The sequence below is a fragment of the Phyllobacterium sp. SB3 genome (assembly GCF_040009165.1).
Taxonomy (GTDB): Bacteria; Pseudomonadota; Alphaproteobacteria; order Rhizobiales; family Rhizobiaceae; genus Phyllobacterium.
Genome location: NZ_JBDYKI010000002.1, coordinates 917,173 through 974,519, shown reverse-complemented (window position 1 = coordinate 974,519; position 57,347 = coordinate 917,173). Strand labels below are relative to the sequence as shown.

The following is a 57,347-nucleotide window of genomic DNA, read 5'->3' as shown; positions in this document are numbered from 1 at the left end:
TATATTTGAGACATGCCCAGAACCTCCAACGCAAAGACTCGTTTTATTGAAACTGCGGTCACTCTTTTTCGAGCACGCGGCTATCACGGGGTTGGCCTCGCCGAGATCATTCAACAAGCACAAGCGCCTAAAGGCTCTTTCTACTTTCACTTTCCCGACGGCAAGGAAGAGTTGGCCGAGGAAGCCATTCGATACGCTGGCGGATATCTGCCGCATCTCATGCAAAAGTATTTTGCACAATCTGACACTCTCGCCGGTGGCATAGATGCGATCATCAATCACTTGGCTCGAAACTTTGAAGCCTCAGGCTGGAGTCTGGGTTGTCCCGTAGCAAGTGTGATGCTGGACACCACTCCCGCCTCGGCAAGGTTGTCTCGCGTTTTTGAAGAAGTCACCGAAAAATGGATCGTTTGTATCAGCGAGAGCTTCAAGCGTTTCGGAGTACCTGAACCGCGCAAGCTCGCGATAAGATTTCTCGTAGCACTTGAAGGCGCCTGGCTGGTCGCACGCGTGCTGAAGTCTCGTGCTCCATTCGAAGAAGCAATCGCCTCTGTCACAGCAGAACTGAAGTAGAATGGCATCTTTCGGCCGTAACAATCAGTCGGTCAAATATCGGGACGGGGCGCGGAAGCGGCCAGATAAGCGACATTGAGCCCTTCAGCTTCCGCCTTAATCTGCGGCGTCGAGCCGGTGCCGCCGAAATCAGTTGCTCGGTTCTCAAGCAACTGTGCTGTATCGCGGCCATCCGGGTAATTGACAAACTCAGGGTCAAGCAATGCGAATGCGCCCGGCCGGACTTGTGGCAGCCACAAATGAAGATTGCCTGGGTGAACGCCGGTTTTCATTCCACTATCCCGCATAAAACAAGCCCTTCGGACGACGAGGGCAAGATCGCTTTGCCGGACACGGGCGATCGCCTGGAGTCTCTGGAACAGCGTTTCAAATATGTCGCGCGATTTGAGAAACTGGATGGAGCTTTTCACGCTCTATGCCCAGGGCGAAGATATCCGCGCCAGATTCATCGTGCATCTTTCGGATTTCACGACGGATCTTTCAGCCACGCCGAGCCGGGTGGACGAACCCTTTCTCGAGCAAAGCGTCGCAATGCCGGAGCACGTCAGTTATTTCTTCCCGCGTGGTGCCGACATTTTCGGCATCAATGTGCGCGGCTCTGTCTCGATCCGTAAATTCCTCACGAGCCACCGTGTGGTGCGCGCCATCCGGACCTTTAACCTGACGCATATGAACCGGGGGCGGAACGCCTATCAGGCGAGCCATTGTTACAGCCTGGCGGATTACATGCTGGCGGATCAAGGGATATTTCATGGCCATCCTGGTGAACTCGCAGGCGCACCTGGATGACTGTCCCGGCCTAAACGATGGCACCAACTTCGGCCGGTATGCGCCTTCATTCCAGTCGCTTCGAGGCAAATGACGAGGCCTGAAATCCGTCGTTCCCTGATCACAAGATCGTGGGGCATGAAACATGCCGATGCATTCAAAACGGGGAGTCTTGTCCGAAAATTAACCACGGTGAAATAACGGGTAGAGTTATTGACAGATCAATCCAGAATTGATAGATGTTGACTATGGCCAGACCGCGCGAATTTGACAGAGAGGCTGCTTTGCAGAACGCCATCGGCGTCTTCTGGTCAAAGGGCTTCGCCGCGACTTCGACCGATGATCTGCGGAAGGCGATGGGGATTGGGCGGCAAAGCCTCTACAACACCTTCGGCGACAAGCGGCAGCTCTACCTCGAGGCGCTACGCACCTATCAGCGCAAGTCAATGAGTGGACACATCGCGCGGCTGACCGCACCGGAGTCGCCGCTCGACGGCATACGCGACCTTCTGGTGGGATTGACGCCAGAAGATGCCGCGCTCCGTAACCTCGGTTGCATGGGCGTCGGGTCGGTTTGTGAATTCGGAGTGACAGATCCTGAACTCGTCAGCATGCGGCAGAAGATTGCGCCCCTATTGGCCGGGCGTCTGGTCGGGCGGATAGGCGAAGGTCAGGCGAAAGGTGAGATTGATGACAGCCTCGATCCCGAAGCCGCCGCGACGTTGATTCAGATTACGATGACGGGCCTTCAGGTGGCGGCGCGAGGTGGGGCCGACGACGACGAACTGCATACTCTCGCCCTATTCATGGTGGATCGCCTTCGGGCGTAGCAACGATCTTGGCGCGACATGGCCAGGGCATACTGCTCTGCGGATAATTATGGACTGATCAATCAATAATGGAGAATGATCATGAATGAAGGAACAAAAAAGCGCGCGCTGGTATTCGGCGGTTCGCGTGGCATCGGTGCGGCAATCGTTTTGCGACTGGCGAGCGATGGCTATGCCGTTGCGTTCACCTATGTGTCCAGCGATGCCAAGGCCAATGAACTGGTGGGCGCGATCACCGCCCGGGGTGGCGACGTACTGGCAATCAAGGCCGACAGCGCCGATCCCGCTCAGATCAGTGCCGCCGTCGAACAAGCCGTCGATCACCTGGGCAAGATCGACGTCGTTGTTGTCAATGCCGGCATCCTCCGTCTGGCTACGATCGATACCGTTGCGCTCGATGAGCTGGATCTGATGCTCAACGTCAACATACGCGGCGTTTATCTTTCGATCCAGGCCGCCGTACCCCATCTTAACGATGCCGGGCGCATCATCACTATCGGCAGCAATGTCGCGATCCGTAGCGGTTTTGCGGGGTCGAGCGTCTATCAGTTGACCAAGGGAGCGGTCGCAGCGATGGTGAAGGGCATTGCGCTGGATCTTGCGCCACGCCGAATCACTGTCAACAACGTTCAGCCAGGGCCGACTGAAACCGACATGAACGTTGAGCACATCGATATGCTGTCCAACATTTTGCCGCTCAAGCGTGTGGCGAAGCCGGAGGAGATTGCCGGAATGATATCTTACATCGTTCGCAGCGAGGCTGGCTTCATGACCGGCTCCAGCCTGACGATCGACGGCGGCTATACGCTCTGAGAAAATTGAGACGATGAAGGATGGTGTGCGAGTGCCTCAGCGGTTTATCCCGCGCCATTCCCTATGCACGGCAGCTATTCCGTTTCGCTCCGGGCTCCGGCACGCCGACATTGGGATGCGCCGGGAACGGCGGCTCTGGTCGGGACTAAAAGGAAGGGCGTTGGGGAGGCTGCCCGGAAGTGCTCGCGCAGCGTCTCAGTCTCGTATTCGTGACGGTACAGGCCGCGCCTGCGTTGAATCGGCACGAGTTCATCGACGATCACCGCCAGCCCATCGATCAAGAGATCGGGCTGCAAATTGAATCCGTCAATGGCTCCGGCATGGAACCAATCCTCGATGTGATCGGCAAGCTGTTCGGGCGTGCCGACGAACCCAGCATGGCCCGAGCCCGTGTACCGCGTCTGCTTGAGGTATTCACGCACGGTCGGGTTAGTCTTGCGGATCTGCGTTATGATCGACTCCCGAAAGCCTATGCTGCCAAGGAAAGTCTGGCTGTCCTTTATTGGGCCGAGGACGTCGTCGGGAAACGGTTCATCGAGTTCGAGCTTCGAAGCGTCGTAACCGATTGCTTGCGATGGCCAGGCGATTGAATATGATGCCGGACCCGCATCGTGGATTTCATCGCTACGACGACGCGCCTCTTCCTCACTGCTGCCCAAGCTAAGCAACAAGCCCGGGAGAATTTTGATATCATCAGGCGAGCGACCGTTACCACGCGCGAATTTTTCACAAGGCGATAGTGTTCGATGGCTTGGTTCTTGGTCAGTTCGGCGGCAAAGACACCTTCGGCCACGCGCCCTGCCAGTACGCGACCCTGCGGCGATCCACCCGCCTGAAAGATGATCGGATGGCCCTGTTTTGACGGCGGCACACGCAAACGGCCTTCAATATCAAAGAACTCGCCATGGTAATGCACATCTCGCCTTGTGGCTGCAGACTCCCAAAGTGCCCGCACTACGTCGACGAACTCGCTCGCACGTTCGTAGCGATCGTCGCGAGATGGGATATCGGGCATACCGAAATTGTGCGCTGCAGAAACGCCGCGGGTGGTGACAAGATTCCAGGCTGCACGACCACCCGTTTGCGTGTGGCATATCTTGCATCGGGTCATCTTTCCTTCCCGACCGGTGGATGATCCCTTGCCTTTGATTCTCGGCAATCCGCGGGCGCTGGAGATATCTGGCCAGCGTGACGAAAGCTGGATACAGCCTCTCGACCTCGAGGCGTTGCTTTCGGTCCGTCGCTATGGGCGGTACGCGTCAGGTAGCAATCGCTGTCGAAGACGATATATTTCCGGACAATGGCGGAATCTGGTCTTTTGGTCCCAATGGGACAGAGCGCAGCAGCGTGAAGCCGGAGGCTTATGTCAAGATCACGGAACTGACCGCTCTGCTATTCGGTGCGCAACAGGCATCACTTCTAGCTGCTTCCGGAAGCATCAAGACGACTTCCGCGGAGGTAGCAGGGGATTTGGACCGCGTGTTTGCTACCAGTCTCCAGCCGCATTCAAGCATCTCATTCTGAGGCCTGTATACAACTCCGTTTGCTGGTGGCATCAGACCCGCATACTTCTTGTGCCAATTGTAAAATGTTGCGTCGGAAATCCCTGCCCTGCAATTACTTTGAAATCTTGCCACTACCTCCCGAAATTCGGCGTTTGTGCAAATCCAGCGACCGGATCAGGCGATTTCCGATCGCAACCGCATTCATCGAACTGTCACTGGCCTGAAACGCAGCTGTCACAGACCAAGCCTATGAAGACCCGGCGCTGGACGGGGTGCTCGAATTGCATTTGCCCTGTCTGCCGCAACTCATTCGGGCCTTTAACGTTTGATTTTTAAAGAGAGATATCCGTGCGGATCATCCAGATCACTGACACTCACCTCAGCTCGTCCAAACCGCATTTCAACGCGAACTGGTCGCCATTGGCACAATGGGTCACAAACCAGAAACCGGATCTGGTTATTCATACGGGCGACCTGGCTGTTGATGGGGCTGATATTGAAGACGATCTTGCCTTCTCGGCCAAACTGCTGAACGAGATTTCTGCTCCGGTTCTCAGTCTGCCCGGCAATCACGATATTGGCCATATGCCCGGAAGTGCGCAGCCGGTTAATGCAACCCGGATTGACCGCTGGCGTGAGATGGTCGGACCGGACCGCTGGACTTACGACAGCAACAACTGGCGGTTGATCGGCCTGAACAGTCTCATCTTGGGTGCTAACGGTCTGGAAGAAGAAAAGCAATTTGATTGGCTTGAAGATGCGCTTGCCGACGCTGAAGCCCGCCGCATTGCTGTCTTCGCGCACAAGCCACTCTTCGTCGATGCCGCCGATGAAGGCGAAACGGGCTATTGGAGCATTCGTCCCGCTCCGCGCAAAAAACTTCTGGATCTCTTTGCGGAATATGACGTCGCCCTCCATGCCAGCGGACATTTGCATCGTGGCTGGCAAGGCACGCACAACAATACCAGCCTTGTCTGGGCCCCTGCGTCCTCGTTTATCGTCGGAGATATGGAGCGCGACATGCCCGGCGAGCGCATTCTTGGTGCGGCGATCCACACACTCACTGACACCGTGAAAAGCGAGATCATCGAAATCGATACCTTGTCCCGTTTCGTACTCGATGATGTCATAGAAGAGGTCTATCCGCGCGCAAAGAAGGCGACGACGGCGGAGACAACCATATGAGCGCGTTTGCCCTCAGGAATATCTCCAAATCCTACGGCGCAAATAGGATCCTGAACGATGTCAGCATTGAAGCAGAAGAAGGCGAGTTTATCGCCCTTGTCGGTCCATCCGGCTGTGGCAAGAGTACCTTGCTGCGCATTGCCGCCGGTCTGGATCACGGCGATACCGGCAGCATCTGGATGGGCGAGCGGGAGATCACAGCTGATCATCCTGCTGACCGCAATGTGGCAATGGTTTTCCAGTCCTACGCACTTTATCCACACCTGACTGCCGCCCAGAATATCGCGGTGCCGCTCACCATGCGCAATCTTTCCTTGCTACAGCGGGTGCCGTTCGTCGGCCGTTTCGTCTCCGGCCGAGCCGCCGCTCAAGCGGCGATCAAACAGCAAGTGTTTACGACAGCAACAAGCCTTCAGATTGACCATCTCCTCGACCGCAAGCCCGGCCAAATGTCCGGTGGCCAGCGTCAGCGCGTTGCCTTGGCCCGTGCACTTGTCCGGCAACCCGGCGTTTTCCTGATGGACGAACCGCTTTCCAATCTTGACGCCAATCTGCGCATCCACACACGTACCGAGATTGTCGACCTGCATCGGCGCGCCGGTGTCCCCACAATATACGTCACCCATGACCAGTCCGAAGCATTGAGCATGGCTGACCGTGTCGCGGTAATGATGGGCGGCAAGGTGCTGCAGTTCGATTCTCCGTCACGCATCTATGACGACCCGCGCCATATCGAAGTCGCGAAATTCGTTGGCAGTCCACGTATCAATATCATCAACGCCGTCACGTCCGACAACGGCACAATTTTTCTTGGCGGCAAGCCTGTACTTGAAGGGGTCACGGGACCTGTAGGAACATCAGTCCACCTCGGGATCAGGTCAGAGCGTATAAAATTGCGGTCTCCCAGCTCGAAGGGTATTGCGGCCACAGTCTCACGGCTGGAGTTTCTGGGCTCCGAAGTGTTGGTGACAGCCCGCGCGGCTGGCCGCGATGAAGGCCTTATCGTCAAGGCCGCACCTGCCGACGTCGCGCACCTTGGCGCGGGCTCGCCGGTTATACTGCAGATCGACAAGGGTGCTTGTCTCGTCTTTGGTCAGGATGGGCTGCGCGTTCCCTTGCGAATTTCGGCAAGGATTGCCGTCGATGCGTGAGATAGCGACAACACATCCGCTACCCGATAATCGTTTTGTTGCAAAGCAGGCGGCAATCCGCGCTGCCAAACGCGAGGAATGGGTAGCATGGCAGCTGGCCGCCCCGGCAATCCTTCTCATTGTTGTTCTGATCCTGCTGCCGACACTCGCCGTATTGGTTTTCAGCCTGACAAATTATGAACTGGGCTATGATGACTTCCAGTTCGTCGGCCTCGACAACTATATCGAGTTGTTCCGTGACCGGACATTCCTGATCTCACTCAAGAACACCGCTATCTATACGGCAATCGTCACGCCGTTTTCCGTGTTTATCGGCCTCGGCGTCGCCCTGTTGATTGAAGGGGAAAAACGCGGGCGGACCTTCTTTCGTACGGTCTACTTTCTGCCGGTCGCTTCGCTGCTCGTCGCCATGGCAACCGTATTTCAGTATCTGCTCCATCCGACAATCGGGCCGGTCAACGCCATCCTTTCCATGATCGGTATCGCGGGACCAAACTGGCTCGGCAGCAGCAGCACCGTGCTTTTCAGTCTGGCAATCATTGGCATCTGGCAATCGGTCGGTTTTAACATGGTGCTGTTCCTTGCCGGCCTGACGGCAATCCCGCGCGAGCTTTATGCGGCAGCGGAAGTTGACGGCGCCAAGGGCAGCTGGGAGCGTTTTCGCCTCGTCACATGGCCGATGCTGGGGCCAACAACCCTGTTCGTCACCACAATCAGTGTGATCAATGCGGTCAAAGTTTTCGAGACCGTCAAAACCCTGACCGAAGGCGGCCCGAACAAGAGCTCCGAGGTTCTGCTCTTTACGATCTATCAGGAGGGGTTTGTCTTTCTGCGTGTGGGCTATGCCTCCGCCATGACTGTCATTTTCCTGGCCTTCCTGATCGTTCTCATGCTCGTCCAATATCGGGTTTTGGACCGGCGGGTGCATTACACATGAAAAACGTCGCTCTGTTCTCCATGCGCAATCTGCGTCTCGGCATCCTGTCAGCCGGAGCCCTACTCTTCCTTACCCCCTATATCTGGATGATTTCAACCGCAGCTAAATCGCGCGAAGAAATCTTCTCGTCTTCGCTGACATTGCTGCCGCAACACTGGGCTTTGTGGGAAAACCTCGCCAAGGCTTTCTCGCAAGTTCCTATGGGTCAGCTTCTGCTTAACGGGTTGATCGTCTGTGCCCTGATCTTCTTCTTTCAGGTGGCCATTGCGATACCCTGCGCCTACGCCATGGCAAAGCTGAGATTTCGCGCAGCCCAAACAATGATGACCCTTGTCATGCTCGGATTGCTCATTCCCATTCATGCGACCGCATTGCCAATCTACGTTGCATTGAACAAGGTTGGCATGCTCAACAGCTACTTCGCCCTATCAGCACCGTTCTTCATATCGGTCTTCGGCATTTTCCTGTTTCTGCAATTCTTCCGGGCCATGCCCGATGACTTGATCGCGGCTGCCCGCCTCGACGGTATGTCGGAACTGGCTATCGTCAACCGCGTGATCGTTCCCAATGCCTGGCCCGCAGTGACCGCCTTTGCGATTTTCTCAGTCGTGGCGCACTGGAACGACCTGTTCTGGCCGCTCATCGTGATCACCGGCACCGAAAGGGCGACACCCCCGCTTGGTTTGCTGTTCTTCCGTGCGGCAGAGGCAGGTGACGACTACGGCGCGCTGATGGCCGCAACCCTCATTATTACCCTGCCGCTTGTCGCAGCATTTCTGCTGGCACAACGGCGCTTCATAGAAGGCATAACCCTCACCGGCCTCAAAGGCTGACCATTCCCAAGACCAGGAGATAACAATGAGCTTTTTCCGAAAGACGATTGTGGCTGCCGCGATCGCCACTGTGTTCAGCATACCCGCATTCGCAGAAACAACGCTGAATGTGCATTACCCGATGCCGGGTTTTTTCAAGGATGTAATGGATGTTATCTCCAAGAAATTCATGGAGGAGAACCCTGACATCAAGATCAATTTCGTCAGCCCTTCGGCCACTTACGAAGAAGGTATCCAGACAATCTTGCGTCAGGCGGGCACTGCTGAAATGCCTGACATCACCTTTATCGGCCTCAACCGTCTCCGCATGATCGCCGAGCGTGGCGTGAACTTGGACATGGAGCCGCTGATCGCCAAGGAGACCGACATGGAGTCTCAAGGCTTCAGCGACAACATCCTTCGCCTCGCCCAGGTTGGCAACCAGCAGGTTGGTCTGGCCTTCGCAACATCAAACCCGATCATGTACTACAACGCCGATCTTATCCGGCAAGCAGGTGACAATCCCGATCAGCCACCAAAAACATGGGACGAGGTTATCGCGCTTGGAGCGAAGATCAAGGCGCTCGGAAACGGCAACGAGGGCATCGATTTCCGCTGGCAGGGGGATGACTGGATGTTCTCCGCACTGCTTTTCGGCGCTGGCGGCACCATGCTTTCTCCCGATGAAAAGAAAGTTGCCTTTAATGGCCCCGAAGGTGTTGCTGCATTTAACCTCGTCAGTCGTCTGGTCAAGGACGGTGGAATGCCGGTCCTGACAAAACAGGCAGGCGAACAGGCCTTCGTCGCCGGTAAGGTTGGCTTTACGTTTCAGACCACGGGCGCCTTGCGCAACACGATCAAGAATGTCGGCAGCAAGTTTGATTTGCGCACCGGTCCATTGCCGCTTCTCAATCCCGAAAAAGGACGTCTCCCCACAGGCGGCAATGCAGTGGTAATCCTGACGAAGGATACGGCAAAGCAGGCAGCTGCTTGGAAGTTTGCAAAGTTTGCCGCCGGGCCTTATGGCGCATCGGTAGTGGTTCCGGGAACAGGTTACGTACCCAACAATGAGCTTGCCGCGAAGTCACCCGAATATCTGGCTGATTTCTACAAGCAGAACCCGCTGTTTCAGGCTGGTCTTAACCAGATGAACCTGATGATACCCTGGTATGCGTTTCCAGGATCAAACGGCGTGAAAGTAACCCAGACAATCGTGGATAACCTGTCGCGCGTCGTGGAACAGACCGCAACGCCGGAAGAAGCATTGAACAGCGCCGCAGACGAGGTGCAGAAACTGCTGCCACGCCGCTGAAGTCAACCGCTCTTGTGAGATCAGTGGAGTTGCCCCATAAGAACCGGAGCCTCTGTGTCACGAGGACGACCAGACGCTTTAGCTGCGTATCCATTGGACCTCTTGGGATTGGCCAATGTTGCTGTTGGGCGCTGCACGAAACTCCGGCTTGCGCTCGGGACTGGCTTGAGCAAGTGCTTTGCGCACGCCTTCTGCATCGAGATTAGCGGCATAGACCGGCGGGCCGGGCTGTTGACGCCAGGACCCGTCAAGCTGACCGGCATCAACACCGTCAAATCCGAGTTCGTTGAAGAGCCGGATGACCTTTGCCTCTTTGTCGCCGGAAACCGGCAATGCAATGCGGCCGGAGGTACCCGCTGGCTTGCCCTCATCAAGAAGACTGCGCCAGTGCAGGTTGTTGATAGCTTTCAGCACTGGTCCTCCAAGCTGGTTTGCCGCCCAACGGCTTTCGGCCATGGCCCAACTTCGACAACCGGCGGGCCAGCGAGCCGCCGATTTGCGCGGATCCTATGATTCCAACGTTCATGATGCATTGCTCCCTACTCTCGGATAATTCCGCACATCTAGCGTGGCTTGCCTTTCACTATCGCCGGCGGCGTGATCTCTCTGGGCATCGCAAAGCCCTGATCGTCCAGATAAATGGCGCGGTCGAGCGAATGATCGGCAGTATCCCAATGGGTGACCTGGCCATTCTCAAGTCGAAGCATGAACGACTCGACGGACGTTCCACCCTGACCGGTTGCGGCGACCCCATAGAAATCCTCGCCGTCATGCTTCCAGTGCAGATTGACCATCACCAGCGCCCGATCTCCGGCGACGAAGTGATCAATCAAGTCGACGCGCGGGCGGAAGGCCGTGTGAAACCCAGCGCCGCATGCCTTGAGGGCATCGATCTCGACAATGTCCCTTCTCGCCGGGCTGTTGACCTTCACGTTAGGACGAGTGTCCGCGTCCCAACGATCAAGCTCGTTCGCGGCGAACGCCTCGATAACCTGGCCGGTTACCCAACGACCTTCGTCAGAGGCCAGAAACACCACCACAGCGGCAATATCCGAAGTTTCGCCGAAGCGTCCGAGTGCGGTGTCTGCCTCGATTGCCTTTACCATGTCGGCATTCTCGCGGACGGCGGCGTTCATGTCCGTACGAATCCAACCCGGCGCCACGGCGTTCACGGTAATCCCGCGAGATCCCAGCTCGATCGCGAGTGAGTGCGTCAGATTGTTGATGCTCGCCTTTGCCATGGAGTAGATGGGCACGACCGAAATCGGGCGCGTCGAGGCACCCGATGAGATGTTGATGATGCGGCCACCATCGGAAAGACGGCTCAATGCGGACTGAACCAGGAAGAAGGGCGCGCGTGTGAACCGCAAACATCGTGTTCCAGGCATCCGGTGTGGGGTGTGCAAGACCGCCCCATCCTGCATTACCGGCATTGTTGACCAGTATGTGGAGCGCTTTACTCCCCTCCCGTTCGGCAAATTCACCGTCGAGCTGGTCAAACAAGGCCGGAATCGCTTCGGCATCGACAAGGTCTGCCTTCAGCGCGAAGGCGCTGCCACCAGCCTTATCGATGGACGCGACGGCTTCCTCGGCCCCGGTCCTACTTGCATTGTAGGTGATCGCAACGGTCGCGCCATCGGCAGCGAGCCGTTCCGCGATCGCCCGGCCGATGCCTCATGATCCTCCGGCGACCAGAGCGGTTTTCCCATTAAGGGGCTGCGACATAATATTCTCTTTGGTTATGCCAGATATGATTTTGGTGATTGTCCGGCTGGGATGGAGCGTCGGGTTAGACGATCCGTTCACGCTCGATCGGACCGGGCCCGGCTTCGATAATCGCGAGACCAAACCGGACAAGCCCCGCCGCGTCCCCGGCATATTCGTAATCGACAATGTGGTGCAGCAGAACACCGGCCTGTTCGAGTTGACGGGCGCCCTTGAGAGGACCTGTATTGACGGGCTTGAAACCCGCATCAGTGATCAGGCCGCGCGTCGCCTGCCCGGCCCGTGCGTCGTCACTGGCATAGAACACGCTGGGTTTTACGGGCGTGTCCGCCCACGCTGCAGCCTCAAGCAATGGCGATCCCAGCAGATTGAACGCCTTGACAACACGGGCCTTGGGCAGGCGCCGTTGCAGAAATTCCGACGTCGAGTCGTCAGCATGAACTCCAGATCGTGGAAGTGCACGAATTCGGCGGTAACACCGAGCGAGTTCATCGTCTCGATGACGGTTTTGCCATCGAGTGCGTCGCCAGCTTCGCTGACGATCGCGTCGAGCCGGGGCCAGTAGACGGAGAACAGAACGGCCTCGCCGAATTCGGCTGCCTCGCGGATGGTACCAAGCCGGGCGCGGTCTCCCAATTCTGCAAGCAATGGTGCAATCTTGCGACCCTCGCCGTCCTTCGCAATGACGAGATCATGGCCAGCGCCCGCCCAGGCTCGCGCCTTCGCTCCCCGGGGAAGGGCTCGGTTGAAAGTTAGGATATCGCTCTGGATTAGATTAGAGGCTCCGCGCACCTCAGCCTGTTGTTTTTGCGAACAACAATGATGACGGACCCCAGCTGGTTCACGTTCATCACCCAACGCGTACGATGCGGCACCGTAATGGTTAAAGGGACAAGCTGGAAGGTCAGACCATAAAAACGTGCCATGTAAGTAGATGAGGTAGCCAAGCGGCCCCACACTGTTGCCCTTGGGACATCTATAACGCTTGACCGGCTTGTGTGGCGCCCCAATGCAATGCGCCGACAGTGCTGTGCTGGAAGAGACTTGCGGTAAACTGCTCTTGATATATGCACCGAAACACGGCGGGTCTTTGCCCGCCGTGTTTTGTTTTGGGTCTTAGAAGTTACGCTGGAAGCGGATAATGCCTTCGAAAGCATCCTTTCCATTGCCATCGCGCCTGCCCCGATCCTCACGCTCGCCACCGAAGGAGGTGTAGCTGATTTCCGGGGTAATGACGAAGCCGGGAACGAGTTCGTAAGCAACGTTTGTGGTGGCTGCGAACGTGCCGTCGTCTTCGTATGCACCCTGTATATTGAAGGATGCCTTCTCCGATAGCTTGGCAGCCAGACCGCCCCAGACGGCGTAGTCGCCATGCCATGTTCCGAAGTAGTTGTTTTCGTAGTCGTCGCCGTCAGACTTGTAGCCGCCCATGACCCAGGCAGAGACAGTGTCTGTGAAGTTTACGTCCAGACGGATCTTACCGGCAAATTCTTCCGAAACGGCATCATAACCTGCAACACCGGAGATCTTTCCCCAGGCCTGCTCGAATTTGACACCGGCCAGAACATGCGGCATGTAGTCATCAATCTGATAGTCAACAGTGCCATAGCCCTGATTGTTTGACTTGCCCTGTTCGGCGCCGATCGTTGCCGAGAAGCCATTGCCCGCAGCGAAAGTATAGCTGATCTGGTTGGTGACATAGTTGCCTGCCAGGATCACGTCATCGTTGATGACTTCGCCCATATAGCCGGTCCAGCTCATGAACTGCGAATCCGTTGCACCCACGCGGAAACCGCCGAGTTCTATGAAGCCGTTGTTCAACTGTACGGACTCGGCGTTACGACCGTCATCGAAGTTGAAACGCAGCTCTGCATAGGAACGCAGCGTGCCGAGTTCGGTTTCGTTGCGGGCGTCAACACGCAGGCTGAAACGCGAACGCTTGAAGTAGGTGTCACGCTCTTCGCCGGTATAGGCGTCATCACCGGCACGTGCATCGTAACGCATGTAACCGCTGAACTTCAGGCAGGTTTCGGTGCCAGGGATATAGAAGAAACCGGCACCATATGTATCGCAGACGCGAACATATTCGACAGGCTCCGGTTCCGCGATAACGACTGCATCTGCAGCGCGTGCGCCGGATACTGCAACGAGGGCTGCAGCAGAGCCGAGAAGAATGCTTTTCATTTTCATGTTGATCTCCAATTGAGGATCCAAAGTTGAGGGACGGCATTCAAACCCCTGAATGCCGCCCTCATGTCCTGCCTTGGGGTCTTTCAGGTCAAAGGACAAAATCAGTTATACTTTTGAGTGTGCCCGTGTGTTGCTTTAATGATGCAAATACAACTGATTTTGTCCTTTGACTATTCTGTACATTCTCAGCAATTTGTTTATACGCCTGCTTGGCGAGACAGAGGGACTGTTTCGCAAAAGCGGCGTTTGAGTTCATTTGATCTCCAGTCAATACTCAAGACCCTGCCTCCCGGGGCAGGGTCAAATTCGCCGGTTTCTCATCAAGGCGTGTCAAGGGGCTTGTGTCATTGGCGTCTGGAGCACAAGCAAAAATACCCCGATGACGGCGGTGTGGTGATGGTCAACGCGCGTCACGAGACAGGAATTCCATGATCAGGGATCGGAAACATCTTTGGAGCCGTGTCCCGATCTTGCAGCATCCCCCACAGCCTGCCATTCGACCGCGTCGCAAAATGACGGGAGCCGCCGTATGGCGAGACGAATGCGCCGGGCAGCGTGTCGGGACTGACACTCAATGCAATTACTTTGATTTCTCCCGGTGCCTTCGCGTGACATGTTTTGAAATAGCGGCCTGTACTGTTGTACTGGTCGCCTGCGCCATTTTATCATTTACGTCCAGCACCCCGCCGGCGTCTTCGCCTGCGGGGGTAACAGTGCAGCCTGAATCCAGTTCAATGTCCCGCTATCTTGAGTGCAACCCGGACAATTCTTTTTTGAACCCGGAGAAGGAACGGCTGGACGGATGCTGATGGCCTTGCATGCGGGCGCATTACCTCATTAAATTTTGCTCGACAGGATCGGTACAGGCGATGAACAGGAGACCGCTTGCCGTGAACTATAAGCGCCGGGGCTGAGGGCGGGGCCAAATCGCGTGTGACATCTACTCTCACGAAGGGACTGGAACGGCTGATTTGCCTGCAGACCGGTCTGGTCAGGCACACAGATCGACGGGTAGAAGATCGCAGTCCTCATTGGCCAGATGTATGTCAAACTGGACCTTTGCAATGTGGGAGGCGACAATCTTGCCAAACATTTCCGTGAGTGGCGGCAATATCTCTACACGTCTGCCACCGCGTTCATGCAAACGGACCAGTCCCTCCGCTTCGGCTACCTTCATCAGGCGGCGTATATGGGTTCTCGAAACACCATAAAGGTTTGCAATTTCCTCAAATGGAAAATTCACCAGCGTATCCGCATGCGATTGTCTCGAAGACATCAATTTACAAAGCAGCATCTGGCCGCTGTCACTGTTTGCAAAGAGCCGTGAAGCATGATGGTCCACCAGCACATCGGTATTCAGGAGTGATTTCAGGCTCGAGACGAAGTAGCGTTCCAGCAGGTCACCATCGCCTTGCATGAAGGCGCGATACTGCCGCGCAGGAAACATCCTGTCTGCGGCCGATAACGAGACCCGAACAATATCCTGTACACAGGAAACCAGCAGCCCGGTGGGTTGAATCAGCAAGCTGCGATGGTCCAGTTCGTCCTGTATACGTGTGACATGGCCGATCCTCTCAAGAAGATCAACCGTTAACGCGGTGGTACTTTTGCTGCAAAGTCCGAGCGCCGAGGTAACGCGTTGGAGACATGTCATGGCCACACCGCTCCGTCTTCGGTCACGGTTGTGGTACAGAGCCAGGATGGCCGTGCAGATCACTTGCCTGGCCGCGTTGGCCATCACCTTGTTGGCGAGATACTGACCTTCGAAGACCTTGACGATCCCTGCTGCATATTCGCATGTAGCCAAGCCAAAGTCTGGATTGTTCCGCAATATTGCAGCCTGTTGCCGGAGCCACAAGGTGCATCGTTCATCACGCGCGTAAGACGTTATCGCTATGCAGCCACCGTCCATCAAACAGTCTCCTGTGAGGCGTACTCGATTAAAATCGCGTTCAACGAGACCTCGCCGTCCTTGGTAATGACGAGGTCATCGCTAGCAGAGATCCCTGACCTCACCGGGAGCCACCGATGTTGACGATGCATAGAATGCCTATCTTGGATATTCTGCTCACTTCGACCTCGGCGTTCATCCGGCAATGGATATGGGCGGGAAGCAAAGTTTCGTTTGAGGATCGAACAGGGGGCCAAATGCACATCACTGTTGCACATCAAATAACAGCAGGCCGTGAGCAATAGCGTGCCTTTGTTGCCATGGCTCGCGCTGACCTTAATCCCCGGCTGCAGACGCGAACACCGGAAAACCAATCATGGACGTGCACATAGATATCCCTCCTGACCTCTTCAGCCATTTAACTGTCATTTCGTCGTAAGGATTGGCGGTTTCGTCCACGACTATATCCACATAGGCAGTCGATATCGCGTTCACAAGGACACTCTTGTCGGCATACGTCTTTATTAGCCCCTTCGTGAGAATGTTCAGCGCACCTTTGGCAAAGACCTTTTTCAATGCCGATCGCTTCGGGCTGAATGCCGCTTTCCGAGGAGATGCTGGAATCTTACCCTGTTTGCGCTCGGTCACCTCCAAAAGCATCAGGGCAAAGATCAACAAAGCTGCGCACCTTCGGATCCATGAAGCGCGTTGAGATGAAAACGGCGTGGACTGGCACCGTTTTCGTTGCTGCCGCATAAAAATCGGCCATTCACACCCATGTTGATTGGTAGATCGGCTTTTTGTGTTATCGTTGAAAGGATAGCGACCAACTCAAGCCAGCACCAGTTGTGTGCACAGCCAGATGCGGGATATCAAGATGATCACTTTCAAGCTGAACGGTCAGGAACGAACTTTCAACGGAGATCCCGATACTCCGTTGCTCTGGATCCTGCGCGATTTCGAAAAACTCACCGGCACGAAATATGGTTGTGGCATAGCGCAGTGCGGGGCATGCACCGTTCATCTGGACGGCATGACCCGACGCAGTTGCATTACGCCAATTGCAACTGTTGAAGGATCAGAAGTTGTTACGATCGAAGGCATCGAAGGGAAGGAGGCCGTCGCCATCCAAAAAGCCTGGGTCGCAATTGACGTACCACAATGCGGCTATTGCCAGTCAGGGCAGATCATGTCCGCAGTATCCCTGCTCCAAATGACACCAAAGCCGAGCGATGATGATATCGACGGTGCAATGGCGGGTAATATCTGCCGCTGCGCCACCTACCAGCGTATCCGGCAAGCGATTCACGACGCTGCCGACACGATGGAGGGTTGATCCATGACATTACACACGATCACAAGCACACGCCGCTCGTTTCTGACGGGTGCAGGCCTCGTCATCGGCTTCACCCTTGCGCCAAAAATGTTCTCCGCCAGTGCGATGCAGGGCGTCCAGGCAGGGGGCGACAGCGCATTGTCGCAGATGAACGCCTTCGTCAAAATCGGTACCGATGATACCGTGACAGTCTTGTCAAAGCATATTGAGTTCGGGCAGGGCCCGTTCACCGGCCTTGCGACCATCGTAGCGGAAGAACTCGACGCTGACTGGAGTCAGATGCGGGCCGTTCACTCCCCGGCAGATGACAAAGTCTATGCAAATCTCGCTTTTGGCTTGCAAGGCACAGGTGGCTCTACATCGATTGCCAATTCCTACGAGCAACTTCGCAAGGCCGGTGCCACGGCGCGTGCGATGCTGGTCGCCGCCGCCGCAGAGGAGTGGAAGGTCCCTGCAAGCGAAATCACCGTAGAGAAAGGCCGTATCAAACATGCAGCATCGGCCAAGGAAAGTGGTTTTGGCGCATTTGCCAGTAAAGCTGCCGCCCGGACGCCACCGGTGGAACCCAAGCTGAAGGACCCCAAGGATTTCGTTCTCATTGGACAGGAGCTTCCCAAGCTCGATACAGTCAGTAAAACGAATGGCAAGGCAGTCTTTACGCTTGATATAACTGCCGACAACATGCTGTATGCGACAGTGGCTCATCCTGATCATTTCGGAGCCACGGTAAAATCCTTCGATGATACAGAAGCCTTGAAAGTACCGGGCGTCGTTGATGTCAAACAAATCCCGCAAGGTGTTGCTGTATATGCGCAAAATACCTTTGCGGCACTCAAGGGCCGCGCCGCACTTGAAATCGAATGGGACCTTGCCAGGGCCGAGACCCGCTCGAGCGATCAGCTGATTGCGGATTATGAAAAACTCTTTGCCGGCAAGGGCCTGCAGGCGACCAATAACGGCGATGTCGACAAGGTCTTCGGCGGCCAAGGCCTGCAGAGCATTGAAGCCGTGCTTGCTTTCCCCTTCCTTGCCCACGCCCCGATGGAGCCTCTCGACGCAGTATTCATCAGGGGCGCGAATGGCTCTGTGGACATATATACCGGAGCGCAGTTTCCCGGAATGGACAAGAATACAGCGGCCAAGGTCCTCGGACTGGACCCGGAGAAAGTTCGGGTAAATACCCAGATCACCGGCGGCAGCTTCGGGCGGAAAGCTCAGTTCGGCTCACCATATATGCAGGAAGCTGCTGCAGTCTTCGGAGCTACCGATGGCAGTCGCCCGCTCAAACATATGTGGACACGCGAAGACGATATTCGCGGCGGTTATTACCGTCCCATGTATGTCCACAAGATGCGCGGTGCCATTGATGCTGACGGCAAGATCGTCGGATGGGACCAGGCCATCGTCGGTCAATCCATAATGGCCAAAGCGGACCTCGACGAGACTTCAGTCGAGGGGGCCTCGAACCTGCCCTATGATATACCCAATCTGCGTGTCATTTCGCACAACACCACGCTGGTCGTGCCACCGCTGTGGTGGCGTTCGGTCGGCCATACCCATACCGGGTTTGCCGTAGAAACATTCGTGGACGAGCTGCTTGAGAGGGTCGGCAAGGATCCCGTTGAAGGGCGACTGGCCCTTTTGTCCAAGGAGCCTCGGCATATTGCAACGTTGAAGAAGGTTGCCGAGATGGCGGATTGGGGCTCTCCTCCTCCCGAAGGACGCCAGCGTGGTGTTGCTGTCGTCAAGAGTTTCGGCAGCTATGTGGCCCAGATCGTTGAAGTGTCCGTCAGCAACGAGGATTCACCCCGGGTTCACAAAGTGTGGTGCGCCGTTGACTGTGGTATCGCGATCAATCCCAATGTTATCAAAGCCCAGATGGAGGGCGGCATTGGATATGGTCTGGGCGCTGTGCTGTTCGATGCCGTTACTCTCGGTCAGGGAGGAAAGATCATCCAGTCGAATTTCCACGACTATCGCTCGTTGCGCATTAACGAAATGCCGGTTGTTGAAGTTGCCGTCATCCCATCCGCCGAGCCGCCGACCGGTGTCGGTGAGCCGGGTGTCCCGCCTGTAGGTCCGGCAGTTGCCAACGCATGGCGACGGCTGAACAACAGCCCGGTTCGGCGTTTGCCGATTGTCAATGTTCTTTCGGCTTAAGGGGACGCAGGATGAGACGGAATCTTACATTCACCTCGATATCTGTGTGCCTTGTTCTCAATGCGGTAATCGCTGTTTCCAATATTTCATGGGCGCAGGAGAAAGTTGCACCCACACCTGCGGATTTGAGGCCAACATCGACCTTTCAGTCGATCACCGATGAAAAGCAGCGTTCAGTCGCCCTTTTTGAAGAGGCAGGGAAAGTTATCCAGCATCCGCGATGCGTCAATTGTCATCCGGCAACCGACCGGCCACTGCAGAATATCTCCATGCACCCACATCAGCCCCCGGTTACCCGCGGCGACGGCGGTATGGGCGTTCCGGGCATGATGTGCACCACCTGCCATGGCTCGGAAAATGTTCCGGTCATTGGGCAGTCAGAAACCATTAAAAGTATCCCCGGCAATCCAAATTGGCATCTGGCACCGATAGAAATGGCTTGGGAAGGAAAAAACCTGGGTGCCATCTGCGCGCAGATAAAAGACCGGCAGCGAAATGGTGGCAAATCGATCGATGAAATCGTTGAGCACATGGCGCATGACAGTCTGGTCGGCTGGGCGTGGCGACCTGGTGAAGGCCGTGAACCGGCTCCGGGAACTCAGGAAGCGTTTGGCGAATTGATCGAGGCATGGGCCAGGACCGGGGCAGCGTGTCCGTTGTAGACAAATGGCCGGGAAACAATTGCGAGAAGCCCAAGACTCATCGGGCATCCAGAACATCCCGCTTATGGTCCGGTTTGGTTGGCCTCTCGATCAAGCAAACCGCCCGCTGCAATGATTGCTTCCGGCGTGTCTACGTCGTAAATGGCTGCATTTCCGATCTCCACCTCAATTACATCAAGCTCGAAGACATCCAATATTTGCCGGGCCCCGAAATCGCCTTTCAACGTTGTCACCCTTTCGTAGAACGTTGAGGGCAGGATGACCGGGTGACCTGGAACCCTTCCCGATACGGCACGAACAATGGAGTTGCCGTTGTTCTCCCGAAATATCGTGATCAGTCTATTCAAATGTTCAGTTTGCACTTTCGGCATATCGGCAAGCAGAACTATTGCACCGCCGGCGGAACTTACGCGTTCTTCGGAAATTCCAGCTACAATAGAGCTCGCGATACCGACCGAAAAGTCCGGGTTATGGACAACATGGGCGCCCATACCATCAATGCAGCTCTCTATATCTTCACGCTTATAGCCCGTGACAATTGTAACGGACGACGACATACTTGCCATTGCGATTGCAACTGTTCGTCTAATCAGTGGGACGCCATCGAACTTTGCCAGTAACTTATGGCTGTGATTACGCATTCTGGTTGCCTGACCGGCTGCCAGTATAACTGCCGCGACAGTGATCTTGGGTAATTCCATAGGTCAGTGTACCTGAAAAAATCCTCCGTTTCAGTGGGAAAGGGAAGACTGGCAACCACAATGAATGTTTTCCACCAACAAAATGGCGCTCCAACGCACTTTGGTGTGGCCGTTATGCGTCGAAGGAGATGTATCGGCATAGCGTGCACAAATCCATTTAAAGCCTCCGGTAGGCCTCCTTGAATTGGCCAGGGCTAGTGCTGCGACGATTGCAAATAACCTTATTTTGAAAAGGCCGATAACAGCAGATCCTCGTGGGCACTGATTGCTGCCTTAAGGTCTACAATTCCTCCTCCACTCCGGGAAAACCGCGTCAAGGATCGCGTTGAGCGGAGCCGAGCCGAGAGCATGGAATTGACGCAAATATGGGTCGTTTCGCAGAAGAGCCTGTGGCAGCCAGGTAGAAGCGTCGCGAGTTGTGCAAAGTTGAAGTGTCACTTTGAGCTCTGTACGGCACCCGCCCCGGTCCGAGCGGCCGATCCCGGTTGCAGGCTCAGATCGGGGCGGGTAGGAGTATCGAAGGCACCAGTTATTTGATATGAAACCAGACATGAAGTTTAGAATTTTCCCCGAATACTCAGCCAGGGAGCGCGAGACAGAGACAAAAGCTACGATTGCAACATGTGCATTCTTCGCTGTTGTCTCAGTGATCGGCCTCGGGCTTTTCTTCTATGGTGGAGAAGTGCCGCCCACTGGAAGTTCATTTTGGTCAACAATTCGTTGGGGCGCTTTGCTGGTCGGTGCGATCTCCGCATTTTGCACCATCCAGAGCCTGTTCGATGTAATGATAGCTGCCACGGTGGGACCTGAACGCGCCATCGCGATGATAATTGTGGTCACATTCGGCGGGGCAGTCTTTGCGTGGTTGGCATATTAGCCGGTAAAGACTTAGTCTGTGAAAGCCAGACATAAAACGAAGGCGCCGGCTAACAGTTGGGTACGCAAGAAGAATGGATTGCGACGCGTCTTGCCGAAAACATAGACCGCCATATATGCGACGCTGGCGATGAGAGCGTAGATCAACCCCAGGGTCGCAATCCCTCAATGGTGCCCGATGGGCTCCTGTACTGCGGTGCGTAGCCGCCCTATTTCCTCCGCCACATAGGAAAGTGGCGCATCGTCGACGGAAAGCTGCTTCGCCCCATGCAGGCGCAGTACCACTATCAATCTTTCGCGTTGGACTGATGCCTGTCGCAGACCCCCGGGAAACCTGCTCGCCTTCATTCACCTGCACTGCCCATGAAACACCAATTCGAGGTTATATGACCACTGCGTGTTGAGTGACCGTCACATCTGTTTCAGTATCCCCTACCCGGACATCGAAAGCCGTATCGAGCGCGGTGAAATGCGTGCTACTCGCTTCGACGGAAGATGGCCTGCTGGCATCGGCGGTGACCTCAAAGAAGGCCCGCCCGCGCAGAAGCTTGACAATGCGCCGGTTTCCTTCGAAACGGAAGGCAACGGTCGATGAGGCGTTGATCTGGATTTTCGACCCATCTTCCAATGTCAAAGGCATTCCGCCAGTACCGGACATGAGGTTGGCTTGCAGCCGCATTGGGCCATCGAACTGGGAAAAGTCAAAAGTGCCATGCCGCATCAGTCTGTCAACTCTTCGCTCAATCAACCGTACTGGTGGCAGCGCACGGGCATTCAACCGTATGTTTTTGGAGTATCGTAGCCGGGAACCGATCGATATTCTGTGTGAGATACGCCATCCTCGTTCAAGTTCTGGCTGAAACAGTGTGAATTGCAGGGAGATAACCCTGCAAGGTTATGCAGGTCGCCCGCCCCCGGTAAAAGGGCGGGCGAGAATGCCTGCCCTAGAAGTCCATGCCCGGACCAGCAGGCATGGCTGGAGCGGATTCCTTCCTGGGCTTCTCGGCAATCATGGCTTCCGTTGTCACCAGCAGGCCAGCCACAGATGCTGCATCCTGAAGCGCCGCGCGTACCACCTTTGCCGGATCAATGACGCCCTGGGCGTAAAGATCGCCATATTCGCCGGTCTGGGCGTTCCAGCCGTAGGAGAACTCCTTCTTCTCCCGCAGCTTGCCGACGATCAACGATCCTTCAGCGCCAGCGTTCTCGGCGATCTGACGGACGGGTGCCTCTATTGCGCGGCGGACAATATCGACGCCAACGCGCTGGTCCTGGTTGGCCGCATTGAGATTGTCCAGCGCTTTGACGGCACGCAGCAGCGCCACCCCGCCACCTGGCAGGATACCTTCCTCTACGGCCGCGCGCGTGGCATGCAGGGCATCATCGACGCGATCCTTCTTCTCCTTTACTTCAACTTCCGTGGAGCCGCCAACGCGGATCACAGCCACACCGCCAGCGAGCTTGGCAAGGCGTTCCTGCAGTTTCTCACGGTCGTAATCGGAGCTGGTTTCTTCGATCTGGGCCTTGATTTGGGCGACGCGACCATTGATTTCGGTCTTGGAGCCCACTCCATCGATGATCGTTGTGTTCTCCTTTTCGATCGCGACTTTCTTCGCGCGACCGAGCATGTTGAGCGTAACATTCTCCAGCTTGATGCCGAGATCTTCGGAGATGACACTGCCACCGGTGAGAATGGCAATGTCCTCAAGCATCGCCTTGCGGCTATCACCGAAACCCGGAGCTTTTACGGCAGCGATCTTGAGGCCGCCGCGTAGCTTGTTGACGACGAGCGTTGCGAGAGCTTCACCCTCGACGTCTTCAGCAATGATCAGGAGGGGCTTGCCGGATTGCACGACAGCTTCGAGCAGCGGAAGCATGGCCTGGAGGTTCGAAAGCTTCTTCTCATGAATCAGGATATAGGGATCTTCGAGTTCGACTCGCATCTTGTCCTGATTGGTGACGAAGTACGGCGAGAGATAACCGCGGTCAAACTGCATGCCTTCGACAACCTCGAGTTCGGTCTCGGCAGTTTTGGCTTCCTCTACAGTGATTACACCCTCGTTTCCGACCTTTTCCATTGCTTCGGCAAGATAACGACCGATTTCCTCATCGCCATTGGCCGAGATGGTGCCGACCTGAGCTATCTCCGAATTGTTGGAGATCTTGCGGGCATTGATCTTTAGTTCGCTGACGACGGCGTCAACAGCAAGGTCGATCCCACGCTTCAGGTCCATCGGATTCATGCCCGAAGCAACCGCCTTGGCGCCTTCCTTTACGATAGCCTGGGCAAGCACGGTCGCCGTGGTCGTGCCGTCGCCGGCAAGATCGTTGGTTTTGGAAGCGACCTCACGCAGCATCTGGGCACCCATGTTTTCAAACTTGTCTTCCAGTTCGATTTCCTTGGCAACCGATACACCGTCCTTGGTAATGCGTGGCGCACCGAAGGATTTGTCGATAACGACGTTGCGGCCTTTCGGGCCGAGGGTTACCTTCACGGCATTAGCGAGCACATCGACGCCGCGCAGCATTCGATCACGGGCATCGGTGTTGAATTTGACGTCTTTCACGGCCATTTTTTCACTCCTTCATTAGGCAGCTATAATTAACTGTTAGACTGAACTTCAGAGGCACGTCAGGCGGCTTGTTTGTGCTGAGCCTGCGCGTCGATGACCCCCAGGACATCGCTTTCCTTCATGATCAGCAGGTCTTCACCGTTGATCCTGATTTCAGTACCGGACCATTTGCCGAACAGGATATGGTCGCCGGCTTTGACATCGAGCGCCTGGATCTGTCCCGTATCATCGCGCGCGCCGGGGCCTGCTGCGATAACCTCTCCTTCCTGCGGCTTTTCCTTGGCGGTATCGGGAATGATGATGCCGCCCTTGGTTTTCTCTTGAGATTCAACCCGGCGGACGAGTATGCGATCATGCAGTGGTCTAAACGACATGTTTTCCTCCAATGGACAAACAATGATGACGTGTTCCCCTGACCGGACCGGATGACCAGTCCGGGCGGGAGCAAAATCTCTCTCGAGCATTTTGCGCAAATTGATTTGGTTTTAGGATTTTGCCATTTCAAGGGGAACCGAGAAAAAATTAGCACTCGCCGTGCATTGCTGCCAACATATTGGAAAGAAACAAGAAACTGACCTTATGCGTTAAAAAAATATTGATTGCGGAAATTTTTTGCGGCAATTTTCGACCGTGATGAAACGGAGATGAAGCAATGCGATTTTCATCGGATCTGGAGCGACAGTTCAACGGCTATGGTCTCACCACTGCGCATATCCTCTACCGCATTCCCGACTTCGGATCTCTTCTGCAGACCTATGTCTGGCAGGACTATGATCTGGCACCCGATTTTCCGCAAATGCAGAAGTTCCTGGATTTCTGGCAGACTAACCTTGACGGACCACTGCATTCAGTCCGATACACGCATCAGCATCTAATCGGCCCGAACGAATGGCGCTGCATCGACGGCGAGTTCAAGCTGCACTGACAAGAACTCTTCAGCTTTCGACTTGTTCAGTGCGGATGAGGCACTCTCCCGAGGGCACCGTAACCTTAACTTTGCAGTCGACGCAGTTTGATCTTTGCGCGTTTTTTCAGGCGCTTTTCGAGCACGCAATTTCGCGCCACATGTGAGTGGCAGCCTGGCGTGGGTTTCGATAATCGTTAGAGTTGAATTGATTGCGAGGGAAGTGGTGAAGGTTGTAGATCGGATCGTGAGTGAAGTACGAGTAGCATGGCCCCTATCTTGATAACCGGTTCTCGTCGTCAATCAGACTGAGGCGAGAGCTAGCTGTATCATTCCATTTCCAGAGCACGAGATTGAGATCGACTTCGGATGCGCCAGGAGCAAAGCTTCGTACGAGAAGCCCCTGATAGTCAGCCGCAATCAAATCTCTGGCAAATGTTTGTGTTCTGGCTTCACCCGTGGCTTTCATCTGCTCGCGCCATGTTGGGTCTGCCAGCATATCAGCCTCCATATCCCAAGTCCTGAGTGCTGCAACATTTCTGCAATCAAAGATGCGCTCAATCTCGGCATCATAAGAGACCAGTGTGGTCGGTTGAAGACTACCCACCTGATTGGCCTCTCTCAAAGCCGTCATCACTGAAAGCGATAAATAGAGCGCTAGCATACCCTTGGGATTAAACCGCCCTCCGTAGAGTTGAGCGCCACGCCCAGACAATGGTTCACGGGCATAGATGGGATTGAGTGCGCGATACAGCTTTCCTCGATAATGCATCAGCATAATCAGGCATGAACGCCTGCATCGACCGCATCTATATATTCAAGCACATCGTCAGATCTGCCGTTTCGCACAAGTTGCATTGCTGTCTGCCCAGAAAATCCGGAGAGCGGCTCTGACCGGTACCAGGCATAAGCTATAAGACCTGATCCGAAACGCGCCTCGACCTTGTTGATTATCTCAACCATCTCTCGCAGACGTCGTTGCGTCTTGTCGGACCGAACACGCTCTTTACGCTGCACCGCATCTTTTCCAAGTCCGATGGTTCGGGCAATTTCATCGCTCGTCGTCCTAAACGCATCTGCAATCTTGCGCGGTGCGAAAAGGCCATCATCAGCATATTGAGCCAAACTCATGGTGTTACCTTCCAATCTACTACAGCACTTATGACGTTATATAGCGTCAAAAATAGCGATATTCAATCAGATGCATAGGGCTTATCCGTTTTTATGCTCAGAAATCCCATCATCCAGTTGCACGGTCTTCTCGGCCGTACATGCGAAGACCTGCCATAAGCATTGGACCGACGGAGAACTCCCCTGCCCTCGCCTTTTCAGTCAGAGCCCGCAGATACCCGCCAGAAATCTCGGTTACACGAAGGTTCGTCCTGCCTCCTGCCTCAACGCCTCGGTAGCTGTAAGCACTGCATTCTTGGTAGTGGCGTAGACGCCCATCGTCGGGACTATTTTGATGCCCGCCGTCGAGACAACGTTGATCACATGGCCGCTTCCCCGGCGCGCGAACACAGGAAGGGCGGCGGCGATACCATAAAGCGTGCCGCGCAGATTGACGTCGATCATGGCGTCCCAATCGTCGACGCGTAGCGCGTCGAAGCGTGATATTGGACCGATCCCGGCATTGTTGACGATGGCATCGGGCCTGCCGGCGCGCTCAATCGCCAATGCGACCAGCGCTTCGAGATCGCCCCGGCTACGAACGTCGGCCACCTTCAGCGCTACCTTGCCGCCAGCGGCGGCAATCTCGTCCACGCACGCCGCAAGCGCCTCTTCGTTGCGAGCGCCTGCCACAACGAAAGCGCCACGTTCTGCCAACAAATTCGCCGTCGCTCGGCCGATCCCGCTGCTTGCGCCTGTGATGGCGACCACCTTGCCTTCGATGCCCAATGCCATTCTCCTTCAAGCAGGCAGATATGCCTCAGGCTTATTTCCCTTAGGCTCCAGGCTGGCGGAGGAAACTGCGATTGTCCGTTCGGACGAATTCCTCCATCAAACGACCCTCGTCATTGGAGACGAATATGTTAATCAGGACACTAGGTGACCCTGCTTCCGTTCGGCGGAAGAGACCCGGCGGGTGACATAGTGAATTCCCGGACAAAGCAACCCTCGATCCAGGTCTGGCAGGCAACCTGGTTGCCTGCCACGATAATGCTGCCGCGTCGGATCGAGCGGTCGTTGAAAGCCTCGCAGATCGATTTGAAGTATACTTGCAAGCCCTCATAGTCGGTTTCGGCGCCATCCGGACTATGGAACCGAAACTTCTGGGTGTCGAAGTACGTGGCGATCTCGTCTGGTGACGCGCTGTCGATTTCACTCCTGCCTTAACCAAACGATCGACGAGTTCTTTTCGGCTAAGTTTCATTGTTACACTTCTCTTGGTTTACGGCGAAGAACCGGGTCAAAATTCGCTGGTATCTGCGCTGGTCTCACCCGTTTGTTTGTAAGGTTCGAGCACACCCATTTCGCCACGTTCATATCTTTGCCGTATCTCGGCCATTTGCTCGGAAGTGGTGGCAACGAACGGACCTCCGTAGAGGATTGGCTCGTTTATCGGTGTGCCTCCTCCAAACATGAATTGCAGGCCAGTTTTGCCAGCGGTAATAACCACGTTCTTGCCTTCTGCAGAAAAGTTGACGAGTGTCTGCGGCGCTATATTCGTCCCGCCTGTGCTTGCGCTGCCTTCGAGCCCATATACAAACGCCATTTCCCTGGCAGCGATCCGGAATATCTTGTTCGGCTTGAGATAGACGTGCAGCAGGTCAGCGTCAGTCACCATCTGGTAGGGCGTGCTTTTCCCGGCATAGGTTCCATGGACGATCCTGACCCGTGCATGGTCGTCTTCGACTTCCGGTACATCATCGGGATCGACATGAATTGATTGTGGTGTAACCAGGCGGTCTTTTTCGGCGTGATTGAACCAGATCTGGAAACCTCTGGTTTCGACACCCTCCGTCTTCGGGAATTCGTCGTGGTGCATGCCGGCGCCTGCCTGCATGATGTGCAGCCCGCCAGGCTCAATGAAGCTCAATCCGCTGAGATCATCCCGATTGATGAAGCTGTCCTGGCTGTCGGGCCGCATATAGGTCATCACCGAAATACCGGCGTGGGGATGCGGGCCAAATACCGGCAACGACATCCTGAACTCCGAAAACATCAGGTATGGTTCGATGGGATAATCTTTGGCAAATATACCAACACCGCTAAGTCCCGGGGCGACTGGCTTGGCTTCCAGATCCACTTTTCCAATGACTGTCTTGTTCATAGCACTTGTCTTTCCGCGCTCATCTCGAACCCCTGACATGGCCATGAGAGCACCAGGCTTCAGCTTACGACTGCACACATCACGCCAACTGTTTCCTGGCCGTTTGAGCGATCAGTTCGCCCTGGACGCGGGCGCCGGCCAGTTCATTTTCGGTAGGCTGCCGCGTTCCGTCACCACCGGAGATTGTCGTTGCACCGTACGGGCTACCACCAGTGACCTCATCCACTCGCATCTGCCCCTGAAAACTGTAGGGCAGTCCGACGATGACCATACCAAAGTGCAGCAGGTTCGTGATGACGGAGAACAGCGTCATTTCCTGACCGCCGTGCTGGGTGCCACTGGACGTGAAGGCTCCGCCGATCTTGCCGTTCAGTGCGCCTCGTCTCCACAGACCGCCGGTTTGGTCCAGGAAGCTCGCCATCTGCGACGACATACGGCCATACCGCGTCGGTGTGCCGACGATGATGGCATCATAGTCGGCGAGTTCCTCGACTGTGGCGATGGGAGCAGTCTGGTCCAGCTTGAAATGGGCAGCGTTGGCGACTTCGTCGGGAACAGTTTCGGGAACCCGCTTGATGTCGACTGCCGCACCTGCCGACCGGGCGCCCTCGGCCACGGCCTGCGCCATTGCTTGGATGTGGCCATAGGATGAATAGTAGAGAACGAGAAGCTTTGGCATCGGAATTGTCCCTTGCGTGGTTGTGTGGTGTCTGATCTCGACCGCATTCGAACGTCGCGTTGATTGCTGTTGCCCATGAAGGTAAGACTTGGCGCTGATACAAAAACCCGTAAAATACTGGGAATAACGTTCAGGATTTTAGAAATGCCGGGACCCGCAGTGCCAAGCCTGGATCAACTCCACGTGTTCCTCACCGTCGTCGAAACGGGCAGTTTCGCGGCCGCTGGCCGCAAATTGGGGCGAGCGACCTCGGCCATCAGCTACGCGATTGCCAATCTGGAGCAGCAGCTCGCCGTACAGTTGTTCGACCGCGACCAGACCCGCAAACCGACACTCACCACAATGGGCGCGGCGGTGCTGATAGATGCGCGGACCATCTGGGCCGACGTGAGCGGCTTGCGTGCCCGGATCAACGGCATGCTCGGTGGTTTGGAGTCGGAAGTCTCGATCGTTGTGGACGTCATGCTGCCCACGGACCGCCTGGTCGATGTCCTCCGGGCCTTCGAGCGGCAATTCCCGACGGTCACTCTCCGTTTGCATATCGAGGCCCTGGGCGCCGTGACGCAGCTCGTACTGTCGGGTGCAGCGACGGTCGGCATCAGGGGGCCGGGTCATCCCGCTGTTGTTGGTCTTGAGCGGGTCGGCATTGGCGGGGTTGAGCTGGTGCCGGTTGCCGCTCCGGACCATCCGCTGGCCCGCGATGCGACTATCCTGCCCGGCATGGCCCGCAACCATGTACAGCTTGTGCTTGCGGATCGTTCAACAATGACCGAGGGACGGGATTATGGAGTGATCGCCGGGCGATCGTGGCGTCTTGCCGATCTTGGCTCGAAGCACGCCCTGCTGCTGGCCGGCATCGGTTGGGGGGGTATGCCCGAACCGATGGTGCGTGCCGATATCGCCAAGAGGCGGCTGAAGAAGCTTGCACTGCCGGAATGGAATACCAGCTTCTATGCCATGGAAGCAATCTATCGGACCGAGTCGCCGCCCGGACCCGCCACCGGGTGGCTGATCGACCGATTCGTGCGGTCAGCCTGATCACCGTCAAAACGATTTATCAATAGCGAGCACCGCCGTGGAACCGAGCATCAATCTGCAAGAGCCATACGCGCGTTGGTCGCTTTCAGCCACGGCATAACTCGCTGAGCGGCTTACATGAGGCTCGAAGCGAACGCTGCAGCCAGGCTTCCGACTGCACGCTCCCTTGATTCGGGCGGCCAGGATACCCGGATCTGCCGGTTCCATGTAAGATTCAAAGGCCGCCGTTCAGGCGGCCTTTGTCTCGGCATTTAACGATTGAAAGCAGCAGGCCACGTCAGGCCGTTTTCACGGAATAATCCATCTGCTGCAGGTCTTCGAGCAAGCGCGGACCAGTCGGTACCCAGCCCAGTTTCTCCCGCGTCTGTGCGCTGGATGCCACTATGTCTGCGGCGGCGAACATGGCGAACCAACCGAAATGCGGTGCCGCCTCGTCCGGCGACAGAGAGACAACCGGAAGATCGAGGCCGGCGGCAACCACCTCGGCTATATCCCGCGCCGCCACGCCTTCTTCCGCAACAGCATGGTAACGCGCACCTGCCTCGGCACGCTCGAGAGCAAGGACATAGAGCTTCGCCACATCGAGTACGTGGCCGGCCGCCCAACAGTTGGCGCCTTGTCCGACATAGGCGACCACACCCTTGTCCCGTGCCATCGCGATATAGGGGGAGATCAGGCCCTGCTTGACGGTATCGTGTACCTGAGGGAGCCGCACGACGGACAGGTTCACGCCTGCTTCAAGCAAGGCCTGTCCTGCCAGTTCCGACGCAATGCGCGGATTGAAATGATGCGCATCGAAAATGTCTTCCATGGCAGGTTGACCATTACCCGGATCTCCCATCCCAACGCCCGAAGTGATGAGCAATGGCCTTTCCGATCCCTTCAGAACGGCTCCGAGCGCAGCAAGGACACGGCGATCCTTTTCGCAATTTGCCACGAAATTCGTAAAATCATGATCAAAAGCAGTATGAATGACAGCATCTGCGTCCCGTGCTCCGTCTGCCAGCCCGGCTGGATCCTCCAGCGTTCCGAGATGCGCGCCTGCGCCCGCCGCTGCCAAGGCGTTCGCTCCGGCCCTGGAGCGGGTGAGGCCGATCACTTCATGACCTGCGGCCAGCAATTCGGGAAGAATGCGGGACCCGATGAAACCGGTGGCACCTGTTAGGAAAACACGCATGGAATGTCTCCGATATTGACTTTTCCCCTTGATCTCATGAAAAATTGTCCTGTTAAAGTAGTGACTTTATCATAGTATAATTACCAACAGGATCATGAGCATGAGCGATTCCGAAAACATCCTGGGCACATTCCTGCGCGACCGGCGTATGCGGCTTGACCCTGCGACATTCGGCTTCCAGGTCGGACGACGCCGCACGTCAGGCTTGCGTCGCGAAGAGGTCGCCCAGCGCTCGAACATCAGCCCGACCTGGTACACCTGGCTGGAGCAGGGGCGTGGCGGAGCGCCATCAGCACATGTGCTCGATCGGATTGCCACCGGGCTGATGCTGACCGAGCCCGAACGCGACCATCTTCACATTCTCGCTTTCGGCCATCCGCCTGAGCCGCGATACCACCAGCCCGAAGGCATCACGCCGCGGCTGCAACGCGTCCTCGACGCCATGCCCTTCAGTCCTGCCATTATCAGGACGGCGACATGGGATGTGGTGGCGTGGAATGCGGCTGCAACCGCAATCCTGACGGACTATGCAAAACTTCCCAAAGCTAAGCGCAACATCCTTCGCATGATGTTCTCCGACGAACGGGTGCGTGCTGCGCAGGATGATTGGCAGAGTGTCGCCCGCTATGTCGTTGGTGCTTTCCGGGCCGATGCCACCCGTGCCCGTGCCGGTGTGGAAATTCAGCAGTTGGTCGACGAGCTTTCGGCCAGCAGCCCCGAATTCAAGGCACTTTGGGACGACAATGAAATCGCGGGGTTCCAAGATGGTATCAAGCGTCTCCACCATCCTGTTCTGGGGCCTATAGAACTTGAATTCTCGACCTTTGCGGTCGAGGGAAGATCTGACCTCATCATGATGGTTTACAGCCCGGCGAACGCTGAGGTGATGGAGCAGTTTCGCTCCCTGATTTCGAGGGTACGACGGCTCCCATAATAAATTGGGGCTTGCGGTAACCCTGCCGGAGTCAACTGAGCGTATTCCCAACACGTTCAGCATAATTTGCATAGTTTCCAGGAGCTTTTAACAGGTGGGTGTCGTGCTGGCCTGTCGCTTTTGATACCTTGGCCACTGGGACGGAAGCACCGTTGGTCATTTATGATGCTCCAAGATATTTCCAGCGTGCTACCGTACCTGTGCTGGAGCCAAACGTCCGCTGTGCCGGGCAAAGAAAAAAGACCTACTCAGCGCCCTCCCGTTACACGAAGAAAAAGTTGTAGGTATGTCCTGACCGGATTTACAGAATGCCCGATGCGGTGAGAGAGGGTTATCCCGATTGGCGGTGCTGATCCTTTCAGCTTTCACAGAGACCTTCTCCCAGGCAGTTGCCCAACAGATGGAAAGGATAGCAGTTCTAAAAGCTCGAAGCGCGATAGCTGCGTTAGATCGCAAGCAATGCTTTAATTTTGGCCTTTACCTCCAACAATATCTGAGCAGGAACGCGCCCCTTATGAACTGCGCTACGTGCGTGCCAATCAAGGCTTTTAATCTGGTCTGCCAGGATTACACTCGGCGGGTCTTTTGATACCTGCACTTCAAAGACATAGCCTTTGATTTTTGACGACATGGGACAACAAATCATCATTCCTCGAATGCCATTATAGCGGGCTGAGGACAGGACAAGAGCAGGCCGATGGCCTGCCTGTTCGTGTCCGGCCTGCGGATTGAATTGCAACCAAACAACATCGCCGGCGTCAGGAACGTATGCTGTAGGCATTACCAGATTTCCTTACCGACCGCGGGACCAAAGTCTGCTTCTTCGGGAAACGTCTCCGCGCTCATCTGGTTAAGCATCTCGTCAAGCTGGTAGACTGGCGTCTGTACCGGCGCAATAATGACCCTGCCTTGATCATCGGTGCTCACTTCCACCTCCTGCTCAAGGTGCAGTGATGCAGCTGCCATGATTTTGGCAGGTATTCGGACCGAGGCGCTGTTGCCCCATTTTTTTATTTGCACTGTCACTGTATAGCTCCGTATCAAATTTTGGGGGACACTACCAGAAATCGCGTTATGTGTCTACAAATGTATCAACATCTTCATGTAGCGAAATTACCGGACATTTCGGTTCATCAAACCATCAATGAAATGAGTCTGTCGAGCCATTCCGATTCATTCTTTGAATTGGACCAATACCTGCCATGGTCCGATTATATCACCATGGCAGGCGAACCAATTGAGATACATTTGCAACGTAAGATCCGGCTTTCAACATGGCCAGATACCATTCACTTTCCTGCAGCCAACACCGTTTGCTCCCCTGGATCACGGTGAATGACCCGCCGGCTCGCGTTCCGCGCGCGATCGTGGTACGGTTCGAGGCGATCGCCGCGTTCGAGGTGGACATCGTGGCCGGCAAGGCGACCGACTAACACAGTTCCTCGGCTGTGGATCGGAGCGCCAGGATATCGGCCTCAACCGCGACGCCTACACGCGAGTGCTGAAGCAGGTGATGTCGCGACGTCTACCTGGACGTTTTCCGAGCACGTCGCCTTGGGTCAGATGTCATCGGCTTCTGCGCCCAGGCGGGCACATCGACAGCTTCCAGGGGTATTTCAGATGAAGAGTGATTGCGTTTCCGCATTGAGGGATGCCAGACTTGGTAGATTAATGTGTTTTCGTAAAGACGAGGTTGAATTCAATGACCGAGAAATCCCCCACCGACAATTTCCCCGCCGGCTATTGAGCTACCGACAATCTGGACCTGGGATAAAGGTAATGGTGGCGCATTCGCCACTATCAACCGACCGATTGCAGGCCCGACCCACGACAAGGAACTGCCGATCGGCAGGCATCCGCTGCAGCTCTATTCACTGGCCACGCCCAATGGCGTGAAGGTGACGATCATGCTGGAAGAACTCCTGGCCGCCGGCTATGCGGGTGCCGAATATGATGCCTGGCCGATCCGCATCGGCGATGGCGACCAGTTCGGTTCCGGCTTCGTCGAGGTCAATCCGAATTCCAAGATCCCGGCGCTCATGGACCATGCTCCGAAGGGCGGCGGTGCGCCAGTCCGCGTCTTCGAGTCGGCTTCCATCCTGCTCTATCTCGCAGAAAAATTCGACGCCTTCCTGCCGGGCGAGCCTGGCGCGCGTGCACAGACGTTCAACTGGCTGTTTTGGCAAATGGGCTCCGCCCCATTCCTTGGGGGCGGCTTCGGACATTTCTATGCCTATGCACCGATGCACATCAAATACGCCATCGACCGCTATGCCATGGAAGTGAAGCGCCAGCTTGACGTGCTCGACCGCCATCTTGCGGACAACCGGTTCATGGCCGGTTCCCAATACACTCTCGCCGACATGGCCATCTGGCCCTGGTACGGCAACCTGGCGCTCAATCAGGCCTATGGTGACGCCGGCACCTTCCTGGATGTCCAGAGCTACAGACATGTGCAGCGCTGGACGACCGAAATTGCTGCCCGTCCGGCGGTCAGGCGCGGGCGTATGGTCAATCGGCTGAACGGCGATCCGTCCGAGCAACTGCATGAGCGCCACGACGCCTCCGACTTCGAGACGAAGACGCAGAACAAGATCGGTGAGTGACGGGCCGAGGAGGATTGGATACGAAACTATCCGGCATGACCGACCACCGGGGCTTTCCATCCGGACGTCGGGCACAGGCATCCAGTTCTCCATCCGCCGTCGCCAATCAGCGCGGGTCAACGCGGCGGGGCCGCCTTTTGCCCAACAGCAGCGCGCGGACAGGTCAAAGTGCAAGATCTCGGCTGAGCCCAAACCCGTCCAGAACTCTTTTACTGACACAGGGCGGCGCGGCCCACGGCAGCCTTGGTCTTGAGCAGAATCGAACTCATGATCGACAAACCAGTTCAGGTGAATTTGCGCTGCATCCCAGCGTTTGCACGAACCGGGAGCATGTCAGCAAATCTTCCTGCGATAGATGCGGGCCGTTACAGATATCAGAAAGTGATCGATGCGTTGACGAAATACGTACGTGGCTGACCGACAAATTTGCCCCCATTGTTATCCGTCGCCCGTGTAAAATATTCCTTGTCGAACAGGTTCTTCACGCCGACCGCGAACTTTGGAGCAAATTTGGCGTCTTTGGGTTGATACGCCGCGCGCAGATTGACGATACCGTATCCCGGGATGTCGCCAAGCCGGCCGGTGGCATCTTCATCGGTGACGTAGTCCGCCCCCTCTGCGGCGGTGCCGGGAGAACGCTGTTTGGACTGGGCAAGCACATCGGCATTGAAAATCCAGTCCTGATAACGATAGCTGGCACCCACAGTTCCGATGTGTCGCGAATAGAATGGCAAATCTCTCCCTTTGAACGCACCCGCCTGATAGGTCGCCTCCGTATAGGTGTAGGTTGCATAAACGGACAGCCCGTCGAGAGCCGGCAGCAGACTGCCAAGATCATATTGGGCTGCCGCTTCAATGCCCTGATGCTTCGTTGCGCCAAGGTCTGTCCATACACCTTCGCCAACGATAGTACGGCCAAGATAGAGCTCCTTGTCGAAATCGATGTAGAAGGCCGTCAGTTCTGCCTTAAAATTATCGCCCTGGTAATGCGTGCCGATTTCGTAGGTGGTTGCCTTCTCCGGATGCAGGCCATCGGTCGTTGAGGCAAGCTGGCTGTATTGCTGCGGACCAAAAGAGACGCCGGCGTTACCAAAAACACTCCAGGCATCGTTAACCTGATAGGCCACCGACAGCGTTGGCAACCATTCCCTGGCATCGATTTCAGGGGAGCTTACGTCCGTGACCAGGCCAGCTGACAAATTGGTTACTGTATTATGCGTACTGATCATCTCGTAACGAACGCCGGGCGTAATCGTCCAGTTGCCGATCTCGATCTTGTCATCGACGTAGAAGGCATGCGCCTTGGTTCCGCCATCGCTTGTCTGGTAGGTGTCCATCGACAGGCTATAAGGGTTCCCCCCGGTTGCGCGATCATAAAATGCTGTCCGACCCGCTACTTCGGTGCTTTCCTCCCACAGGTAGCGGTAACCAACGGTCACTTCGTGATTGATCTCGCCGGTTTCGAAGATACGGGAATATCGGGGCTCGATACCGAAATATTCGTAGTCGCGAGGCGCAGACGTGAGGCGGTAAAGACCCGCATTTGCTCCGGTTCCCTGTTGTTCTACGTGACTGCCTCGGAATGATTTTACATAATAGCCAAGAACCTCGAAATTGTTCTCGCCGTCATTGTGCTGATAGCGCACGGAGATATCGGTACGTCTGCCGGTAAACTCATCATGCTTGCGTGTCGATTGATAGGGATTATCGGCATATTCTTCCGTTGTCAGCCCGCCCGGCATTCTGCCTTCACCTTCATAATGATGAAACTGGGCGCTGATCGTATCCGTATCGGAAATCTCGTATTTTCCTTTGAGAATGATGTCGTCGATGTCCGTGCGATCGTTGCTGTCTCGATAACCGTCGCCATGAATGCCCGAATAGAGGATTGCAGCGCCCAGCCCGTCTGCGTTTGTACCGCCGATCAGGACGTTTGGGGTCGCCTTGACATTGCCATTGCCACCGGTAATTTCCGCGCCTGACGCAAAGCGTGCAGTAAACGCATCCGGGATCGGATGCGTCACGAAATTGATAATCCCGCCGACGTTTTGTGGACCATAGCGCACCGAACCGGCGCCACGCACGACGTCGATTGTCTCGACATTGCCAAGCGTCAGCGGAAACAGCGATAATTGCGGCTGGCCATAGGGGGCATAAGACAGTGGAATACCATCCATCAACACTGTTGACCGCGGTGAAAGACGCGACGTGAGACCTCGAACACCGAGATTAAGCGAAACATCGCTGCCGCCAGTCCCGTTGCTGTCCTGAACCTGAACGCCTGGTATTTGATTGAGCGCGTCACGCACGTCGACGGCACCTCTTTCTTCGGCTTGCTCCTTGCTTACGATTGTGCGTGCGCCTGGATGTTTGAGAACTTTCTCTTCGTCGGGCTGATCCAGCCAATTGCCCGTTATCGTAATTGGGTCGAGTTGAATCGAATCCGATGCATCCTGGGCGAAGCCCTGGATGGGAACAAGCGCCACGGTGGAGAGAAGGGCAGCTTTTATCGTCCGCGTCCTGAAGGTCATAGATATCCCCCTGAAAAAACAAAATTCATCCCATCACGCCAGGCACTCCTGGCGCGCAAAAACCGGGCTCAACTGTGTGGATCGGCCTGCCCGACGTCTTCACCGAAAGGTGGAGGGCGGTGCTCGCAGACGCACGAGGACGTTATGTGAGAACATGAAATCATATTGTTTCGCACGGTTTGGGATGGCAACACGCCGTCTGATAATTCTACTACAGTATTGTAGTTAAAATTTCAAACAAACATTACTCTTAAAGTCATGTTTTTTGATCTATCTGTACCCGACCCTATTTCGAAACGATGCCAAACGGTCTTTTGTCTCAACTGCCGTCTCTGGCTTTTGCACAGCCACGCCATAACAAAGGATATCTGCTATCACCATGGCGCTTAAATTCCAGCTGGCAAGCTTTGATGGCACACCCACACATCGGAGAGCGACAGGCACTTTGTCAGAGTACAAGGTCTGAAGTTGCACACCACTGACGAGAATGACCGGAATGCCGGCAGCTTCCCCCTGAGTGACAACAAGCTTCAATTCCGGCGTGTCGCGAAGCGCGTGAAAGAGGATGATCACGTCGCCACTGCGAAGATCGATGAGTTCGTTGGCAAGGGTGAAGCCTGATGAACCCGTGGTGCGCGTTCTGATCCCGACGCGACTAAGTCCGACAGCACAATGTTTCGCAATCGCTTCCGCAGTACCAAATCCCATGGTCCAAACAGTGTCGGCCTGTTCAAGCAAGGAAATGGCGCGGCCAAGCTCCATGCCTTCTGCCAATTCTTGTGATGATTTCAGGGCTTCTTGCGCCTCTGCGAACATCTGCCGGGCAATCTTGGTCATATCACTACCTGTGGCCCGGAAACGCTGTTCCAATCGCTTGCTCGCTGGCGTTGAAGAGGCCAACTCCCGGCCACAGACGCGCTTGAGCTCCGGCAGTCCGCTGAAACCGAGCCGTTTTGCTGTCCTGACGACCGTTGCGTCACTGGTTCCGGTCTCCCGTGCAATTTCTTCTGCACTTCGAAAAATCAGGACGTCGAGTGGCATTGAAATCAGATGCTCGGCGACGGCAAACTCCGAGCGACTGAGATTTGGTCTGCTGCGATCGAAGTGCTCCCTCAGCGTTGAGGAGGTGCGCTCGTGTAATGCCATTCAGTAATAAGCTTTCATGCGTTGACTCTATGCCTACACGGAACACAAGGACATAGGCACGGTCAACCTCAGATCGCTCAGGTGGTCGTCATAATTCTTCCAGGCCACTGAGAGCAATGTCGGGCGCATTTTTATGTCCCGGGTGCAATTTTAACGAGGTGGCAGCCAAACTGCGTTTATCCGATCGCATTATTGAGATAAGCAGACCTGCGCTTCTCTTACCACCCCAGGGCCGATCGCAAAGCCGAACAATTTAAAACGCCGCAGAACGAGCGCGTTGGCACCTGTAAATCCGAAGAGGTTGACGTTGCGCCGGAGATACAGATGCGCTGTCACAGTCTGAATTAACAATCGACAAGACCAGCTACGACCGGGATCAATGCTGTGCCTATCGCTTGTGTGTTAACGGCATCCAGGTGAACGCCATCAATAGGTGAAACAATCGCGCAACTATCCGAATCGAAGAATGTCGCGCTGCATTCTTTTGCAACCTGACGGTACAGTTTGGAAAGCCGCAGGGACTCGGCAATACTTCTGCCACCGGCCGGGCTGATATTTGCCGGCATGGCATTGGCAAAACGGGGCGGCGCGACAAGCAGTATCTGTGGCACGGTCTGGCCGGGTCCGAATGGACAGGTTTGGATAATATGCACAAGTTTACGCATTCCGGCTGCTGCGCCATCAGCATTTCCGCATATTTCCGGTTTCAGATCATTCGTGCCAAGCATGATGATGACGAGGTCCAGCGGAGCATGAGTTGCAAGCAGTATCGGCAGAATGTGGGAGCCATTGCGGTCAATGGTGGCATCAGCATCATCGAAACAGGTCGTCCTGCCCATCAGACCTTCACAAATCACACGAACGTTCGGAAGGCCGGCCTCAAGCACACTTGGCCAGCGATCCTGATAGGCATGCCGCGCACCGCGACTTGCCGGAATGGCGCCCCATGTCAGGCTGTCACCAAAGGCCAGAACCGTTTTCATCACTCTCCTCGGCGAGCCGTTGAAATGCGCTGCAGGACCGATGGAATGACGCCGCCGCTCCGGAGCAGATCTACTTCAAGATTTGTCTCTATCGCGGCCACCGCCCGAATCTCATCTGCGGCGCCCGATGCACGGCGTATCGTTACCGGAACGGGGCAGCGCGGACTTAAAACTCCTGCATCGATTTCTATCAGGTCATCGACCGACAGATTAAGCTCTTCAGGATGATTTTTCTCCGAGACAATCCTGAGCGGAAGAATGCCCATTCCGATCAGATTGGAGCGGTGGATGCGCTCGAAGCTGCGGGCAAGCACACAGGTGACACCAAGCAAGGCTGCACCCTTTGCTGCCCAATCCCGCGACGAGCCCATACCATAGCGTTCACCGGCAACAATAATAACCGGCATCTGTTCCGACTTGTACCGGCCGGCAGCCTGCCAGATCGGCAGACGATCCCCCGTTCCGGCATGGATCGTCAATCCCGCCTTCAAATCCGTATCAAGAAGATTGCGGATCGCATTATTGGTAAACAGCCCGCGCAGCATGACTTCCCAATTGCCACGGCGTGACGAAAATACGTTGAGATCGCCTGCCGTTGCACCCCGCTGTACAAGATAGGCTGCGGCATCGCTTTGGGGTGAAATTTGCCCTGCGGGGGAAATATGATCGGTCGTAATATCATCGCCCAGCACGATCAGCGGCTTGGCTATGTGACAGCAGCGCTCCTCATTGCGCGGGAATTTCGCGAATGGCGGGCGGCGGATATAGGTGGATTTTTCATCCCATTCGAAGAGTGATCCGGCCGGGGCGGAAAGCTCCTGCCAGATACTGCTGGCTTCTGCACGCTCATAGACCAGTTGATAATCATCGGCATTCTGAGCCTGTGTAAACACAGAATCGATCTCGCCATTGCCGGGCCATATATCTGCGAGCCTGACGTCTTTCCCGGAAGGCGTACGGGCAATCGGGTCCAGCATGATGTTGCGGTTTACATCGCCCGCGAGCGCAAATGCCACGACCATAGGCGGTGACGCCAGAAACGCCGAGCCGAGCTGCGCTTGGACACGGCCCGGGAAGTTTCTGTTGCCGGACAAGACGGCAACCGGCGAGATGTTCCTTGACGCCAGCGCCGCTGCCATCTCATCACTCAAGGGCCCGGAATTGCCGATACAGGTAGTGCAGCCAAAGCCGACAATACCAAAGCCGAGAGCTTCCAGATCTTTCAGCAGACCCGCGCGCGACAGATAATTTTCAGCAACCGGCGAACCGGGCGCCAGCGATGTTTTCACCCAGCCGGGAACCGACAGGCCCAGAGCGTGCGCCTTGCGCGCGACGAGGCCAGCGGCAATCAACAAGCGGGGATCGGTCGTATTGGTGCAACTGGTGATTGCCGCAAGTGCAACCGCGCCATGGTTTGGCACAGCACCGTTCGGCTGCCCGGTGCCGGCCGGGAGGTTCAACGCCCTGGCGGTATCGCCCGCATCGATCCGGTCCTGCGGGCGCCGGGGACCTGCGAGGCTGACTGCGATATGGTCAAGATCGATTTCGATGACATCGGTGTAGGTCGGACAGGCGTCAGGATTGAACCAGAGTTTCTGGCGTTTTGCATAATCCCCGACCAGCCTGATATGGGATTCCTGCCTGCCCGTTTCGGCCAGATAACGCAGCGTTTCCTGATCAATTGGAAAGAAGCCTGTATTGGCCCCGAACTCCGGCGTCATGTTGGCGATGACAGCACGATTGCCTGCCGTCAGCGTCGAAACCCCGGGGCCGAAAAACTCGACAAAACGGTCCGCCAGATCGACACGCCGCAAACGCTCGGTAATGTGCAAGGCAATATCCGTCGCAATCACACCGGCGCGCGCAGCACCTGTGAGTTTGACGCCGATCACGTCGGGAACGCGCATCATCACCGGAAAGCCGAACATGGTACTTTCGGCCTCCAGCCCGCCAACGCCCCAGGCCAGTACACCAATGCCGTTGATCATCGGTGTGTGGCTGTCGGTTCCGATCAGGCTGTCCGGCTGCGCAAACGGCATGGCTTGATCAGCCTTGATCTCGACCACTGTTGCCAGCCTTTCAAGGTTCAGCGTGTGCATGATACCTGTTCCGGGTGGATGCACCCGGAACCCCGGCATGACATTCGCTGCCCATTTCATGAAGCGGTAACGCTCTTCATTGCGCTCGAACTCACGTTCCATATTCCGGCGCAGGGCATCGGGAGTTCCGTAAACATCCACTGCAACGGAGTGATCCGTGGACACGTCAACGGGGATAACGGGTGTCAGCAGCGCCGGATCGAATCCAGCCTCCGCCAGAGCAGAGCGCATTGCCGCAATGTCGACAAGCGCCGGACCACAGGTGGTGTCGTGCATCAAAATGCGGCCGGGAAGAAAAGCGATTTCCTCTGTTGAGGTTCCAGCCTTCAGCCAATCCAAAATGGCGCGGCTTGCCCTTGCCGCATCATCTCCGCCGGTGCGCAGAACATTTTCAAGCAGTATGCGATGGATTACCGGAAGCCGCTCGAGCTCGGCCCCGGCAACCGCCGCAAGGCCGGTGATGCGGTAATCGACGCCACCGGAAGTGAGCACCGGCCTCACGCTGTCTCGCTTTCTGTCCGCATGAATTTACCGCAGGAACCCATGATCCCGCCCTTTCAATGCAGAGCGATGTTCAGGTCGAGCACCACATCCGGACCGATCGGATTGGCAAAATCATTCTCGCTGCGGTAAGCACCGTGCTCGGCTTTGGCCGAGTGGATCAGCGCCTCGTCTGCCAGGAGATCGACAGCAGTTGCAGCCATTATCTTTGCCGCATGGATCATGCCCTTATGGGCGGCGGGCGATTTACCCTGTGCAACGAGCTGCCACGAGTGTCCCGGCGTACCGACCGCATAACAGGCGACGCGACACTGGACTGTCGGGACGACCCAGCTGACAGTGCCCACATCTGTCGACCCGACAAAATCCTGCGATCCCGCACCCAGAGGATAGATATCCTCGCTTAACGACTCATCGGTCTTCGGCTTCAAGCCAAAGCGCCGGTATGATGCCACGATATCTTCGCGGCTCAGCGTTTCCTGTATCCTTGCGGCAAATGCCTTGTCCTCTTCGTCGAACCGGACCGGGCCGAGACGGCGCATCGCCGCATCCATTGCCGACTCGAGAGTTTCGTTTCCAACGAGATTGGCATCGCCGGCAAGCTGACGCTCGGTAACCTGCGTTTCCGTCATCATGGCCGCGCCATGAGCAACCTTGCGGACACGGTCCACCAGTGACCACATTTCAGAAAGTGTTGCCGCGCGTATAAGATGACGAACGACCGCACGGGCCTGCACGACGTTCGGTGCAACTCCTCCACCATCGATCAACGCATAATGCATCCTTGCGGTGGGCGGCATATGCTCGCGCAGATAATTGACGCCGACATTCATCAGCTCCACAGCGTCCAGAGCGCTACGGCCAAGATGCGGCGCTGCGGCGGCATGGGACGCACGTCCGGAAAAGACGAACTCCAATTCGACACAGGCCAGCGAAAATGGCTTGTTCACACCTGTGAATGGCGCCGGATGCCAGCAAATCGCTATGTCCACATCATCAAACACACCATTGCGTACCATAAAACCTTTGGCCGAACCGCCTTCTTCGGCGGGACAGGCGTAGTAGCGTACCGTGCCCTTGACATTGTTTTCCGAAAGCCATTCCTTGACAGCGGTGGCGGCCAGCAAGGACGCCGACCCCAGCATATTGTGACCGCAGCCATGACCGGACCCATTGGGCTCCAGCGGCACCTGAACCGCAGTTCCGGCCTTCTGACTGAGGCCAGGCAAGGCGTCGAACTCTCCGAGGATGGCGATAACGGGGCTACCTTCGCCTGCTTGCCCGCAAAGCGCTGTTGGAATATCGGCAACGCCCGCCTCGACACGAAATCCCTCGGTCTCGAGCACACGTCTGTGCGCCTGTGCAGCGCGCTTCTCCTGAAAGCTCAACTCCGGCGCATCCCAGACTTCGTCGCTCAAGGCAGTGAAGGTTGAGGTTCTGCCGTCGATGATATCCCATATGGCATCGGTATTTTTCATGTCATGTCCTTATGGTCAGTAGCCAAGGGCCATCCCGTCCTTGCGAGGGTCGGAAGCGCCAAGAAGGGTGTTTTGTTTCCAGTCGATCTGGATTGCCTGCGCGCCGCCAACAGGACGGGCAGCAGGAATGACTGCGTAGCCTCTCCGGGTCAGCTCCGGGCCTGCGAAGTCAAGAATGCCCTGCTCGCACTCGACTGTTGTTGTGCCGGGAAGCGGAAACAATCGCGGCAGGTCCATGGCGCTTTGTATGTCCATTCCATGGCTGAATACCTTGGACAGGAAGTGCGCGTGTCCCATTGCCTGATAGTGACCGCCCATGACACCGAAGGACATCATCGTTCGGCCATTTTCTGCAACCATGCCGGGGATGATCGTATGCATCGGCCTCTTCCCCGGCGCGATGGCATTTGCATGCCCGGCCTTGAGCGAGAAGCTTGATCCGCGATTATGAAACAACACGCCGGAGCGGCGGCTGACAATGCCGCTGCCATAGGCCCCGAAGATGGAATTGATCAGGCTGACTGCATTGCGGTCCTTGTCTACGACACTGATATAAACCGTGTCCTTGTGCTCCACGGCATCGAGAACCGGCAGCGGATCGATCACTTTCCCCATATCGATCCGGGCGGCAAGGCAATCTGCCAAAGTATCGGACAGGAGATAGCTGACAGGTACCGAACCATCCGCATTGTCTGCCAGAAACTGGTCGCGGGCTGCGTAGGCCAGCCGTGCCGCTTCAAGCTCGATATAGAGATTGTCGATATCCAGCGGCCCGCCTTTCGTCTTGAAACGGGACAGGATGTTCATGATCATCAGGGCGATGATGCCTTGGCCGTTCGGCGGGCACTCATAGACCCTGTGCCCATGAAATTCCGTGCTTACCGGCGTGACGTATTCGCCCTTGGCGGCAGCAAAATCCCCAAGCGTGTGAAGCCCGCCAAGGCTTTGCAGGCTCTCGGCCATATCCTGCGCAATTGCCCCGGTATAAAACGCATCGGGGCCATTCCTGCCAATCGCCTCCAGCGTATCGGCAAGCTCGGTCTGGCGGTGGATCGCACCGACAGGAAGCGGTTTTCCATCATCGAGAAAAATGCGCCGCGCCTGTACGTTTACCGATACATGGGCGGCATTGTTCATCAGGTCATAGGCAACACGCGGCGCAATTGCATAGCCTTCGCGTGCCATCCTGATTGCCGGACGAAGAATATCGCCCAGATCAAGGTTTCCATGACCGCTTACCAGCCGCGCCCATGCTTCCACTGCTCCGGGTATGGTGACCGCGTGCGGGGAACGAGCCGGAATTTTGCCGATGCCCATTGCCGCGAAAGTATCGAAACTGCTGGCGGCCGGTGTGCGGCCCGAACCATTATAGGCGACGATATCCGTCGATCCCTGCTGCGACAGCATGCAGAAACAATCACCGCCTATGCCGGTCGATCCGGCTTCGACCACGCCCTGAACTGCTGCCGCTGCAACGGCGGCATCGATGGCATTGCCTCCGCGCTGCAATGTTTCCACGGCGACCAGCGTGGCCGCAGGGTGAGACGTTGCTGCCATTCCCTGTGTGGCCACGGCGAGCGAACGTCCGGGTTTCTCGAAGTTTCTTGTCATCGCTATCTCTCTTGCTGGGGAAACGGCGGCAGGCCGTCCATCGAAGACTATCAGGCACCGGCAGCTAAAGATTGGTCAAATCTCCAGGCAAGCCGCGCGCCTCCTTGGGAAGTCGCTTCCAATGTCGGCACGGCAGAGAGGAGCTTTCTGGTATAGGGATGCTGCGGGGCATCGAAGATCGCATCGCGCAGGCCTTCCTCGACGACGAGCCCTTCATTCATCACGATCACCCGATCCGCCACCTGCTCGACAACGCCGAGATCATGGCTGATGAACAGGCAGGAGAAACCATGCCGCCGCTGAAGTTCGGCAAGAAGCTCCAGCACCTGCGCCCGCACTGTCACATCGAGCGCCGATACGGGTTCATCGGCAATGACGAATTTGGGCCTGCGGACAACAGCGCGCGCAATGGCCACACGCTGACGCTGACCGCCGGAAAGCTCGTGGGCATAACGCGTTGCAAACTCCGGACCCAGCCCGACCTCCTCAAGCACTTCCGTTACACGCTCGCGCCTTTGCGCGCGGCTCATATCCGTGACCAGCCTGAGCGGCTCGCCGAGAAGCTGCGCTATGGTCATGCGGGGATCAAGCGAGGAATAAGGGTCTTGAAACACCATCTGACAGTTGAGCCTGTAATCCCGATAGGCTTTCCCGCTTTTGTCTATCGACCTGTCTTCATAGCGGATTTCACCACTGGTTGCCTTGATCAACCCGGCAATAGCGTGACCGAGCGTCGTTTTCCCCGAACCTGATCCCCCTACCACGGCGACAACCTGATTTGGCGCAATGTCCAAACTAACGCCTTTGAGCGCTTTCTTCGATGATTCCTTGCGAAAGAAGCCTTGCCGACCGGCATAATCGACAACCAGATGGCGCACCGAAACGATTGGCGTCGCACCTTCGGTAAAGCTACGAACGGGGCCGCGATGGGGAGTGGCCGCGAGCAGTTTTTGCGTATAGGGATGCTCCGGGCGCGCCAGCAGCTCCCTGGTCGTCTTGCGTTCGACGACTTCACCCTTGCGCATGACTATGACACGGTCGGAATAGCGCGCGATCATGCCGAGATCGTGACTGATCATCAGCACCGCTGTATCGTTCTCGCGCGTCAGGCCAACCATAAGTTCAAGCACATCGCGCTGCACGACAGCATCAAGTGCGGTTGTCGGTTCATCGGCAATCAGCAATGCGGGCTTCAGCAGCATTACCGAGGCCAGCATGATCCTCTGCCGCATCCCACCGGAAAACTGATGCGGGTAGGATGTAAGCGCGCCTTCGGGATCGCTTATGCCAACGCGCTTCAACATGTCGAGGATCAGGCGCTTACGTTCCGCCGGGGCAAGATCGCGGTGCAAGGCCAGACCTTCCTCGAGCTGTTCGCCAATCAGCATTGACGGATTGAGCGATGTCATGGGTTCCTGAAACACCAGCCCGACACTTGCGCCCCGCAAGGCCCGCAGCCTTTGTTCCGAGGCAACAGTTATGTCTTCGCCCTCAAAACTTATCGTGCCTGAAACGCGTTCCACGGCGGTTGGCGTCAACCCGATAACGGCACGCGCCGCCAGGGTCTTGCCTGATCCGGACTCGCCAACGAGACCGACGATCTCGCCGGGGCGCACGCCGAAGCTGACCTTGTCGACAACGATCTGCGTCGTGTGCCGGATTCTCAGCGTCAGGTCGGTGACGGTGAGCAATGGTTGTTGTTCCGGCATCACAAACCTCTCATGCGTGGATCGAGACGGTCGCGGATCGCATCGCCAAGAAGGTTGATGCCAAGCAGCGTGATCGAAATGCACAATCCGGGGAAAATACCCAGCCACACCGCCTGCGCAATGTAGGGACGGCCGCTGGCGAGCATATTGCCCCATGTCGGTGCGGGCGGTGGCACGCCAAGCCCGAGGAATGACAGCGAGCTTTCCGCCAGCAAAACCCAGCCGAACATCGAGGTAGCCAATACGGTTAGCGGAGCGACACAATTCGGCATGATATGACGGAACATGGTGTAGGCTTCCGAATTGCCCATCACCCGCGATGCAGAAATGAACTCACGCTCGCGCAGAGACAGCACCGTGCCACGAACAATGCGTGCCACCGATGGGGTGTAGGCGAGGCCAAGCGCGACAATGATCCCGTATTTGTTGGCGCCGACGATAGCGAGCAGGCCCAGTGCCAGAAGAATGCCGGGGAAGGCCAGCAGGGCATCGTTGAACGACATCACAATCCGGTCGAACCAGCCGCGGATATATCCTGACAGAATTCCAATGACGGTTCCCGCGCTCACCGCAAAACTGACAGTCAGCAAGCTGATCCAGACACTTGTGCCTGCTGCCGTGACAAGCCGACTCAAAACATCGCGGCCGAATTCATCTGTTCCAAGCCAGTGCTCGGCCCCTGGTGCTGCAAGCTTGGCGCGAAAGCTCAGGGCAAGCGGATCATAAGGCGTCCAGACAAGACTGAGCGCTGCGGTCAGCAGCAGCAGGCCGATTATCAGACCGCCGATAATAGCGTTGGGAGCAAAGCGTTTCATTCGGCTGTCACCCTCGGATCAAAAATGGGATAGCAAAGGTCAACGAGCAGATTGACCATGACATAGGTGAACGCCACAAAGAGCAGGCAGCCCTGTATGACCGGATAATCGCGTGAAAACAGCGAATCCACCAGAAGGCGTCCCAGCCCCGGAATGGTGAAAACCGTTTCCACCACAGCTACGCCGCCGAGCAGATTGCCGAGAACCACACCGATCAATGTCCATGTCGGACCGAATGCGTTCTTGAAGGCGTGCCGCCGCAGGACCTGCCCTTCGGACAGGCCCTTTGCCCGGGCATGGGTGATATAATCGAGACGAAGTACTTCCAGAGTGGAAGCACGGGCCATGCGCAGGATCACACCCATCTCATGCAAAAAAAGCGTGAGCACAGGCATGAAGAGATAAATGATTCCCTCATTGAAACTGTCACGGAGCGAGACATAGCCGACAATGGGAAGCCATTGCAGTTTCAGGCCGAAAAACAGCAGGAACAACAGGCCGAGCCAGAATGTCGGGATCGACAGGAGCAATGTTGCGGTTCCGACGAGCACGACATCGACAGTGCTGTTCTGACGCCAGGCGGCAACGACACCGGCGGGAACAGCAATGAGGCAGGCGATGAACACTGCAACCAGAACCAGCTGCGCGCTGACCCAGAATCGTGAAAGGATCAGCGGCAGCACCGGTTCCTGAGTGGTGATGGATTGACCAAGATCGCCGTGAAGCAGATTGCCGAACCAGATGGCACATTGCACGACTATGCTCTGATCCAGGCCCAGCCGATGTTTGAGGTCGGCCAGGCTGGCCGGATCGGCCAGATCGCCCAGCATCAACGATGCCGGGTCACCCGGGATCAGCCGGATCAGGAAAAAAACTGACAGCGCGACGATCAACAGCGTCGGTATCGACATCAGTATTCGGGTCAGCGCAAAACGCAGCATATGATTATCTCCAAAAGCCGATAGCGAATTTGGTCGATCAACTAGTTCTGGACGCTGATTTCCCAAAGGCGCAGCTTCGACTGCCAGGGCGTGACACCCTGCAATTTCCTGGAAAAGGCCACACAGTCGTTTTCATTATGCGTAAATATAACCGGCACTTCCTCAAGCATACGCTTGTGCAACTGGTCGATGATCGGCTGGCGTTCCACCGGATCGCCGATAACTGCCAGCTTGTCGATCAAAACCTGATCCTGCGGAACATCCCATACCTTGCGCGGCTGCTTTTCCTTAGACCCGGCAATCTGCTCGAATGCCAAGGCCGGATCGAAGCGGGCTGAATAGGACATGGACTCAATCTGGTACTTGCCCGAATTATAGCGGTCGAGCTGGGCAGGCCATTCCATCACCTCGATCTGGGCGTTGATACCGGCAGCCTGCAGCATCGCCTGTGCAATCACGGCCACAGGATAGCTTGGAACGGTCGTACGCTTGTTGGCAATGATCGTAATGGGTTCGCCATTATAGCCCGCCTCTTTCAAAAGCCCGGAAGCCTTCTGCGAATCATAGGTGAAACCCTCTTTTTCCGCAGCACTGAAATAGCGCGAACCTGGATAGATGGGCGAGTTGTTCACGGTGCCAAGACCGCTCGTAACGGTTGCCACCAGTTCCTTGTAGTCAATCGCGGCAGCAATTGCCTGCCGCAGCTTGGCATTCTTGAGAAGCGGATCGCGGGTCTGGATAATAAGGCCGTGACGCACGGCATTCTGCAAGACCTTCACATCGAGGTTGGGCGAAGCCTGCAATTCCGCAACGTCGCTTTCCTGAATTTGTGCAATGTCGATATTGCCGCCGAGCAAACCGGTCTTTGCTGTCGCAGAGTCCGGAACGATGATGAAATTCAACTGCTTTACCAGCGGCCGTTTCGAGCCGAGATATCCATCGCGTCTGTCACCGGGAGGCGATTTGTAGTCCTCGAAGGCGGAGAGCCTGATCGATTGCCCGCGCTTCCATTCATCCAGCTTGAACGGACCTGTGCCAATCGGCTTGTTCCATGAACCGTCGGCATTGACGGAATCCTTGTGAAGAATACCGGCCATGGCACAATCCGTGCGGGCGAGCGTGTCGAGAAACAGCACGCTCGGCCGGTTCAGCTTCATGACAAAGGTTTGCGGGTCCGGAGCCGCTACGGATTCGATCTTCAGGCCATTGGTTCCATCGACATCCGACAGACAGCGCCATTCGGTTTTAGGATCGAGATAGCGGTTCCAGCTCCAAAGAACATCGGCGGATGTGAGATCTGCGCCATTGTGAAACTTGATGCCCTGTCGCAGTGTGAACGTGTAGGTCAGGCCATCGCCCGATATTTCGTATTTCTCTGCGAGAAGCGGACCGACTGTCGTGTCCTCTGCATATCCGACAAGCCCTTCAATGACATGCATGACAACCGCATCGGTGGTGTCTTCACGGTTTACTCCGGGATTCGTGCTGCGGATATCCGCAGGAATCGAAGCAGTAATGGTCTGGGCAAAGACGGGGCCCGCTACAGGCAATGAAAGAGCGGCCAAGGCCACAAGTGAATAGACTATGCGCATTCTTCTGTTCCCTTTGATTATTATAATTGGGTATGCCGCGTATCATTCCTTCTGGGGGATTGATGAGCGATATCGTGCGAGTGCCATCGCGAAAAAGTCCTCTGCAACCGGCACTGCCTGCGGGCCGTCATGCGCCATGTTGGGGACCAGATCGAAGCGCACCCCGATGCCGGCTGCCTCAAACGAATCCCGCAGACTCGCGAGACGTTCCGGCCGGGTTTTGCCCGCACGATTTGCATCCGGCATCCAATAGCGGCCACCCGGCTTGTGGGTGATTTCCCATGTCTCGAGATCAGCAGCGCCGACGACCATCTGCACAGCGACTTTCGACAAGGCTTCGATATCGACCTGCTTGCCGAAAAGCTTTGCAAAATCGCGCGTGCCCACCCACCAATCGCGCGTCGGGTCGAGCAAGGTTACCGATCCCGGCGCGCCGATACTCGCAGCCCAGAGGCGATCGGGGTGGAGCAGCAGGAACCGGTGGGTAAAATGACCACCTCCCGAATATCCGAACATGGCGAAACGGTCGATCTTCAGACGGTAATAGTCTTTCACCTCGTCAACGATCGCGATGAGCAGCTCGTCATACCGCAGGTCGTTCTCGATGATATATTTGAACCCGCTGGCATTGCGGTCTCCTTCGACGCCGACGGGAAAGAGCGGCGCAAGTATTATGCAATTGTTCCAGCGCCCGAACGCGGCAAAGGCATCACGGTAGGTTATGAATGAACGCCCTGTCCCATGCATTGCAACAACAAGCTGCGTCTGTTCGTCCGTCTTTCCGAGACCGGGCGGAACGTAAAGGCAATAGCTGAAGCGGGGATCGTGACGGCTTGCAAATATCGTCGTGCTGCCGGTGTCATAAAGGCTCGGATCAGTTGCCGGGATGCTTGAAGCATCGGCCTTCCTTTCATCTGTCAGAGCCACCGAAATCTCCCCTTTGTGATTTACGCCACAATTGGCGCCAATAATGTGGCATAAAATTTTCGACTGTGCAATGATGAAATCTGCCCTCTGAAAATTCAGGAATCTGGTAAATAGCGGTATGAAGAGAATCACCCGACTTAAGCGCGCGCTTGCCAACGAGATTGCAGATGCGATCCATCTGGGTGAGTTTCGTGCCGGCGAATGGCTCCGCCAAATCGACCTTGAGCAAAAATTCAAGGCCACCCGTTTCGATGTCCGGGCGGCGCTTGAAGAACTGGTTATCCGCAAAACTATCCAGCACATTCCGAATCGCGGTTATCAAGTCTCCATACTGGACGACGAGACGATGATCTCCGTTCAGGAAACACGTGTGATCCTTGAAAGTGCAGCAGCGGGCAAAGTTGCGACGAACACTGATGCGGACGCACTCAGGCGGCTTGAGGCGCTCGCTCAACAATTCACACAAGCGGTAAAAAGCGGGACGGCGGTCGATCACAGCAGCACCAATCGTGAGTTTCATCGGCTTTTCTACAGTCTTTGCGGCAACCCGGTTCTCGAAGAAACGATCTGGTCGCTGCGGGATCGCTCGCGCGCCTCGCCCCTGACCACATGGCAGTCCTATAACGAGCTTAATCAGGCCAATGAGGATCACTACGAAATGCTTGATGCAATCAGGCACAAGGATGCGCAGCGCCTGAGCGATATCGTCACCGCCCACATCATCCGCAATAAAAATTAGCCGGAGCATCTTTCGACGCTCCGGCACAACGCTCATCCTATTTCTTTAACTGCACACCCCAGGCACGAGGCTGACCAAGAGCCCAGCCCTTGTAGCCGGCAACATTCGGACGCACGCCGCTTGTCCGCACGCCGGAATAGGTGACGACCATTGGGACGTCCTCCCTAAACAGCTTCTCGATCTGGTCAAGCAGCGCCTGACGTTCCCTGGGATCGGAAACCACCATACTCTTGTCCAGAAGCTCAAGCGCCTGCCTGTTTTCCCAAACCTTGCGGGGTTCATCCGCCTTCACGCCCGAGAACATGTCGAATGACAGTGATGGATCAAGCCTCGCCGAAAAGCTGTGCGACATGATCTGATAATCACCGGACAGATAGCGGTCATTTTGAGCACCCCAATCCACCACCTCAAGCTCTATATTGAAACCCGCTTCGGCAGCCATGGCCTGCGCGGCGATTGCGCTGTTGAACATTGGCGGGTAGCGCTTGTTGGTCAGCATTTTTATCGGCTGTCCGTTATAGCCCGCTTCCGCCAGCAGCTTCTTCGCTGTTTCCACGTCACGCTGAACCACCTCCTGCTGTACGGGTCCATAGAAACTGCTTGCCTTGGGAATAGGCGAATTGCTTGGTGTCGCCTGCCCGTCCGTTACTGCATTTACAAGCTCTGGCATATCGAGCGAGAGCAGGAATGCCTTGCGGATGCGCACATCCTTCAGCACCGGGTCATTTGTCTGGAAAAGAAACTCCCCGATATTCATGATCGGTGTCGTATCGAGAATGATATCCTTATGGGAGTTGTATTCCGGCAGATCGGAATTCTCGACATCATAATTGATATCAAGATCGCCTGCGATCAGGGCCGCCTTGGCCGTGGATTCGTCAGGAATAATAACGAAGCGGGCTTTGTCGACCTCAACCGACTTGTTGCCGGTCATACCATCCGGCTTGCCAGGCAAAGCCGTGTAGTTTTCGTTTTTGACAAGCTCGATATATTGATTGCGCTTCCACTCACCCAGCTTGAATGGAGCTGTAGTAACAGGCTCGTTCCATTGCCCGTCCGCGCCGATTGAACTGCGGTGGAATATGCCTGTTCCGCCGCAATCGGGGCGAGCCAGCGTGGTCAGGAACAATGCGGATGGCTTTTCCAGGGTAAAGACAACGGTCTTGTCGTCCTTTGCCGAAACATCGGTGACCTTGACGACGCCGCGTCCATCCACCTCGGGCAGACAACGCCAGCCGACCGCAGGATCGGTGTAGCGCTTCCAGGAAAACAGCACGTCTTCGGTGGTCATGGGTTCACCGTTGCTGAATTTCAGCCCGTCCCGCAGCACGAATGTATAGGTCTTGCCATCGGGCGATACATCGACCGATTTTGCAAGAAGCGGCCCGATGCTTGCATCTTCCTTGTATGCCACCAGCCCTTCGAACAAATGGCTTTGCACAATGTCGGTATTTGCATCCCGGTTGACACCGGGGTCGAGCGAGCGGATGTCGGTATTCAGCCGGATTCGCAATATGTCTTCTGCCATCGCCGAAGCGGTACTCAAGCTCAGGGCCAGAGCAATCATTGAGATCAATTTCATGCGGAGTCTCCCATTTTGCGTTGATGTGCGGCTCGCTGGCCGCATCAGGCTGCCGATGAAGCAGCCGGTCCCCTTGTTGTTTTTGCCGAATTGGGTTTGACGATAGCCATGTCGAGAGAGTAGCTCGTGAAGTGCCGGTTCAATGCCGGCAGCATGGCCACTTCCATGATGCCGCGTTCCGGTTCCATCACGATCATGGCAACCGTGGCGGACTGGTTATTGCTGTTTGCAGACAGGGATTCGCGCGGTGGCCTGCACACGGCGAAAGGTGTTTCAAAATCATCGAACAGCGCGGCTTTCACGTGGTTCGTCGTCAGGCTGCCGATATGGGGCCGCAAAAGATCGCGGACGCGAATATCGCGATAGAGCGAGTCCGGCATATTGGCGATGCCGCGATCTTCCAGCTTGGTCAGCGCGACGGAACTCTGAAAATGATTGGCGTGAACGATGACGCCGTTTTCCGGAAAAATCTGGAATGTCTCGTCCGGAACGCATTCGAAGTTGATCGCAACGCCATTTGCATGGCCGACGATAATATTGTTGGAAGCCGATTTCGGCGTCGCATAAACGCAACGCATGGCCAGCGCGAGCTGGGTCTGCTCGAGCACCTTGCGCCGGATCAGCGCGAGAGGAACGCCGAGCTTCCGGTAGTCCCGTTCACATTCAAGATAGTTGCCGGTGATGGAAATCCCGACCGAATTGAAGCCGAACCGTGCCAGAACACCGGCTTCCGTGAAAGTAAGGATATCAGGCCCGTCATCGGAGCGGACACGCAGCACAACCGCGGTTTCGGTGCACTCGACTTTCCAGTCCCAGTTCTGAGCATGGATCAACCTGCCTGACGCGGTTGCTTCGGGAAGCGCAACAAGTCCCGTGCAGCCATCCGGGTCCTCCGGCATGGGCTCGCCCTTTTCGCGGCGCTGCGCAAGCTTCAGGAGTTCGGTTCGCGCATTCAGCAGAACCACGGCCGCATATTCGACGCCCGCCCCTTCGGCAATACCGTGCATCTCCTCGATGTAGGACGCATCGAACAAAGCAATAGTCGGCTCAAACCGTTTCGTGATGTCGCGAATGTCGTCCCAGCCAAGCTTGCGGGCCTCGAGCTGAGATGAATAATGTTCAATGCCGCGCTTGATGCGATCGGCAGCTTGCTGGCCATATTGCCGTCCGCGTTCACGCGGCGTTCCGGACACGTCGATTAAGGGGAAATTTGTCGCTATGCTCATGTCGGATCTTCCTTGGCAAAAGGCATAATGAATGCTTGATCGATTTAGACCTTACATAAATGTTTTTTATGTTACAATATACAAAATGGTGAAGCTATGACCAACGCGACAACGCCACTGCAAGAGGGACTGATTGGCCGTATCTATGATCTCATCCATATTGATGGGCTCAGCCCCGGTGCGCGCCTGAACGAGAAGCAGCTGGCCGAACAGCTTAATGTCTCACGCTCGCCCATCCGTGCCGCTCTCGACATCATGGCGGGTCGTGGACTGGTGGTGCGCCGCCCGCAGCGTGGGGTAGAGCTGATCGCACTTCCGCCAAAGAGCGCCCCCGAAGCCCAACAGGACTCGTCTGCAAATGATCTGCTGGTGAAGATTGCCCGGGATCGCGTTCAGGGTGATCTTGGCGATGAGTTTTCCGAAACCGAGCTCATGCAGCGCTATGAAGTGGCGCGCAATGTTGTGCGTCAGGCGCTTGGCATGCTCGCAGACCTCGATATGGCCCAGCGTAAACCAGGTTACGGCTGGAAGTTCCTGACCGTATGGAACAAGGAAATCCGACGGGACAGCTATCGCTTCCGCATGGTCATTGAGCCTGCGGCAATATTGGAGCCGGCATTCACGCTGAACCGGGAATGGGCCCGCATGACAAGACGACAGCACGAGGCCAGCCTGACTACGCCATGGAACGAGGCATCCAGCGTCAGCTTCTTCGAGATGAATGCGTCGTTCCACGAAGGCATAGCTGCCGCTTCCGGCAATCGCTTTTTCCTTGAATCAATCAAGCGTCAAAACCGCCTGCGGCGCCTTGCCAACTACAATTGGCGCCACGGCTTCGAGCGTGTCCGCGAGAATTTCGCCGAGCACATGGCGGTTCTTGACCAGCTTGAGGTCGGAGATTTCGAAATGGCTGCTCTCCTTATGCGACGTCACTTGCAGCTTGCAAGCAACATACCTTCACAATAGTGTATTTTATTGACTGAAGGACATTATGCTGCATTATGCAGTGGCGGTTGGGTCAACCAATCAGTTGCGGCCATATAGGATTCACCTCATCCAACATGAAAATACTTGCTCTTCCCGGTGACGGCATTGGTCCGGAGATAACCGATGCAACACTAGCCGTTCTTGACGCCGTAGATCAGCGGCTTGCGCTTGGATTGCAGATCGAGCGCCGTGCTATCGGACTTGCTGCACTTGGGGAGCATGGCACGACGCTTCCCGGCGAAGTTATGTCGCGCATACCCGAAGTGGACGGCGTTATTCTGGGGCCGGTCTCGCATTATGATTATCCATCGCGTGAAAAGGGCGGGATCAATCCATCCGGCGAGCTTCGGGTGAAGTTCGGACTCTATGCCAATATCAGACCATGCCTCTCCCGTGAGGACTTGAGCATCCTGCGCAAGCCGATGGATCTGGTCATTGTACGGGAAAACACCGAAGGATTTTATTCGGATCGCAACATGTTTGCCGGAACAGGCGAGTTCATGCCCGACCCCGACATGGCTTTCTCCATCCGCAAGATAACGGCCAAGGCGTCGCGGCGGGTGGCCCGCACCGCTTTCGGGATTGCCCGGAGCCGCAGAAAGAAAGTGACGGGAGTACACAAGGCAAATGTCGTCAAACTTTCCGACGGGCTGTTCCTGCGCGAGGTACGCGCTGTCGCCGCTGACTATCCTGATGTCATTTTGGATGAACTGATCGTAGACGCAGCTGCAGCCCAACTTATCCGTAATCCGGACAGGTTCGACGTAATTGTCACGACCAATATGTTTGGCGATATTCTTTCCGATGAAGCCTCGGAGCTTTGTGGCAGTCTTGGCCTGGGTGGTTCAATCAATGCCGGCGATGATATTTGCGTTGCACAGGCCCAACATGGCTCAGCGCCAGATATTCAGGGCAAAGGCATTGCCAATCCCACATCGCTTGTTCTGTCAGCTGCAATGTTGCTCGATTGGCATGGCAGGCGCTGCAATGACAGCCTGCTGCTGACCGCGGCGGCGCTTGTCGAACACGCGGTCGACAAGGTTTTGTCCAACCCTTTCACCCGGACAGCTGATCTTGGCGGTACTTTGGGAACGTCTGAGTTTTCCGGACAGTTAATCAACGTTATTCAATCAGCGGCCATCGAATGACAATACCGGAAACAGACAGCTCAAAGCGGCATCCGCGTATCTTGGTTCCGGCAGAAATCCCTGCTTACGAGCGTGGTGGTGGCGCACGCACGACCCCACTTGTGACAAGGAATATTGGCGCAACCGGCTTCATCAATGGCATAACAATCTTCTCGCCTGGCGCTTCAATTCCTGTTCACACCCACAATTGCGACGAAAGTGTCGTCATCCTGCAAGGCCTTGCAATAGCTGAAATAGATGGCGTCTCGTATAATCTTGATGAGGGAACAGCGACATTCATTCAGCCGGAATTGCACATCGTTTTCTCAATGGCTCACAGACGGAAGAGTTGAAGATTCTTTGGATTTATGCCTCGATCGACGCAATCCGTACTATAGTCGAAACGGGCAATACGCACTCCATAGCCGACGAACAATACGACAATCCGTCGATGTAGAGCCAGCTCTGCCGTTACACCTCCACCATCACGTTACGCAATTTGAGCGTAGCATCGATACCCACTTACCAGCTGGCTGGAGTATGACGAGTCCAAGTCCAGTTCCGCCGTTTCGGGATTGCAGCCGGATTCTGGACGACCCAAGGACGGAACATAATGTCCATCGACGAGCTGGAGCGCGAAATGATCTGCAAGCCAAGCCACGCGGTTGCCGCGCCAAGGTTCACATTGCCGCGATACGACTTGATGAACTTTCGGATGTTAACGGAGGCTTGTGTGAAACC

General features: G+C 56.0%; 53 protein-coding genes and 5 pseudogenes (1 of these 58 running past the window's edge). 23 read left to right on the top strand and 35 right to left on the bottom strand.

All coding sequences use genetic code 11. The features are described 5' to 3' along the window. Positions 1-12: 12 nt before the first annotated feature. Positions 13-573 carry a TetR/AcrR family transcriptional regulator gene (locus ABKW30_RS11170; protein ID WP_348598957.1) on the top strand — a complete coding sequence of 187 codons (561 nt, stop codon included), beginning with the start codon at positions 13-15 and terminating at the stop codon, positions 571-573. A gap of 41 nt (positions 574-614) precedes the next feature. On the opposite strand, the pseudogene ABKW30_RS11165 reads toward ABKW30_RS11170, so the two are convergent. Then, positions 615-845 (bottom strand): annotated as a pseudogene (locus ABKW30_RS11165) (ABC transporter); the annotation flags it as partial. A gap of 36 nt (positions 846-881) precedes the next feature. On the opposite strand from ABKW30_RS11165, the pseudogene ABKW30_RS11160 reads away from it, so the two are divergent. The 10 genes and pseudogenes from ABKW30_RS11160 to ABKW30_RS11115 form a co-directional block, all read left to right on the top strand. Beyond that, a pseudogene (locus tag ABKW30_RS11160) lies at positions 882-1,362 on the top strand (hypothetical protein); the annotation flags it as partial. 227 nt (positions 1,363-1,589) lie between these two features. Next, complete coding sequence (locus tag ABKW30_RS11155; protein ID WP_348598955.1) at positions 1,590-2,171, top strand: TetR/AcrR family transcriptional regulator; 582 nt, start codon at positions 1,590-1,592, stop codon at positions 2,169-2,171. Positions 2,172-2,252: 81 nt separating this feature from the next. Beyond that, positions 2,253-2,984: an SDR family oxidoreductase gene (locus tag ABKW30_RS11150; RefSeq protein ID WP_348598954.1), complete on the top strand. Its 732-nt coding sequence runs from the start codon at positions 2,253-2,255 to the stop codon at positions 2,982-2,984. Between the two features lie 179 nt (positions 2,985-3,163). Beyond that, entirely contained in the window at positions 3,164-3,574 is a 411-nt protein-coding gene (locus ABKW30_RS11145) for a hypothetical protein (RefSeq protein WP_348598953.1), read from the top strand. 598 nt (positions 3,575-4,172) lie between these two features. Next, complete coding sequence (locus ABKW30_RS11140; protein ID WP_348598952.1) at positions 4,173-4,508, top strand: sterol carrier protein domain-containing protein; 336 nt, start codon at positions 4,173-4,175, stop codon at positions 4,506-4,508. 329 nt (positions 4,509-4,837) lie between these two features. Beyond that, positions 4,838-5,674 carry a metallophosphoesterase gene (locus tag ABKW30_RS11135; protein ID WP_348598950.1) on the top strand — a complete coding sequence of 279 codons (837 nt, stop codon included), beginning with the start codon at positions 4,838-4,840 and terminating at the stop codon, positions 5,672-5,674. Further along, a complete protein-coding gene (locus tag ABKW30_RS11130) occupies positions 5,671-6,825 on the top strand; it encodes an ABC transporter ATP-binding protein (RefSeq protein ID WP_348598949.1) in 1,155 nt (384 codons plus the stop codon). The genes ABKW30_RS11135 and ABKW30_RS11130 overlap by 4 nt, the downstream gene beginning before the upstream one ends. After that, complete coding sequence (locus tag ABKW30_RS11125; protein WP_348598948.1) at positions 6,818-7,762, top strand: sugar ABC transporter permease; 945 nt, start codon at positions 6,818-6,820, stop codon at positions 7,760-7,762. The genes ABKW30_RS11130 and ABKW30_RS11125 overlap by 8 nt, the downstream gene beginning before the upstream one ends. A gap of 11 nt (positions 7,763-7,773) precedes the next feature. Further along, positions 7,774-8,595, top strand: a complete 822-nt coding sequence (locus ABKW30_RS11120) for a carbohydrate ABC transporter permease (protein WP_348599012.1) — start codon at positions 7,774-7,776, stop codon at positions 8,593-8,595. A 25-nt stretch (positions 8,596-8,620) separates the two neighbouring features. Then, positions 8,621-9,886 (top strand): ABC transporter substrate-binding protein, encoded by a 1,266-nt coding sequence (locus ABKW30_RS11115; protein ID WP_348598947.1) that lies wholly within the window; start codon positions 8,621-8,623, stop codon positions 9,884-9,886. Positions 9,887-9,964: 78 nt separating this feature from the next. On the opposite strand, the gene ABKW30_RS11110 is transcribed toward ABKW30_RS11115, so the two are convergent. The 7 genes and pseudogenes from ABKW30_RS11110 to ABKW30_RS11080 form a co-directional block, all read right to left on the bottom strand. Further along, positions 9,965-10,342 carry a hypothetical protein gene (locus tag ABKW30_RS11110; RefSeq protein WP_348598946.1) on the bottom strand — a complete coding sequence of 126 codons (378 nt, stop codon included), beginning with the start codon at positions 10,340-10,342 and terminating at the stop codon, positions 9,965-9,967. A gap of 107 nt (positions 10,343-10,449) precedes the next feature. Then, positions 10,450-11,506: pseudogene (locus ABKW30_RS11105) on the bottom strand (SDR family oxidoreductase). A gap of 169 nt (positions 11,507-11,675) precedes the next feature. Next, positions 11,676-11,963 (bottom strand): hypothetical protein, encoded by a 288-nt coding sequence (locus ABKW30_RS11100; RefSeq protein WP_348598945.1) that lies wholly within the window; start codon positions 11,961-11,963, stop codon positions 11,676-11,678. Further along, complete coding sequence (locus tag ABKW30_RS11095; RefSeq protein ID WP_348598944.1) at positions 11,927-12,403, bottom strand: NAD(P)-binding domain-containing protein; 477 nt, start codon at positions 12,401-12,403, stop codon at positions 11,927-11,929. Before ABKW30_RS11095 ends, ABKW30_RS11100 begins: the two co-directional genes overlap by 37 nt. 324 nt (positions 12,404-12,727) lie before the next feature. After that, on the bottom strand, positions 12,728-13,801 hold the full coding sequence (locus ABKW30_RS11090; protein WP_348598943.1) for a porin: 1,074 nt from the start codon (positions 13,799-13,801) through the stop codon (positions 12,728-12,730). A gap of 991 nt (positions 13,802-14,792) precedes the next feature. Then, positions 14,793-15,713 carry a hypothetical protein gene (locus tag ABKW30_RS11085; protein ID WP_348598942.1) on the bottom strand — a complete coding sequence of 307 codons (921 nt, stop codon included), beginning with the start codon at positions 15,711-15,713 and terminating at the stop codon, positions 14,793-14,795. Between the two features lie 315 nt (positions 15,714-16,028). After that, positions 16,029-16,370 carry a hypothetical protein gene (locus tag ABKW30_RS11080; RefSeq protein ID WP_348598941.1) on the bottom strand — a complete coding sequence of 114 codons (342 nt, stop codon included), beginning with the start codon at positions 16,368-16,370 and terminating at the stop codon, positions 16,029-16,031. Between the two features lie 199 nt (positions 16,371-16,569). Here ABKW30_RS11080 and ABKW30_RS11075 point away from each other — a divergent pair, with 199 nt between their 5' ends. Genes ABKW30_RS11075 through ABKW30_RS11065 form a run of 3 tightly spaced genes read left to right on the top strand, consistent with a single transcriptional unit; the run spans position 16,570 to position 19,850 of the window. Further along, the gene (locus ABKW30_RS11075) at positions 16,570-17,028 is read left to right on the top strand and encodes a (2Fe-2S)-binding protein (protein ID WP_348598940.1); all 459 of its coding nucleotides are present in this window, start codon (positions 16,570-16,572) and stop codon (positions 17,026-17,028) included. Between the two features lie 3 nt (positions 17,029-17,031). Beyond that, entirely contained in the window at positions 17,032-19,188 is a 2,157-nt protein-coding gene (locus ABKW30_RS11070) for a xanthine dehydrogenase family protein molybdopterin-binding subunit (RefSeq protein WP_348598939.1), read from the top strand. 11 nt (positions 19,189-19,199) lie between these two features. Beyond that, positions 19,200-19,850: an Isoquinoline 1-oxidoreductase subunit gene (locus ABKW30_RS11065; RefSeq protein ID WP_348598938.1), complete on the top strand. Its 651-nt coding sequence runs from the start codon at positions 19,200-19,202 to the stop codon at positions 19,848-19,850. A gap of 62 nt (positions 19,851-19,912) precedes the next feature. On the opposite strand, the gene ABKW30_RS11060 is transcribed toward ABKW30_RS11065, so the two are convergent. Continuing rightward, positions 19,913-20,551 carry a nucleotidyltransferase family protein gene (locus ABKW30_RS11060; protein WP_348598937.1) on the bottom strand — a complete coding sequence of 213 codons (639 nt, stop codon included), beginning with the start codon at positions 20,549-20,551 and terminating at the stop codon, positions 19,913-19,915. Between the two features lie 550 nt (positions 20,552-21,101). Between ABKW30_RS11060 and ABKW30_RS11055 the strand changes: the two genes are divergently transcribed. Continuing rightward, positions 21,102-21,428, top strand: a complete 327-nt coding sequence (locus ABKW30_RS11055; protein WP_348598936.1) for a hypothetical protein — start codon at positions 21,102-21,104, stop codon at positions 21,426-21,428. 164 nt (positions 21,429-21,592) lie between these two features. Here ABKW30_RS11055 and ABKW30_RS11050 read toward each other — a convergent pair whose 3' ends face one another. The 4 genes from ABKW30_RS11050 to ABKW30_RS11035 all read right to left on the bottom strand — a co-directional run bounded on the left by ABKW30_RS11050 (position 21,593) and on the right by ABKW30_RS11035 (position 24,374). Continuing rightward, positions 21,593-21,775, bottom strand: a complete 183-nt coding sequence (locus ABKW30_RS11050; protein ID WP_348598935.1) for a hypothetical protein — start codon at positions 21,773-21,775, stop codon at positions 21,593-21,595. Between the two features lie 34 nt (positions 21,776-21,809). Next, positions 21,810-22,148, bottom strand: a complete 339-nt coding sequence (locus ABKW30_RS11045) for a FecR domain-containing protein (protein WP_348598934.1) — start codon at positions 22,146-22,148, stop codon at positions 21,810-21,812. Between the two features lie 223 nt (positions 22,149-22,371). Beyond that, a complete protein-coding gene (gene groL / locus ABKW30_RS11040) occupies positions 22,372-24,000 on the bottom strand; it encodes a chaperonin GroEL (protein ID WP_348598932.1) in 1,629 nt (542 codons plus the stop codon). A 59-nt stretch (positions 24,001-24,059) separates the two neighbouring features. Then, positions 24,060-24,374 carry a co-chaperone GroES gene (locus tag ABKW30_RS11035; protein WP_348598931.1) on the bottom strand — a complete coding sequence of 105 codons (315 nt, stop codon included), beginning with the start codon at positions 24,372-24,374 and terminating at the stop codon, positions 24,060-24,062. Positions 24,375-24,652: 278 nt separating this feature from the next. Here ABKW30_RS11035 and ABKW30_RS11030 point away from each other — a divergent pair, with 278 nt between their 5' ends. Then, on the top strand, positions 24,653-24,925 hold the full coding sequence (locus ABKW30_RS11030; RefSeq protein WP_348598930.1) for an usg protein: 273 nt from the start codon (positions 24,653-24,655) through the stop codon (positions 24,923-24,925). 253 nt (positions 24,926-25,178) lie between these two features. Here the strand turns inward: ABKW30_RS11030 and ABKW30_RS11025 are convergent, their stop codons facing one another. From ABKW30_RS11025 to wrbA, 5 genes and pseudogenes are all read right to left on the bottom strand, one after another. Then, positions 25,179-25,676 carry an RES family NAD+ phosphorylase gene (locus ABKW30_RS11025; RefSeq protein WP_348598929.1) on the bottom strand — a complete coding sequence of 166 codons (498 nt, stop codon included), beginning with the start codon at positions 25,674-25,676 and terminating at the stop codon, positions 25,179-25,181. A gap of 8 nt (positions 25,677-25,684) precedes the next feature. Beyond that, on the bottom strand, positions 25,685-26,035 hold the full coding sequence (locus ABKW30_RS11020) for a hypothetical protein (RefSeq protein ID WP_348598928.1): 351 nt from the start codon (positions 26,033-26,035) through the stop codon (positions 25,685-25,687). A 151-nt stretch (positions 26,036-26,186) separates the two neighbouring features. Continuing rightward, positions 26,187-26,809, bottom strand: a pseudogene (locus ABKW30_RS11015) (SDR family NAD(P)-dependent oxidoreductase); the annotation flags it as partial. A 505-nt stretch (positions 26,810-27,314) separates the two neighbouring features. Then, on the bottom strand, positions 27,315-28,178 hold the full coding sequence (locus ABKW30_RS11010) for a pirin-like C-terminal cupin domain-containing protein (RefSeq protein WP_348598927.1): 864 nt from the start codon (positions 28,176-28,178) through the stop codon (positions 27,315-27,317). Positions 28,179-28,257: 79 nt separating this feature from the next. Next, positions 28,258-28,857, bottom strand: coding sequence for an NAD(P)H:quinone oxidoreductase (wrbA, locus tag ABKW30_RS11005; protein WP_348598926.1), 600 nt, complete (start codon positions 28,855-28,857; stop codon positions 28,258-28,260). Between the two features lie 144 nt (positions 28,858-29,001). Between wrbA and ABKW30_RS11000 the strand changes: the two genes are divergently transcribed. Then, positions 29,002-29,895: a LysR family transcriptional regulator gene (locus tag ABKW30_RS11000; protein ID WP_348598925.1), complete on the top strand. Its 894-nt coding sequence runs from the start codon at positions 29,002-29,004 to the stop codon at positions 29,893-29,895. A 277-nt stretch (positions 29,896-30,172) separates the two neighbouring features. On the opposite strand, the gene ABKW30_RS10995 is transcribed toward ABKW30_RS11000, so the two are convergent. Then, on the bottom strand, positions 30,173-31,072 hold the full coding sequence (locus tag ABKW30_RS10995) for an SDR family oxidoreductase (protein ID WP_348598924.1): 900 nt from the start codon (positions 31,070-31,072) through the stop codon (positions 30,173-30,175). 100 nt (positions 31,073-31,172) lie between these two features. On the opposite strand from ABKW30_RS10995, the gene ABKW30_RS10990 reads away from it, so the two are divergent. Further along, positions 31,173-32,006: a helix-turn-helix transcriptional regulator gene (locus ABKW30_RS10990; RefSeq protein WP_348598923.1), complete on the top strand. Its 834-nt coding sequence runs from the start codon at positions 31,173-31,175 to the stop codon at positions 32,004-32,006. Between the two features lie 445 nt (positions 32,007-32,451). On the opposite strand, the gene mazF is transcribed toward ABKW30_RS10990, so the two are convergent. Continuing rightward, complete coding sequence (gene mazF / locus ABKW30_RS10985) at positions 32,452-32,787, bottom strand: endoribonuclease MazF (protein ID WP_348598922.1); 336 nt, start codon at positions 32,785-32,787, stop codon at positions 32,452-32,454. Next, positions 32,787-33,026: an AbrB/MazE/SpoVT family DNA-binding domain-containing protein gene (locus ABKW30_RS10980; protein ID WP_348599011.1), complete on the bottom strand. Its 240-nt coding sequence runs from the start codon at positions 33,024-33,026 to the stop codon at positions 32,787-32,789. Before ABKW30_RS10980 ends, mazF begins: the two co-directional genes overlap by 1 nt. 682 nt (positions 33,027-33,708) lie before the next feature. Between ABKW30_RS10980 and yghU the strand changes: the two are divergent. Continuing rightward, positions 33,709-34,612: pseudogene (gene yghU / locus ABKW30_RS10975) on the top strand (glutathione-dependent disulfide-bond oxidoreductase). A 374-nt stretch (positions 34,613-34,986) separates the two neighbouring features. Here the strand turns inward: yghU and ABKW30_RS10970 are convergent. The 11 genes from ABKW30_RS10970 to ABKW30_RS10920 form a co-directional block, all read right to left on the bottom strand. Next, positions 34,987-37,143: a TonB-dependent siderophore receptor gene (locus tag ABKW30_RS10970; RefSeq protein WP_348598921.1), complete on the bottom strand. Its 2,157-nt coding sequence runs from the start codon at positions 37,141-37,143 to the stop codon at positions 34,987-34,989. Positions 37,144-37,413: 270 nt separating this feature from the next. Beyond that, positions 37,414-38,289, bottom strand: coding sequence for a MurR/RpiR family transcriptional regulator (locus tag ABKW30_RS10965; protein ID WP_348598920.1), 876 nt, complete (start codon positions 38,287-38,289; stop codon positions 37,414-37,416). A gap of 344 nt (positions 38,290-38,633) precedes the next feature. Continuing rightward, positions 38,634-39,272 carry an SGNH/GDSL hydrolase family protein gene (locus tag ABKW30_RS10960; protein WP_348598919.1) on the bottom strand — a complete coding sequence of 213 codons (639 nt, stop codon included), beginning with the start codon at positions 39,270-39,272 and terminating at the stop codon, positions 38,634-38,636. Then, positions 39,272-41,872, bottom strand: a complete 2,601-nt coding sequence (gene acnA, locus ABKW30_RS10955) for an aconitate hydratase AcnA (RefSeq protein WP_348598918.1) — start codon at positions 41,870-41,872, stop codon at positions 39,272-39,274. Before acnA ends, ABKW30_RS10960 begins: the two co-directional genes overlap by 1 nt. A gap of 56 nt (positions 41,873-41,928) precedes the next feature. Further along, a complete protein-coding gene (locus ABKW30_RS10950; protein WP_348598917.1) occupies positions 41,929-43,350 on the bottom strand; it encodes a M20 family metallopeptidase in 1,422 nt (473 codons plus the stop codon). Between the two features lie 15 nt (positions 43,351-43,365). Beyond that, positions 43,366-44,961: a gamma-glutamyltransferase family protein gene (locus tag ABKW30_RS10945; protein ID WP_348598916.1), complete on the bottom strand. Its 1,596-nt coding sequence runs from the start codon at positions 44,959-44,961 to the stop codon at positions 43,366-43,368. A gap of 50 nt (positions 44,962-45,011) precedes the next feature. Further along, the gene (locus ABKW30_RS10940) at positions 45,012-46,670 is read right to left on the bottom strand and encodes an ABC transporter ATP-binding protein (protein WP_348598915.1); all 1,659 of its coding nucleotides are present in this window, start codon (positions 46,668-46,670) and stop codon (positions 45,012-45,014) included. Beyond that, positions 46,670-47,485: an ABC transporter permease gene (locus ABKW30_RS10935; RefSeq protein ID WP_348598914.1), complete on the bottom strand. Its 816-nt coding sequence runs from the start codon at positions 47,483-47,485 to the stop codon at positions 46,670-46,672. Before ABKW30_RS10935 ends, ABKW30_RS10940 begins: the two co-directional genes overlap by 1 nt. Further along, positions 47,482-48,426, bottom strand: a complete 945-nt coding sequence (locus tag ABKW30_RS10930; protein WP_348598913.1) for an ABC transporter permease — start codon at positions 48,424-48,426, stop codon at positions 47,482-47,484. The genes ABKW30_RS10935 and ABKW30_RS10930 overlap by 4 nt, the downstream gene beginning before the upstream one ends. A gap of 41 nt (positions 48,427-48,467) precedes the next feature. Then, positions 48,468-50,018, bottom strand: coding sequence for an ABC transporter substrate-binding protein (locus ABKW30_RS10925; protein ID WP_348598912.1), 1,551 nt, complete (start codon positions 50,016-50,018; stop codon positions 48,468-48,470). 42 nt (positions 50,019-50,060) lie between these two features. Beyond that, positions 50,061-50,939, bottom strand: coding sequence for an alpha/beta hydrolase (locus ABKW30_RS10920; RefSeq protein WP_348599010.1), 879 nt, complete (start codon positions 50,937-50,939; stop codon positions 50,061-50,063). Between the two features lie 124 nt (positions 50,940-51,063). On the opposite strand from ABKW30_RS10920, the gene ABKW30_RS10915 reads away from it, so the two are divergent. Continuing rightward, on the top strand, positions 51,064-51,684 hold the full coding sequence (locus ABKW30_RS10915; RefSeq protein WP_348598911.1) for a GntR family transcriptional regulator: 621 nt from the start codon (positions 51,064-51,066) through the stop codon (positions 51,682-51,684). A gap of 37 nt (positions 51,685-51,721) precedes the next feature. On the opposite strand, the gene ABKW30_RS10910 is transcribed toward ABKW30_RS10915, so the two are convergent. Continuing rightward, positions 51,722-53,266, bottom strand: a complete 1,545-nt coding sequence (locus ABKW30_RS10910) for an ABC transporter substrate-binding protein (RefSeq protein WP_348598910.1) — start codon at positions 53,264-53,266, stop codon at positions 51,722-51,724. 44 nt (positions 53,267-53,310) lie between these two features. Next, entirely contained in the window at positions 53,311-54,486 is a 1,176-nt protein-coding gene (locus tag ABKW30_RS10905; protein ID WP_348599009.1) for a C45 family peptidase, read from the bottom strand. A 102-nt stretch (positions 54,487-54,588) separates the two neighbouring features. Between ABKW30_RS10905 and ABKW30_RS10900 the strand changes: the two genes are divergently transcribed. The 3 genes from ABKW30_RS10900 to ABKW30_RS10890 all read left to right on the top strand — a co-directional run bounded on the left by ABKW30_RS10900 (position 54,589) and on the right by ABKW30_RS10890 (position 56,959). Then, positions 54,589-55,458: a GntR family transcriptional regulator gene (locus ABKW30_RS10900; RefSeq protein ID WP_348598909.1), complete on the top strand. Its 870-nt coding sequence runs from the start codon at positions 54,589-54,591 to the stop codon at positions 55,456-55,458. A gap of 95 nt (positions 55,459-55,553) precedes the next feature. After that, positions 55,554-56,627, top strand: a complete 1,074-nt coding sequence (locus ABKW30_RS10895) for an isocitrate/isopropylmalate dehydrogenase family protein (protein ID WP_348598908.1) — start codon at positions 55,554-55,556, stop codon at positions 56,625-56,627. Further along, on the top strand, positions 56,624-56,959 hold the full coding sequence (locus ABKW30_RS10890) for a hypothetical protein (RefSeq protein WP_348598907.1): 336 nt from the start codon (positions 56,624-56,626) through the stop codon (positions 56,957-56,959). The genes ABKW30_RS10895 and ABKW30_RS10890 overlap by 4 nt, the downstream gene beginning before the upstream one ends. Before the next feature lie 169 nt (positions 56,960-57,128). Here ABKW30_RS10890 and ABKW30_RS10885 read toward each other — a convergent pair whose 3' ends face one another. Next, positions 57,129-57,347, bottom strand: partial view of a hypothetical protein gene (locus tag ABKW30_RS10885; RefSeq protein ID WP_348598906.1) — the 3' portion only. It continues 21 nt past the right edge of the window; the window shows 219 of its 240 coding nt (coding positions 22-240); its start codon lies beyond the right edge, outside the window — the gene reads right to left on this strand; its stop codon occupies positions 57,129-57,131.

Coding starts and splice junctions, on each gene's coding strand:
- ABKW30_RS10910 (WP_348598910.1), bottom strand. CDS start 53,266: ATGAAATTGATCTCAATGATTGCTCTGGCCCTGAGCTTGAGTACCGCT.
- ABKW30_RS10990 (WP_348598923.1), top strand. CDS start 31,173: ATGAGCGATTCCGAAAACATCCTGGGCACATTCCTGCGCGACCGGCGT.
- ABKW30_RS11020 (WP_348598928.1), bottom strand. CDS start 26,035: ATGAGTTTGGCTCAATATGCTGATGATGGCCTTTTCGCACCGCGCAAG.
- ABKW30_RS10950 (WP_348598917.1), bottom strand. CDS start 43,350: ATGAAAAATACCGATGCCATATGGGATATCATCGACGGCAGAACCTCA.
- ABKW30_RS11035 (WP_348598931.1), bottom strand. CDS start 24,374: ATGTCGTTTAGACCACTGCATGATCGCATACTCGTCCGCCGGGTTGAA.
- ABKW30_RS11070 (WP_348598939.1), top strand. CDS start 17,032: ATGACATTACACACGATCACAAGCACACGCCGCTCGTTTCTGACGGGT.
- wrbA (WP_348598926.1), bottom strand. CDS start 28,857: ATGCCAAAGCTTCTCGTTCTCTACTATTCATCCTATGGCCACATCCAA.
- ABKW30_RS11030 (WP_348598930.1), top strand. CDS start 24,653: ATGCGATTTTCATCGGATCTGGAGCGACAGTTCAACGGCTATGGTCTC.
- ABKW30_RS10890 (WP_348598907.1), top strand. CDS start 56,624: ATGACAATACCGGAAACAGACAGCTCAAAGCGGCATCCGCGTATCTTG.
- ABKW30_RS10915 (WP_348598911.1), top strand. CDS start 51,064: ATGAAGAGAATCACCCGACTTAAGCGCGCGCTTGCCAACGAGATTGCA.
- ABKW30_RS11130 (WP_348598949.1), top strand. CDS start 5,671: ATGAGCGCGTTTGCCCTCAGGAATATCTCCAAATCCTACGGCGCAAAT.
- ABKW30_RS11090 (WP_348598943.1), bottom strand. CDS start 13,801: ATGAAAATGAAAAGCATTCTTCTCGGCTCTGCTGCAGCCCTCGTTGCA.
- ABKW30_RS10925 (WP_348598912.1), bottom strand. CDS start 50,018: ATGCGCATAGTCTATTCACTTGTGGCCTTGGCCGCTCTTTCATTGCCT.
- ABKW30_RS11085 (WP_348598942.1), bottom strand. CDS start 15,713: ATGGACGGTGGCTGCATAGCGATAACGTCTTACGCGCGTGATGAACGA.
- ABKW30_RS10900 (WP_348598909.1), top strand. CDS start 54,589: ATGACCAACGCGACAACGCCACTGCAAGAGGGACTGATTGGCCGTATC.
- ABKW30_RS11025 (WP_348598929.1), bottom strand. CDS start 25,676: ATGCATTATCGAGGAAAGCTGTATCGCGCACTCAATCCCATCTATGCC.
- ABKW30_RS11010 (WP_348598927.1), bottom strand. CDS start 28,178: ATGAACAAGACAGTCATTGGAAAAGTGGATCTGGAAGCCAAGCCAGTC.
- ABKW30_RS11125 (WP_348598948.1), top strand. CDS start 6,818: ATGCGTGAGATAGCGACAACACATCCGCTACCCGATAATCGTTTTGTT.
- ABKW30_RS10895 (WP_348598908.1), top strand. CDS start 55,554: ATGAAAATACTTGCTCTTCCCGGTGACGGCATTGGTCCGGAGATAACC.
- ABKW30_RS11110 (WP_348598946.1), bottom strand. CDS start 10,342: ATGGCCGAAAGCCGTTGGGCGGCAAACCAGCTTGGAGGACCAGTGCTG.
- ABKW30_RS10935 (WP_348598914.1), bottom strand. CDS start 47,485: ATGAAACGCTTTGCTCCCAACGCTATTATCGGCGGTCTGATAATCGGC.
- ABKW30_RS11000 (WP_348598925.1), top strand. CDS start 29,002: ATGCCGGGACCCGCAGTGCCAAGCCTGGATCAACTCCACGTGTTCCTC.
- ABKW30_RS11115 (WP_348598947.1), top strand. CDS start 8,621: ATGAGCTTTTTCCGAAAGACGATTGTGGCTGCCGCGATCGCCACTGTG.
- ABKW30_RS11150 (WP_348598954.1), top strand. CDS start 2,253: ATGAATGAAGGAACAAAAAAGCGCGCGCTGGTATTCGGCGGTTCGCGT.
- ABKW30_RS10930 (WP_348598913.1), bottom strand. CDS start 48,426: ATGCTGCGTTTTGCGCTGACCCGAATACTGATGTCGATACCGACGCTG.
- ABKW30_RS11055 (WP_348598936.1), top strand. CDS start 21,102: ATGAAGTTTAGAATTTTCCCCGAATACTCAGCCAGGGAGCGCGAGACA.
- ABKW30_RS10995 (WP_348598924.1), bottom strand. CDS start 31,072: ATGCGTGTTTTCCTAACAGGTGCCACCGGTTTCATCGGGTCCCGCATT.
- mazF (WP_348598922.1), bottom strand. CDS start 32,787: ATGCCTACAGCATACGTTCCTGACGCCGGCGATGTTGTTTGGTTGCAA.
- ABKW30_RS10940 (WP_348598915.1), bottom strand. CDS start 46,670: ATGCCGGAACAACAACCATTGCTCACCGTCACCGACCTGACGCTGAGA.
- groL (WP_348598932.1), bottom strand. CDS start 24,000: ATGGCCGTGAAAGACGTCAAATTCAACACCGATGCCCGTGATCGAATG.
- ABKW30_RS11060 (WP_348598937.1), bottom strand. CDS start 20,551: ATGGAATTACCCAAGATCACTGTCGCGGCAGTTATACTGGCAGCCGGT.
- ABKW30_RS11065 (WP_348598938.1), top strand. CDS start 19,200: ATGAGACGGAATCTTACATTCACCTCGATATCTGTGTGCCTTGTTCTC.
- ABKW30_RS10970 (WP_348598921.1), bottom strand. CDS start 37,143: ATGACCTTCAGGACGCGGACGATAAAAGCTGCCCTTCTCTCCACCGTG.
- ABKW30_RS10960 (WP_348598919.1), bottom strand. CDS start 39,272: ATGAAAACGGTTCTGGCCTTTGGTGACAGCCTGACATGGGGCGCCATT.
- ABKW30_RS11155 (WP_348598955.1), top strand. CDS start 1,590: ATGGCCAGACCGCGCGAATTTGACAGAGAGGCTGCTTTGCAGAACGCC.
- ABKW30_RS10945 (WP_348598916.1), bottom strand. CDS start 44,961: ATGACAAGAAACTTCGAGAAACCCGGACGTTCGCTCGCCGTGGCCACA.
- ABKW30_RS11170 (WP_348598957.1), top strand. CDS start 13: ATGCCCAGAACCTCCAACGCAAAGACTCGTTTTATTGAAACTGCGGTC.
- ABKW30_RS11050 (WP_348598935.1), bottom strand. CDS start 21,775: ATGAAGGCGAGCAGGTTTCCCGGGGGTCTGCGACAGGCATCAGTCCAA.
- ABKW30_RS11045 (WP_348598934.1), bottom strand. CDS start 22,148: ATGCGGCATGGCACTTTTGACTTTTCCCAGTTCGATGGCCCAATGCGG.
- ABKW30_RS11075 (WP_348598940.1), top strand. CDS start 16,570: ATGATCACTTTCAAGCTGAACGGTCAGGAACGAACTTTCAACGGAGAT.
- ABKW30_RS10965 (WP_348598920.1), bottom strand. CDS start 38,289: ATGGCATTACACGAGCGCACCTCCTCAACGCTGAGGGAGCACTTCGAT.